This window comes from Microseira wollei NIES-4236 (assembly GCF_020521235.1).
In the GTDB taxonomy this organism is placed as follows: Bacteria; Cyanobacteriota; Cyanobacteriia; order Cyanobacteriales; family Aerosakkonemataceae; genus Microseira; species Microseira wollei.
Genome location: NZ_BLAY01000072.1, coordinates 1 through 47344 on the forward strand (window position 1 = coordinate 1; position 47344 = coordinate 47344).

Sequence of the window (47344 nt, forward strand, 5' to 3'; positions counted from 1 at the left end):
GAGCGTAGGAACGAGAGACGAGAGAGGAACCTGCGTAGGCAGGTTTTGTCTGTGTAGCCCCAGACTTCAGTCTGAGGAGAACTAAGCCTCCACTTTCACGCCTTTCCAAAAGGCGATGTAGCCTTCATGCGTTCCCACGCAGAGCGTAGGAACGAGAGAAAGAAAGCAGAGCGTAGGAACTAGAGAAAAGCGGATAAAATAATCGGAGGCGAGAGCCTCCTGAATGCGTTCCCACGCAGAGCGTAGGAACGAGAGAACGAGAGACGAGCAGAGCGTAGGAACGAGAGACGAGAGAGGAACCTGCGTAGGCAGGTTTTGTCTGTGTAGCCCCAGACTTCAGTCTGAGGAGAACTAAGCCTCCACTTTCACGCCTTTCCAAAAGGCGATGTAGCCTTCAATATTTTTAGCCGCGTCCTTTGTCTGGGGATAGTACCAGGCGGCGTCTTTGTTCGCTTGTCCATCGACTTCGATGGTATAATAGCTCGCTACGCCTTTCCAGGAACAGGTGGTGTGGGTACTGCTGTCTTTGAAGTATTGTTTGTTAATGGCGTCGGGGGGGAAATAGTGGTTTCCTTCGACGACGACGGTGCGATCGCTCTCGGCTAAAGTAGCACCATTCCAAACTGCTTTCGGCATAGGTTTGTTTTGTTTTGTAAAGTCCACTTACTATTATGAGCAGGACTGACGCATCGATCCCCCCAACCCCCCTTCCCAAGGGGGACTTTTGGGTTAGGAGCCAACTCCCCAAGGCCAGGGGGGCTTTTCGGTTAGGAGCCAACTCCCCAAGGCCAGGGGGGCTTTTCGGTTAGGAGCCAACTCCCCAAGGCAAGGGGGGCTTTTCGGTTAAGAGCCGCACAAACTCAAGCTTGCAAGTCTAAAATAATCCCAGCACCCGCAACAGCCGTCTACCATGCAGACTCATACCCTGGAAAAGGCACTCAAACATTATTTTGGCTACGATACATTTCGTCCAGGACAGCGACAGATTATCGAACAAGCGCTGCAAAACCGGGATTTATTGATTGTAATGCCCACAGGCGGCGGCAAATCTCTCTGCTTTCAACTCCCTGCTTTACTTAAACCTGGTTTAACTGTGGTTGTATCGCCGCTGATATCTTTAATGCAAGACCAAGTAGATGCACTGCACGATAATGGCATTGGGGCGACCTTTCTTAATAGTAGTCTGAACTCTTGGCAGGTGCGACACCGGGAAGAAGCGATTCTAAATGGAAAAAGTAAACTACTTTACGTCGCCCCAGAACGTCTCGTCAGCGAAAGATTTCTGCCATTCTTAGATTTAGTCAAGCATCAAATTGGACTGAATAGTTTTGCTATCGATGAAGCGCACTGTGTTTCTGAATGGGGACACGATTTTCGCCCGGAATATCGTCAGTTGCGAATATTGCGTAAGCGATATCCAGATATACCGATTATGGCGCTAACTGCGACAGCCACCGAGCGCGTGCGCCAAGATATTATCGAACAGTTAACGCTGCACGAACCTAATATTCATATTGCTAGTTTTAACCGCAAAAATCTTTATTACGAAGTTCGTCCGAAACAGAGAAACAGCTATACCGAATTATTGCTAGAAATTAAGCAGGCAAAGGGGGCGGGAATTGTCTATTGTCTCAGTCGCAAAGGGGTAGACGAACTGGCGTTTAAATTGCAGAAAGATGGGTTTAAAGCTTTACCTTACCATGCCGGATTAACCGACGAAGAACGCGCCGAAAACCAAACCAGATTTATCCGCGACGACGTGCAGGTAATGGTGGCAACAATTGCGTTTGGTATGGGGATTAATAAACCCGACGTGCGATTTGTTGTTCATTATGACTTGCCGCGCAATTTAGAAAGTTATTATCAAGAATCTGGACGCGCGGGACGAGATGGGGAACCTTCCCGCTGTATTATCTATTTCAGCTTCGGCGATATTAAGAAAATAGAATGGGGAATTGACCAAAAACCCGACGAACAAGAACAAATGATTGCGCGTCAGCAACTGCGACGGGTGATTGATTATGCCGAAGGAACCGAATGTCGCCGCACGATGCAGTTAAGTTATTTTGGCGAATATTTTGCCGGAAATTGCGGCAATTGCGATAACTGCTGTGCGCCTAAACCTGTGGAAGATTGGACAATTGAGGCGATGAAGTTTCTGTCTTGCGTCGCCCGGTGTAAGGAAAAGTTTGGTATGAATCATATTATAGATGTGCTGCGGGGTTCTCGCGGACAAAAGGTTTTACAGAATAAACATGACGAACTTTCTACTTATGGAATTGGCAAAGATAAGACAGCAGAAGAGTGGAAAATGTTGGCGAGATCGCTGCTGAATCAAGGATTATTAGATCAAACCACCGATGGTTACGCCGTCCTCAAGCTCAACGCCCTAAGCTGGGAAGTAATGCGGCGTCAGCGTTCTGTTTCTATCGCCATTCCGAAGAAACCAACGACAACGTTAGCAGAAACCAATCTGAAGAAAGCCGGATTTGAACTATTATTCGACCGACTGCGCCAACTCCGCAAACAAATCGCCGACGAACACTCGGTTCCTCCTTACGTTATCTTCCACGATTCTACTTTAAAATTAATGGCGCAAGTCCAACCCCAAACTTTAGCTGAATTTGGCACGATTTCGGGAGTTGGCGCGCGCAAACTAGAGCAATACGGCGAAAGGTTTTTATCAGAAATCAAAGCTTATCGCCAAGAACAAGGATTAGGGGTAAGTAAGATTGCCCAAAAAGCCGATTCGCCAAACTACACCCAGTTAATTACTTTGGACTTATACGAACAAGGTTTATCCATCGAGTCAATCGCTCAACAACGGAATTTGAGAACTAGCACGATTACCAGTCATTTAGCAGAAATGATCGAAATGGGGAAAGAAATAGATATAGCAGGACTGGTGTTTCCAGAGCGGCAAAAAATTATTATGGCAGCGATAGAAGAGATAGGAGATACTGAGGCGCTCAAACCGATTTATGAATATCTGGGAGAGCAGTTCACCTATGATGAAATTCGCTTGGTGAAAGCGTTTTGGCGAAAAAAGCAAACCGAATAACTGGCTGGTGTCACAGCCAATAAGCTAACTGTCCACCGAGTGCGATCGCGGCGACCAAAAAACTCTATGTTATATCTAGATGGATTCTTACGCAAATCACCTTTGTTTCTCTAGCAAGAAACCCGGTTTCTGGGTTCGGCGTGGATTCTTACTACTTCTATGGCTCCAATTATGAATTTAATCAAACGGTTAAAACAGCAGTGGCGGTCAATTTTAATTGGATATCGTTTCTGGAAAATTGTGCAAGCTCCCTATGGTGACTTCAGAGGGATCGCACAGCTATCCCAGGCTATTACCGATGAAGAAAACGCCAAACAAATGCTTGGGTTTCTCTCCAGCTATCCCCAAGGAAAACAAGCTTTACAGGAACGTCCCCGTTTAGGTAAAATTGACCTGCAACAACTGCATCAATTACCTACCCATACCCTGGGCTATATCTACGCAGATCACATGCTCAAAAATGGGTTTAGTCCTCCTCCCACAAGCGAAGTGCATGATGTAGCTTCCTTTTTAGGCGCGCATATAGCGGAAACCCACGACATCTGGCATGTAGTCACCGGATGCGATGCAGACAAAGCAGGAGAAATTAAACTCCAAGGCTTCTATGCCGCACAGATATATCCATCAAAGTTATGGCTGGCAATGCTTGCCAAAAATTTAATGAAAACCGCTTTGGAAGATATAGAATTGTGTGGCGCTCACTTAGACGCCTTGACCCAGGGTTGGATGTTAGGAAAGCGCGCCAAACCGCTATTTGGCATTCAATGGAATACCCTTTGGGAAACGCCTCTAGAAAAGGTGCGCCAGCAATTGAACATACAAGAGTTACCCATTTCGACAGAGGCAAATGAAGCGGTATTAAGTAGAATAGCAAATCCGGTTTGAGCGCCCCCCTTAGATTTTACAGCCGGCGCAGGCGTAGCTCTGTTTCAAGACTTACGCAGCAACTCCAGATATGCAGGAGATGGTGCCGTACACCGCTCAGGATGCAACCTAGATATAGTCCACTTGAGTGGACTTTCTCTATTAGCCGGGGAGTTGAGTGCAGGGCGGGTTTTATGGGTAGCGACAAGGTTGCCGCAATCCAGTTTGTTTGCTATTCTAGGGAAAACTGGGAACTTTTGTGGTATGATGTTGTGGGACGTAGTCAAGCTGGGATTTTTTTCTGCGGTTCGCTTTTTCTTGCTGCATCAAAAAAATTACTTTAGGTAAGGCGATGCAGAAAGCAGCGTTGAACAGCGTCATCAACAGACAATCGACTAAACTCATAGCTATAACCTCCGAAAATATAGCTTATTTAATTAAGTATCAAGCAAAAATCCTCAAAACAAAAGCGCCCAAAGGTTTGAATTACTTGTAGGTGATATAAGCTTTACTGATGAGACACCCAACAATTCTGTCCACGCAGGGGGTATAATAAAGCGTCGTAGCGGGATAAGGTGGAATCACAGCCAAATCAAGATCAAGTATCCCCTATGTTAAAAGATAGCCCTACGTCTACCCCTGCTTTTAAACTCACCGAACAAGACCGTCTGGCGTTGAAGAGTTTGGTAGATTACTCTGGGGTAGATTCTGTTCCGGAAGTTTGGGCGATTGCGGCGCAAAAGTATGCCAATATCGTCGCTTTGCACGACCCCCATGCCAAACCAGAAATAATTCTCACCTACGCTCAACTGTACCAGCAGATGCGGCAATTCGCGGCTGGATTGCAAGTATTGGGAATCGTACCAGCATACGAACCTCCCAGAGTTGCCTTATTTTCCGATAACTGTCCCCGTTGGTTGATTGCGGATCAAGGGATAATTATGGCAGGGGCAGCAAACGTGGTTCGCAGTTCGGGGGCGGATAAAGACGAACTGCTGTATATTTTGGCAAATAGTGGCAGCAACGCTTTGGTGGTAGAAGACCTGAAGACGTTGAAAAAATTGGGGGATCGCATCTACGATCTTCCCATCCAATTAGTCGTGTTACTCTCGGATGAACAACCCGATGCCAAAGGTATCTTAAACGTTTTCAACTTTGCCCAAGTGATGGCAAAAGGAGAAAATCAACCTTTACAGCCAGCTAACCAAAATCGGGAAACCTTGGCAACCCTACTTTACACCTCCGGGACGACGGGGAAACCCAAAGGCGTGATGCTGTCCCACGGGAATTTATTGCACCAAATCGTAACGATAGGGGTAATTGTACAACCATCGGCGGGCGATCGCGTCCTCAGCATCCTGCCAACGTGGCACGCTTACGAACGCAGTTGCGAATACTTTCTGCTTTCCCAAGGCTGCACCCAAATTTACACCAATCTCCGCCAAGTCAAACAAGATTTAAAGAAATTTCAACCCCAATTTATGGTAGGCGTTCCCCGCTTGTGGGAATCTATCTATGAAGGGGTGCAAAAATCTTTCCGCGAACAACCTCCAAATAAGCAAAAACTGATTAATTTCTTTTTAGGCATCTCTCAGCAATATATCGAGGCGCGGCGAATCGTTCAAGGGTTGCATCTGGAAAAACGCAATCCTTCTAGTTCCCAACGCCTGGTGGCTAAAATTAAGGCAGCTGTCCTGTCGCCACTCCACGCTTTAGGGGAAAAAATCGTTTATCGTAAAGTCCGGGAAGCCACTGGCGGTAAAATTAAACAAGTCATCAGCGGCGGCGGTTCCCTGGCGATGCACTTGGATACCTTTTTTGAAATCATCGGCATTGAAGTGCTAGTCGGTTACGGTCTAACAGAAACTGCGCCCGTTGTCACCGCCCGTCGTCTTGATGATAACTTGCGCGGTTCCGCTGGAAAACCCTTACCCGGTACAGAAATTCGGATTGTAGACCCGGAAACCTGGAAAGATGTTAAACCAGGTTCTCGCGGTTTAGTCTTAATTCGAGGGCCGCAGGTGATGCCAGGATATTATCGCAATCCGGAAGCAACTGCGAAAGCGATTAATTCAGAAGGATGGTTCGATAGCGGTGACTTGGGTTGGGTGACGAATAAAAATGACCTGGTGCTGACAGGAAGGGCAAAAGATACGATTGTTTTAACCAACGGGGAAAACATCGAACCGCAACCAATTGAAGATGCTTGCTTGCGGAGTCCGTACATCGACCAGATTATGCTTGTGGGACAAGATATGCGATCGCTCGGTGCATTAATTGTGCCCAACCTGGATGCCCTCCAGCAATGGGCGGCGTCGCAAAACTCGATCTTGCGCCTACCCAATCAAACCCTTCCCCCCGACGCTAAAGGCAAGCCAGAAATCGATCTAAATAGTAAACCGATTCAGGACTTATTCCGCAAAGAATTAAACCGCGAAGTCCAAAACCGCCCCAGTTACCGTCCCGACGACCGCATCGGCGCGTTTAAATTGATTTTAGAGCCATTTTCCGTCGAAAATGGCATGATGACCCAAACTTTGAAAATCCGCCGCCCCGTCGTAACGGAACGCTATCGCGATATGATTGACGGGATGTTCTAAATGCCGTCAGCATAATGTAGGGGCTTTCTCATTTGTGCCAACAATTTCTGGGATTCAACCCCAGGTTGTCTGGACAAAAGCGAAGTCTCCGTTCGTAGTAGGCGCTTTAGCGCCAGAACCGTTCGTAGTAGGCGCTAAAGTGCCAGAACCGCTCGTAGTAGGCGCTTTAGCGTTCCCGGTGAGGTGGGGGCGGGTTTATATCAACTGTGGTTGGTAAAACCCGCCCCTACACAACTGAGTCTTGACAAAAAGCTGACAACATGCTCCCGCACTGAACTAACAATATAAATATGGAAGTCTCGACCAACAAACTGCTGCTGAAACGACCAGTCAACGTTAAAGCAATTGTCACTCCCCGCTGGAAAGAAGAAGCCCAGCAACAGCTGCAATTGCAACTGAATCAACTCGACCAACAATTGCAACAGCTAGAAATTCAAGGACAGCGGGCGATTAACGAAATTCAAAAACAAAGCATCCAACCCCCTGGGCCGCAAGTAATGCAACAAATTGAGAGCATTCAATCCCAAGTGAATCAAAGGAAAAGCGAACTGCTAGACCAGAAAAATCAGCTGCTGCAACAACTCCAGCAAGTGCAGGTACTCGAACTCAACCAAGAAGTCAATCAAGGTACGATTGAAAGCGTATTCACCATCGAGCCTGGAGAAAACTTAATCCAGAAAATGCAGGTAGAAATTCTGCTGCGCGATGGGATGGTGGAAGAAATTCGCGGCGATATTTAACTCAAGTTGCTAGTTATCTCAAACAAGCGGCTAATGGCTAATGGCTAATGGCTAATGTCAGGAAAAATGCTATAAGAGTAAGCTGGCAATTAGCAAGCTAGAAATTAGCAAAGCCGTTGATAACTAGCAAGTTGCGTTAATTAGAAATAGAGGTAATGGGTAATGGGTAATTTCAGATGGCAAATTAAAGAGGCACGGAGAAATCTGCAATTTGAAATCTAAAATATGAAATAATTACCAATTACCAATTACCAATCAGCAATTAGCAATTAGCAACTAGCAATGATTCACGAAGTTTTTATGCCCGCCCTCAGTTCCACGATGACAGAAGGCAAAATCGTTTCCTGGGTTAAGTCTGTGGGGGACAAAGTAGAAAAAGGCGAAACCGTCGTGGTGGTGGAGTCGGACAAGGCAGATATGGACGTAGAATCCTTCTATGAAGGCTATCTGGCGACCATCGTCGTGCCGGCGGGGGAAGCAGCGCCGGTGGGTGCTGCCATTGCCTTGTTAGCAGAAACAGAAGCAGAAATTGAACTGGCAAAACAGCAAGCAGCAGGCGGAAAAACCCCAGCCGCCGCACCAGCACCAGCAGCACCAGCGGCGACGCCAGAACCAGTTGCCGTTGCAGCAGAAACACCGAATGGCGCTAAGAGAAGCGAACGCATCGTAGCATCCCCCCGCGCCCGCAAGTTGGCAAAAGAACTCAAAGTTGACTTAAACGGCCTCAGCGGTAGCGGCCCCCACGGTCGCATTGTGGCAGAAGATGTAGAAGCAGCGGTAGGAAAAGCACCCGCACCCGTCGCCTCTGTCGCCCCCGTAGCGCCCGTAGCGCCCGTAGCGCCCCCACCCGTCGCACCAGCAGCCAAACCCACCGCCGCACCCGTCAGCGCCCCCGCAGCGGCAATTCCCGGTCAAATTGTACCGTTGACCACGCTGCAAAATGCCGTGGTGCGGAACATGATGGTGAGCTTGGAAGTGCCTACCTTCCACGTCGGCTACACCATAACCACCGATAATCTGGATAAGCTCTACAAGCAAATCAAATCCAAAGGCGTCACCATGACGGCGCTGCTAGCCAAAGCGGTAGCGGTGACGCTGCAAAAACACCCGCTACTGAATGCGAACTACACCCCTCAAGGGATTCAATATCCAGCGGCAATTAATATAGCCGTAGCAGTGGCGATGGATGACGGCGGGTTAATTACCCCCGTATTGCAAAAAGCCGACCAGATGGACATCTACTCGCTTTCGCGCACTTGGAAAGATTTGGTAGACCGCGCCAGAACCAAACAGTTGCAACCCCAAGAGTATAATTCCGGTACGTTTACGGTATCGAATTTAGGCATGTTTGGCGTAGACCGCTTCGATGCCATCTTACCCCCCGGACAAGGGTCAATTTTGGCAATTGGGGCATCTCGCGCCCAAGTCGTAGCAACGGAAGATGGGATGATGGGCGTGCGGCGACAAATGCAAGTTAATATTACCTGCGACCACCGGGTAATCTACGGTTCCCACGCGGCGGCATTCTTGCAAGATTTGGCGAAGTTAATTGAAACCAATGCTCAATCTTTGACGCTGTAGTTCACAAACCTTGCCCCTACCCAATTTTTTGTAGGGGCGAGTTGATTTTGCCATCTAACTCAAGTTGCTAGTTATCTTAAACCTGGAGCTAATGGCTAATGGCTAATTGCTAGTGTTAGGAAAAATGCTGTATTAGCAATTAGCAATTAGCAATTAGCAAGAAACAAAGGTGATGGGTTGGTCGTGCGTAAGTCCTGGTACTTATTCATATTGCAGCGTTATACCGGGCATCAATCTCTGCCAGTTTGCCAAGCTTTTATTTTGCCAAGCAATTTTTTTAGAAGCGCGTACAACTAACTGAATAATCTTCTTATTTCGCACTCCGATTACAAACCGAGATAAGATAGTCATCCCCGAACTATTAAGAAATTCTAGTTCTTGTAGGTTCATGGCAATTACAGGTGGCTTTTGCGCTATTATCGCCTCCAGCAACTCCTCTAGAGGTTTATAGTCAGCGATTTGGCTTTCGCGTATTAACCCCTGGAAGTTCACGGTTGCCGTTTCCGGATCGTACCATACCCTGTAATCATTCGTCTTTACTTCCACTATCCTAACCCTCGACTTCATAGTTATTATTTGAATCTATCTTAATCTGGGGGCTAGTGGATGTTGCTTGAGAATCCGGGTTTCTGTAAGATTTATAGCGGATTGCTTTCCCCATGAGGTACACCGCTTCGTTTGTATAGCGGCACCCTTAAGGGTGCCGCTATACAAACGAAGCCAAAAGGCTTTCCCTGACTCGAAAAGCAATCCGCTGTAGCTATTTCTGCTGCAAAACAACCAAGGTAATATCGTCAAAAACTTTCGGCAAGCCGATGTGCCGCCGCACATCTTCAATCGCAGCTTGCCGAATTTCAATAGCTGCCTTGTGACGATTTTATCTCACTAATTCGCACAGTGCTAATTGCTAATTGCTAATTGCTAATATAGTATTTTTACTGAGTAGGGGCTATCGCATTTGCGCTGTTATCTTGTCCGTAAACCTGCAATATTTCTAGGCAAATGCGATAGCCCTTACACGCCATTAGCTGCTATGGATGAGATAACTAGCAACTTGAGTTAATAGGGAATTTATCAAGCAAAGTGGGGGTACACCTCATCTTCAAACAACTTTTGCATCTCTGGATCGTTTTGATCGACTAGCTCCTGGTAATCTTGTTGCACTGGAATCTTGTAACTAGCTTGGCGGCTGGCAATCTGTGGCAACCATGTTGTGTGCAACGTAAACCCAAACTTGAGGTCGAGATGATGTAATCGACATAGAGGTCCCTTTGCTAGATCGTTAGCATCGAAAATCCAGATTTCATTTTTGTCTTCAAAACAAACGGCACACACGATGTAACCGTTCGTCGAACTGTCACCATTCCCACGGGGTACAAACTGTGGTGAGAGCATCATGTACCCACAAGGAAACTCATAGCGATCGGCGATGACCATTGACTTTGTATGTAGTCGAAACAAGCAAGGTGGTATGCCATTCTTAGCGAGGCTGAGAACTTGTGATTTGGGAATTAGTTGATACTTATAATCCTTGTGTAAATCGAAAATGAATTTTGTCATCAGTTGTGGCCAAAGTCCAAAAGAACTCCAGTAGATGTTTTCCATCTGTCCTGGAGGCAAGCTTGTAGGCAATCGATCAAGATATGAGTAGAGATCTACACCCCAAGTACACCTAAAGTCCCAGATAACTTTTGACTCAATCAGCTTTCCTGTCTCTCCGTTGATTGCATAACGTCCCATACGGCTGATATCCATTTCATCGTGTTCCATACCATGCAGGTAAGATGGTACAGGATGATGGGGTTTGTAGGCAGAAACATCATACTTCCTGAGCCATGCGGAAACTTGCATTGCACAAATATGCGCTACGTGAAGTGTAATCTCTCCTTGGGGATTATCATAATCAACCAGAAAGTGAGCAGCTTGGAGTGGAATCACCACTTGTTGCACAACAACTTCAACTTCTTTCTGACTGGATGCTGGAGTTTGTTTTGCTTTCACGTCGGATCGACGCACAATATAGACCTTAGAATCTGGACAAGCCGGACGTTCGATTAAGTGCCTCAAAAGTGTTTCTAGTTCTTTATTTTCTGTAAAGTAACTATTTGTCACTTGTGACAGTCCAGCTGTAAAAGCCGTATCCATCAAGACTACATAATCTTTAGTTACTCCAATTTGATGAATGGTTTGTTCAATCCTGACTGGTGAACCATCAGGCAGTATCAGCTTCCATCGTTTGAGTTCGCCGACACCATCCCAGCAAATCAGATAAGTGAAATCTTCCATTTCTATTTCAATTATCTTTTCAAGCAAATTCATTCTTTTTAATTTTAAAATATCTATAATTTTGAAATGGTTTTTCTGAAAGACATTTGAGAAGGACTCACCTACAGATTTAAACAAACGAAATATTTCTGTTTTTTCATTAATTTTATTGAGTTTGTTAATCCAAGCCATGTCTTCTATGAAAGTACTTACTGATTTGCCATAATTAACCGTAAACATTTGACTTTCGTAAGCATCAAAGGCAGGATGAGCAGTACTAAGAATACTTTTGAAGGGAAACTTTTTTGCATTAATCGGAAAGTTTACCCAATCAAGTTGTCCGCGCCACTCTTGATTCGAGCCAATTGGTGTTACCACTTCCAGGGTGTCTGTATCAATTTCATAAGGACGACCTGCATCGTAGGTAACTAACAAACGCTCCTGTGAGTCCTGAGCGAATTTCATTTTCAAAAAGTCCGTATTTAGTTGATTGCGGAGGCCAAGCGAGAGAGAAAACCTTAAGATGCCATAATTGCTAAATTGATATTTACCATACTTTGTTCCAGGCTGTGTTGCCTTATCAGCGTAGTAATCTGGTGGTTTGACAAGGCGAGTCTTCACCCTCACTTCACCGGGTTGATTAAAGTCAAATCGGTAAATCATCCCGTCGCCATTTAACAATGAGTCTCCGTCTGGATAGGGAAGACCTCCAGAGTTGACAGAACCGACTGGCGCAACGATAAATACGTGACCTTGGATATCTTCTGGTAAGTTCCCTTCAATCTTCAGTTTGACGTCATCGAGTTCATCTCGACTTGCTCTCATAATCGATTCTGGGACTTTACAGTAGCCTTGAGTTACAGCTTCAGTCAGGTCTTGAGTTGGTTCGCTCATGTGACTCTCCTGGGTTGAGATGTGCCAATATTAACAGTGTAGATTGGGTTCGGCGCGATATGCCAAAGGCACGCGCAAGGGACGCCAGACGCAATTTATACCATTTTATAGGGTGAATGGCAGGGAAAGCTCTCTCTAAAAAATTTTGCTGTTCTCACATCTTGCACCATTCTCAACAAGCCTTGAAACCCTTGTTTCTTTACGAAAAATCTAGGCTTTCAAGTTTAGCTATTTGCCAGAAACTTTGGTGTGAGCCAGGGTGCAAGATCTGAGTGTTGCTACAATCCCACTTTTAAGTAGATTTTGGATCTCCATCAAAGTGCGGATACACTTCATTAACAAACAACTCCTCAACCTCTTTCTTCAACTGTAAAGGGTAAGGAAATTTTTCTAATAAATCTTGGTAATCTTCCCTCACTGAAATGTTGTAGCTAGCTTGGCGAGTGCCAATATTTGGTAACCAAGCTGCGTGCAAAGTATACCCAAAATTAAGTGAGGGTTGTCTCAGCTTACACTTTGGTCCCTGCTTTAAGTTTTTGGCATCAAAAATCCAGAATTCATTGCTATTTTTAAACAAAACCGCACAGACAATGTAACCGTCTATTGAACTATCTTCACCATCTTTACGCGGTACGAACTGGGGGGAATTCACTGTGTAACCACTGGGAAACTCATAGTGGTCGGCGATCTCCATCGACGATGTATGTAGCCGGAACAAGCAAGCTGGTATGCCTTTTTCTGCTAACCTCAAAACCTCTGACAGCGGCACTTGCTGGTACTGATAGTTTTGATATAGGTCGCACATGGACTTTGTCATCAGTTCTTTCCAGAGTCCAGAAGAAATCCAGTAGATATCTTCGAGTTTCCCTGGAGGCATATCTGAATGTATTCTGTCATGGTATGTGTATATCCCTGGCCCCCACGTGCATTGGCGATCCGAGATGATTTTTGACTCAATAGGCTTTTCATAAGACGCACGGGAAGCGGGAAACTCAGTCTCTTTAGAGCTGAGAGGAAAGCGACGCGAGCGATTTTAATCGCAGTCGTATTTCAGAATCAATGATGGTGAGGATCTTCAATATAGCGCTTTACTGCATCGCTGCTAATATTGCCAGCAGTACTAACAAAATAGCTGTTTGTCCAAAGAGACGGCAGCTTTTTTAATTGGGGGAACTCTCTTCGTAGATAGTAACTAGATCTACCCTTAAAAGCCTTGACCACCAAGTGAGGAGTATCAGTAGGCTTGACATTTGTTGCATAACAATTGACATAGGTATCGTAGTCGATTACCATAAGCATGTCAACAAGTTCGCAATTTATGCCAAAAACCAAAGAAAGCATAGGTGTCCAGCAAATATTGCTGCACCCAGACCCAGAAACCAAAGCGATACTAGAATACCTCTGTCAACAATCGGGCAAGCTCTACAACAGTGGAGTTTACATCGCTAGACAAGTTTTTTTCAAAACCAGCAAATTGCTGACCGGAAAGTTTGACCTAATCTACGAACCATCAGTCTCAAAATCGGCAATCGCTCAGTCCCTACCATCCACACCAATGCAGCAGACATTGATGTCAGTTGCAGAAGCATTCAAGTCTTTCAAGGGGTTGAGAGATTTGCATTTTCAGGGTGAATTACACTTTAAGCCACGCCCACCCAACTATCTCAAAGGCTCAAAACTGTTCAAAGTTACCTATCCTAACTCTGGCGGTCAAAAGCCAATTCTTATTGATGGCAACTTGAAGTTTTCTCTGGGATTAACCGTTAGAAGGTGGTTTGGGATATCGGAATTCTTTCTGCCTATGCCATCAAACATCGACTGCTCAAAGGTTAAAGAATTTACCATCTTGCCCAAAAACGGTGCATTTTATTTAGAACTGTCCTATCCAGTTCAAAAAGAAAAGCACGATTTATATATAAATCGTGCTTTGTCAATAGACTTGGGAACCGCCGATAACCTAGCGGCCTGTGTCGATACCTTGGGTAACTCTTTTTTAATTGATGCTCGCGCTATAAAGGCGATGAATCAACTGTGGAACAAAAAGGTAGCGACTCGCAAACAGAGTAGGCCGGAGGAATATTGGGATAAATGGTTAGATAGGATTACTCGCAAGCGCAACCATCAAATGCGCGATGGAATCAACAAGGCAGCTAAAATTATTGTTCGACATTGTTTGAAACACCAGATTGGCACTTTAGTTATTGGCTGGAATGAAGGCTTTAAAGAAAGTGCTAGCCTTGGTCGAGTCGAGAATCAGAAATTTGTCCAGATGCCCTTGGGAAAACTGAAGGAGCGACTGAAGCAACTTTGCAGTTTACATGATATTAGATTTGTAGAAACTGAAGAGGCTTACACTTCTCAGGCTAGCTTTCTTGATGGTGACTCCCTACCCAAATATGGCGAAAAGCCAGATGGGTGGAAAGCGTCAGGTAAGCGCATATATCGCGGGCTGTATCGTTCTGCTAACGGTTCGGTTGTTAATGCCGATCTGAATGCTTCTGCTAATATTTTGCGTAAAGTAGCCAGCAATCTAAGCTTGGACTTAGGCTTACTGGGTAGGCGGTGTTTGACGACCGCAGCGAGGGTTAGGCTTTGGTTAAAGCCTTCTCTGTCCGCAGAATCTCAGCGTCTTCAGACCTGAGAGTGTCAATTGTGCTTTCTACGTCGATAACATAGCGTCCCATGCGACTGATATCCATCGGATTCATTGTTATCCCAGACAAGTAAGAAGGTAAGGAATTATGGGGTGAATAAGCAGACACATCATATTCTCGCAGCCATTCCGATACCTCCCAAGCACAAATATGCGCCATATGAAGTGTGATTTGTCCGCGTGGATTTTCATAGTCCACTAAAAAATCTGCTGCTGGGAGTGGTATCACAACCTTCCACGCTACAACTTCAACTTCTCGCTGATTGCGTGCAGCACTTTGTCCAGATTTTAGGTAATCACGAGGAACAATATATATAGTGGAATCCGGCAAAACTGGACATGTCAGTAAATATCCCAGCTGTCTTTCCAATTCCTTGTTGTCAGGAAAAGGATTATTGAGCAACTGCCCTAACCCAGCTTTGAACGCTGTGTCCATAATTACTACGTAGTCCCTAGTAACTCCAATCTGATGTATGGTTTGCTTAATTTTGATCGGTGAACCATCAGGGAGGATCAGCTTCCATCGTTCCAGGTTCCCTAAACCATCCCAGCGAACCAGATAAACAAAATCTTCTACACCGATTATCTTTTCAATTAAGTTCGTACAAAATTGAAAAAAATTTTCAGAAAATGGAGAAAATATACTAGAGAAATTTTTGAAAATATTTTCGCTCAAAAACTTAGCGCTCTTTTTCAGAAACTCATCAACTTCTTGCGGTAGTTGAGATAGCTTGTGAATCAAAGGTGTGGTTTCAAGAAGACTGCCTAACGACCTGCCATAATTGACCGTAAACATCTCTTTAGTGTGGGCATCAAATACTGGATGGGCGGTGCTAAAAACTGGTTTAAAGGGCAAGGAAAGCGACATTGCTCCCCTCCACTCTTGATTTGCCCCAACTAAAGTCACAATTTCAAGGGTTTCTGTATCAATTTCATAGGGACGACCCGCGTCATAAGTTACTAGCAGACGCTCAGGTTCGTCCTGAGAGAATTTCATGGGCAGAAAACCTGTATTCAACTCGTTACGAGCGCCAAGAAATACGGAAAACCTTAAGATGCCATAATTGCTAAATTGATACTTTTCATACTTTGTTCCAGGTTGGGTTGCCTTGTCAGCGTAGTAACATGGCGGTTTGACGAGGCGCGACTTCAACCTCACTTCACCCTGCCGATCGAAATCAAGTCGATAAATCATGCCGTCGCCATTCAACCATGAGTTTCCATCAGGGTAAGGAAGACCTCCTGATTCGACGCTTCCCACTGGAGCGACAATAAAGACGTGACCTTGCAAGTCCTCTGGTAGTTCCGCTCTGCCAAACCTACTCAAATCTACCTATGAGACTGGTTAAGGCGTGGCTTCCTGCTTCCACCTTGGGAGTCGGCGAAAACAGTCCCCAGGCGTAAATTCGGGAGCAGCTCTCCCTACTCGCTCTAAGTTTAACGCTGCATTTAAGTCTCTATCACATGTCCAACCACATTTTTCACACTGAAAAATCCGCTCTGATAAAGATAAAGACTGTTTCACCTCACCACAACAATGGCAAGTTTTAGAACTCGGAAACCATCGAGAAACGACGAGCAGTGAGCAACCATAAAGTTGACATTTATATTGCAACTGTCGCTTGAATTCGTAAAAACTTCCATCAGCAATAGCTAGGGCTAATTTTCCATTGGCTAACATCCCGCTCACATTTAAGTCTTCAATTACCACCACACCGTGGTTCTTGGCGAGGTAGGTTGTTAACTTGTGTAAGTAGTCACGGCGAATGTTAGCAATTTGGCTATGCAACCGCGCTATTTTTTTGGCTTTTAGCCAATTTTTCTCGCCAAGTTGTTTGTGCCGATGGCTCCATTGCTAGTGAGCCAGCCTTTTGAGCAGACCGCGAGTTTTTTTGGCTCCGACAAAAACTTCCCCAGTTGAAAGTGTGGCTAAATTTAATATTCCTAAGTCTACCCCAACAATATCAATTGCTTTTGGGGTACATGTGGGTTCCACCTCTAGTTTAAACGAAATGAACCATCGATCCGCAAGGCGGCTAATCGTTACTGTATGAGGTGTGATGCCATTAGGCAAACGTTCGTAGGTTTTTAATACTCCGATGACAGGAACTTGTATTTTGAAGGGGCTGATGATTTTGATCGTCCCTTCTAAGGTAAATGAATCGTGCCGTCCTTTTTTCTTGAATTTTGGCGTAGCAGCTTTCTTCTCAAAGCATTTCTTCCAAGCTGCTCTTAAATGCATTAATGCATATTGAGGGGCAGTTTTGGAAACTTCATAGTACCAAGGATATTTGGATTTGACTAATGCTACTAGCCATTTATGTAAATCGATGGCGCTGGGGAATTTGATTTTATCCTCTGGGTGGGTCTGATTGTGGTTTAAGATGGCTTTGGTTAACCCTAATCCCCAGTTCCAAGCATGACGTGCTACTCCTGCATGTTTGGCAAGCAGTTGAGCTTGAGTGTTTTTGAGTTGGATTTGGGTTTTAAATCCGAGTAGCACGAAAGGGTTGGTCTTGACTATCTGCTCTTGAGTGTAATTATGCAATTGGCTTGGTTTGGCCAACTCAAATCTTCGCAAATCTTTACACTCACTGTGGTTTTAGAGAGATTTAAGTAGATTTGGGCAGATTTTTTGTCACTGTTTTTAGCCCCCTCAATTTCCAGTTGGATGTTATCTAGTTCTTCCCGACTTGCCGTCATCATCGACTGGGGAACTGGGGGACAGTCGCTCTTTACTGCTTTGGTGTTGCTCTGAGTTGGTTCGCTCATGTGACTCTCCTGGGTTGAGATGTGCCAATATTAACAGAGCAGATTGGGTTCTGCGCCATATGCCAAAGGCACGCGCAAGGGACGCAAGACAAAATTTATACTACTTTATCTAGTCAACGCTACTTAAAGCTCCGCTCCCATCCTCAGTCTTCCCGCAGGACTGACGCAAACACCAAAGTTTCTATGAAAAATCGTCGCAAGAGAACTAGAGATATGCCTCCCTTCCGCACTCGCGTTCGACGCAGAAACCCGGTTTCTCATCCTCAGTATTCCCGGACAAATGCCTAGAATCACAATATCGTTTCCGGTTAGTCAAGGCGGTTAGAGCAATTACCAACAAAGCTAATCCTGCCGATGCAACCAAATTTGCTCTCACCTATTTTTGTTTTAAAACCACCAACGTAATATCATCAAACACCTTTTGCTTGCCGATGTGCCGCCGCAGGTCTTCTATCACCAATTGCCGAATTTCTTGAGCCGATAGCAGCCGATTTTCTCTCACGACTTCGCACAGTTTTTCTAGGCCGTATTGCTGGCTATTCATATCTTCAGCTTCGGTGATGCCATCGGTGTAAAGCACCACCACATCCCCAGAATTTAACTGTATTTGGATTTGGGAGACAAAATCAGCAATTTCCTCATCCAACCCAATCGGAAATCCCAGATCTATTGTATCAATTCGCTCGATTTCTCCATCAGCACGCACGATAATTGTCTCTTCGTGTTGACCGCTGATGCTAAGTTTCCCTTTGGCATAGTCTAGTACGGCGAGGGTGAGATTTTTATCGGATTTCATCCGAGCGATGTTGTGATAAATCGTGCGGTTGAGGATATCTAAAAATTGTACCGGATCGGTAATCTTAGTTTCTTGTAGCGTTCTGACTGCGGTTTGGGTCATTAACATTAATACGCCGCTTTCTAACCCATGTCCGGTGACATCGCCGATGCTAATTTTCACCTTTCCATTCTCGGGTAGCACGTCGTAGTAATCGCCGCCCACTTGCTCGGCAGGTTCCATAAATCCAGCAATTTCTAAGTCTTCAACTGCCTCTAATTCTGCTTGTTTCGGTAAAATCATTTGTTGCAGTCGCTTGGTGATTTCCAATTCAGCATTGAGGCGAATATTTTCGGCTTTAAGTTGCTCGTTGAGCGCGGTAATTTCTTGATTGGCTTGCGCGAGTTGGGCGGTGCGTTCTTCTACTTTTTGTTCTAGGGTTTGGGCGTATTCTTCTAATTTTCGATAAGAAAGTCTGAGATTCTTCAACAAAACATATCCGATGCTGATTACAGCAGATGTAACAACAGAGAGGAGGGGAGCAAATGCAGGTATCCACCAACCTGATAGAAAGGCTAAATATGAGATAATAACAATACTGCCCCCGGCGATAAAAATGCCAACAACAGCCCATCGCCTGCGGAGGTACATTGAACCTAAAGTCGCACTACACCCAGACCAAAAAATAATCCACAGCCAATTTAAAGGTTGATTCCAAGCACGCAGCAGGGGACGACCTTCTATTGCTGCACTTAAAATTTGGCTGGTTATATTGGCGTGAATTACTACTCCCGGCGTCAGTTGGGAAATACCGAATAATTTGCTTGTATAAGGTGTTTGGAAAAGGTCGTTGAGGCTGGGTGCTGTTGCGCCGATAAAGACGATGCGATCGCGCATCAGCCCCTCTGGTATTCTATTCTCTAACACATCCTGCAGCGATATGTTAGGAAACCGATTCAGTTGCCCGCGATAGTTTAATAAAATCTGGTATCCCCCCATGTCCCCTTTGTGATAAACTCCCTCATTACCCGCCAAGGGAACAAAGACTGCTTTACCCAATCTATATATTTTTTTATTTTGAGCGATAACCTGAAGATTAATCCCTTCTTTTTCCAAATACATTAACGCTGTTTTGGTTCCCAGTCCCTCTCTAAACACACCTTTCTTATTTCCCACTAAAATTAAACTCCGCCGCACCTTCCCATCGGTATCTAATACTAAATCCGCCGCAGCTACTTGCTCTAGTTCTTTCAAAGTTGGGGGTGGTGCAATCGGTTCCCCGCCTACTTTTTCAATTCCAATTAAGTTGGGGTTAGACTTAAATAATTCAACTAATTCTTCATGCCCCGGTTCGACTGGTAAATCTCGATAAATATCGATGCCAATTGCTCTAGGTTCTTGGGCTTTGATGTTGCGAATAAGCCTTGCCATTGCCCGGTCGGACATGGGCCATTTGCGGACATAATTAATATCTGACTCGCCAATCGTTACAATGACAATGCGCTGGTCGATTGGCTCGGCTTTCCGCAACAGCACAAATTGATCGAAGATTGCCCATTCTAGTAACCGGAAAAAACCAGCCTGGGAGCCAACAATAATTAATCCAGCTACGCTGGTAGTAATAATTAATACTCCTCGCCATTGTCCGAGTCGCTGTTTTAGTTTTTTCCACATAGGTTATGGGTAATTGGTAATTGGTAATTGCTAATTTGTCATTATTACCCATTACCGATTACCAATTAGCTCTTCAGATTACAGCTGTTCTGCGATGGGTTGATTGGCAATCGCTTCCAATCCCACTTCTTTTAACAGATCTTTCCACTCGCTAGCCAAGGTGGCATTCCCCGGCTGTGTCAGTTTAGCCGACGCTAAGATTGCCACAGTATCGTACCAAATCCCCTGCTGGGCGTATTCTGTAGCCCGCTCTAGGGGCGTTTTAGTTGCATTTTGAGCCGTTTGGCTCTCGACTCGCCTGATCCACCCTATTGCCCCATTATTATCTGGTTGGAGAATTCCTCCGGGCTGGATGGGTGCAAAGAACCAGACGTAGTTTTTGCCAATCTCTAGTTCGGGGGCATCTTCTGGAAGGGTGAAACTGACAATTCCCCCCTGGCCAGAAATCTTCAGAATGGTTTGATAGTGATGATTTCTGCGTTCGTCTTGCACGCTAAAAAATACTTCTTTGCTAGCAGTCGGCGGTAAGTAAACAAAAAAGGTCGGACGTGCGGCTACTGTGCGTCCGTAGCGCGTTATTGGCAGCAATGCCCTCAAAGCGAGTTGTCCTTCGGTACGAGTGCCTCCCGATGCGGTGTTAGCGGGGGCGCTTTCTCCCGGCGTTTGGAATCTCACATTGCCGCGACTGCCGCCGCCGATGGTGTTCCTGGGTGTAGCCTCTCCTGGGGCGGCGAATCGCACGTTCCCCCGCGTCCCGCCCCCCGTCGTGTTAACGGGTGCAGCATCTTCTGGGGGCGCAAATTTGACGTTCCCGCGCGTCCCGCCGCCGGTAGTGTTATTGGGTGCAACTTCTCCGGGTGCAGCAAATCTGACGTTACCGCGCGTCCCGCCGCCGATGGTGCTTCTCGGTGCGGCTTCTCCTGGGGCTTCAAATCGCAGACTAATCAGAACATCTCTGTCTTGCCCAATCGGTTTTGGAGTTGCTTGTACCGATTGGTAGAAGCTACTGGCAATAACAGCGACACCGCTGAGGGTTGCTGATAACCAGGTGGTAAAAGTGGTGGGTTTGAATTGAGTCATAGTGCGATCTCTGGTGAGCGATTTTATTAAAATTTCCTTAAGAAGATGGCTCCTGTTATTTAATACTAATTTACAACCAATTGCCGACTAAAACAAACGATGCCCAAAAATAGGGATGGTCGAATAGGGGATTTTTTAACAGAGCGAGTTGAGCTTGACGCAGAGCTTCGGCCTTGGTTATAGATGAATTTGACTGCGTGAGTTGGCGATAAAACTCGCTCATCAAATTGGCGGTTGATTCGTCGTTGACCGACCACAGACTTGCCAGGGTACTGCTGGCGCCGGAACGCAGAGCCAATCCGGCTAATCCCAATGCGGCGCGTTTATCTCCCGATGCGGTTTGACAGGCGCTAAGCACTAATAATTCGATTGGTCTAAGTATTCCTACGCGCCTTTTTTGAAAAAATTGATCGAAATCTTGAATGCTAATCCGATCGTCCCAGGTGAGCAAAAATGTTTCTTCTGGGTTAGAACTGAATTGCCCGTGAGTTGCGAGATGAACGATTTCAAAAGATGTGGCGTTCATTTGTTCTTGGAATGTTTGACGGGTAAATTGTTTATCTAACAGCATTTTAGAATTCAGTTCAACAGCTATTTGCTTCAGTTCCACAAGGACGCCGGGGAGGGCGGAGAAACCTTGTCTAGCTTCGGTTAAACCGACGGTTAGGGCGGTAGGTTTTTGCCGTTCCAAACTTTGAGGAAACAGTTGCAAACCCGAACTGAGAGCGATCGCATATTTCTCAACTAAGTATTGTTTACCATCGTACAGCGCCGCCATTGGTAAATTTCTCAAAAAACCATCCGGTACAAACACTAAGGTGGTAATCTTGCTGTTGTTGAGGTCCGCTGCGGCGGGTTTGATCAGCCAGTCGTAGATTTGCTGAGAAAACCGCAATCGTTCTGGGGAGGAATAACCCAAATACAGGGATGAATACATTTTTTGCAAGATACTTTCCACTTGCGTTGCGCCGAGTGGGGTGCTGTAGTGGCGCAGGGGTTGCTTGGGCAATGATAGGATAACTTCTAAGCGATCGCTCAAAATAATCGGATAAAATACCGCTGCTTGGGTATCAATTTCATCAATTTGGGCTGGCTGAATATCCAAGCAAGCATCGCGAAAGAAGTTATCTAATTCTGCCAGTTGCAAAGCTTCGATGACTGTGCGCGCTTGTTTGATATCTTCTTGATTGGCATTTGGTTGCAACAACAAGCTGGCGAATTCCCGATAAACTGGTTCGACATGATCTCTAAAATTAAACTGGGCGTCAGGATTAATTGCCACCAAGTCGCTGCGGAGGGATTGCAGGTTATTATAAGCATTGCGATATGCTGCGATCGCTGCTGTTATATCCCCTTGCCGTTCGAGTATTCGCCCTAACTGCCAAGCAGCACGTGCGGTAATATCGTTTGCATCGATTTCTTGTGCAATTTGCAGTACTTGCTGGGTTAAATTTTTAGCATCTTGCCACTGTTGGTTTTGTTCGTAAAGCTTCCCCAGTTGATTGAGGGAATATGCTTCTGCACGTTTATCGCTAATTTGTTTGGCTTGTTGCACCCCCGTTGCCAAAATTTGAGCAACAGATGTAACAGATTCCCTTTCCCATTTACTCCCAAGCTCACCTGCTCCCAAGCTCACCTGCATCAAACTTTCTGCAAAATTCACCCTAGCGTAGATAGCGGCGCGACTGGGAGATAAATTGGATATTGTTGATTCTATTTCTGGGACTAAAGCGCGTGCTGGTTCCCACTGTTTTGTTTGTACAAACAAACTGAGTAGGTTAAGTTGAGCTTGGACGGATGCGAGCGCATTTTTTGCTTTTTTCTGGGCTGCTTGATAGTATGCCCGCGCTACTTCATATTCCTGTAAATCTCTGGCTATATTGCCAATGCTCAAAAGAGTTTCGCCCGGATTGGCACTAGCTCCCAGGCGCTGGCTAATTGCCCAACTTTGCTCTAACATTTCTTTGGATTGCAATAAGTCGCCGATTGTTTGCAAGGCAATGCCCAAACTCCGCAATCCATCGGCTTTTACTAGAGAATCCGGTTGGTTTTTCAACTCTCCTACCAACTGCTGTAGGAGTATTTTCGAGCGTCGATATTGCCCCAAAGCTTGCAAGGCATTTGCTTGGTTAATGCGGCTTCCCAGCTTTCCAATTTCGTTTTTGGCGCGAGCATAATTTTGTTCGGCTTGCTTCCAAGTTTCTAGGGCAGCTTCTGTTTGTCCTCGCGCCAGTTGGAGACTGCCTTTATTATTCAATGCTTGAGCTAAAATTGCGGTCGCTCTTGAGTCCTTGTTTTTTGGCAGTAAATTTATGCTGGTTTCTATAGCTTTTTCTGCCAGGGACCACTGTCCTAATTCTTGATATGCTGATGCCAGATAGTTGAGAGTTTGTGCTTGGTTTAAAATAGCGCCCTGTTTGGCATATAAATCTGCCGCTTGTTGCCAAAGATTTGCCGCTGCCGAAAACTGTCCCGCTTCGTATAATTGTCTTCCTTGTTGCGAGAGCATTTCTCTGGCGGTGGAGACAATTTGTCCTAACTCAACGATATGGGAATTTGGGGATGTTACCTGTTGCGCGAGCGCTGGAATTCCTGCTGTTACCAACAACAAACTGAGCGCGAACAAACAAGGCATTAGCAATAATGTTCTTTGGCTTCTAGCGCTTTGTGCTATCGCGCCGAGCTGAAAATATTTTTTTTTGTGTTTTTGGGCGATCTTCATCTCTACTAGACTGGTTAATTGCCTTAATTTTATGTAGAATTTTTTTCAAACTCAATTCTGACAATCGCGCCAGCTTCGTGTTTAACATAGTTTTTCGATAAATAGTAGCTAGCGCTCGCCGTCAATTGTAGCTCGCTTCATTAAACTTATTTTTACCTAAGTATTTTTTCTGAGTCAACCCCGAAAAACTTGCTCGGGCTAGATTACCGTAATTTCACGGAGCTTTTCGGAATTGAGTCAGGAAATATACGGAACACGACTGACGCAAAGAAAGCGGGTTTCTATGAATTGATCCCAGGCAGAAACCCGGTTTCTACAACCGCAAAGAAACCGGGTGGCGATGAAAAATTGTCCCAGGGAAACTATTGATCGCAGCCAGAAACAAAGGTGATAGGGATCTGGGTTTCAATTAGGCAAATCTCTACATTGAGGAACTCGGAACGCCGAAGGACTGGGAGTACCTTGGGGCAGATGGGCGACCAATTCGACTTGCCCCGATGCATTAATTATCCAGCCAGTTGCTTCGACAATGCGGTCGGGAGGGGAGATAGAAGAGGACGCTCTGACGCTCTGACGCTCTGACGCGGAGAGTGAGGAGGAGGCGGGGACTGCTGCGCTCGACCTGTTTCCTTGGTTAGACAAATCCCCTTGTGCAAAATCTTGCAGATCTCGCCACACCGTCGGCGCGGACAGCGTCGCCGTTGGGTCTTCCGGTAAGCCGCCGCGTCCGATGACGGTAAAGGAATTGCCTTGTTGTGCAGCACATCCCACCTGTATTTGGTCGCTCTTGTCGGTGACATTTTCGGGTAAATTGACTAACCCAGCACTGGAATTGACTTCGGGATCGGTAATTTGCACTACGCCAGCGACGCCGAGTTGGGAACTAGCGGTGATGCGGCTATTGGGCGCAAGGTAGATGCCTTGAGTATTAATCGCAATGTTGCCGCCTGCACCCTGGAAGGCGTTGGCGTTGATGCGGCTGTTTTCTAGGACGGCTAAAGTATTGGTGTTGAGGTTAATGTTGCCCCCATTGCCGTTTCCGCGTGCTTCGGCGTTGATTTGGCTCCTGTTGCGAAGTTGGAGGGAACCCACGCGCAACGAAAGGTTTCCCCCTTCCCCAGAGGCGGTGGATGCGGTGATACCGCCGCCGCTGTTTAGAAAGATAGAATTGGCTCGAATTTGCAGATTTCCGGCATTGCCCGTACCATCATTTTTGACTGTGACTAGCGCCCCATCGGAAACGCGCAGCACGGGGGTGTTGATGGTGACATTTCCCGGACTGCCAGATGGTATGGGGGCAAGTCCCAAAAGCTGTTGTAAAGCGGGATCGGGGGTGTTAGCGGCTGAACCTACCTGAGAGGGGGTGATTAAGCTGGGACTTCGCACTGTGCCGCTAATCTCTACAGAATCGGAAGCGTTGACGGTTACGTTACCTGCATTGCCACTTGCGATCGTATTCGCATCGACTCTACCGCCATCTCGCAGCACTAATCTGGCTGTATTAACGGTGATGTTGCCTGCATTTCCAGCATTGAAAGTGGTAGCAGACAAATTGCTGCCCGAAAAATCTGGACTGGCTCCAACGATTTCTATAGAATCGGTAGCATTAACCTCCACATCGCCACCGCTGCCAGTTCCCAGAACCAGAGAGGATACGAGCGCTCCATCGAGAATCTGCAACCGCCTTGTAGATAATGTCAGATTTCCGGCTCTTCCGGCTCCAAAAGATGCGGGACTGATCAGACTGACTATGGGAACACCAGATGAATTGAGCTGAGTTCCAGCCACCTGGACAGACTCGGATGCTTTGACACTCCGCCGCTTGAAAGACGGCGGATTCTTGGTTCACAGAGCGATCTTGCCCAGACTTGTTGCCAAATCCGGGTAGAGGATCTTCTCTCCCAAAGCGTTAATTCCCGTGTGCCCCACGGTACTTGTTAACTGATAGCCAGTCTGCTTCAGCGCCTTATCCAAAATATTAATTGCCGCATTATGGTCACGATCTAAAACGCATCCACATTGACAAATATGAGTGCGAACAGACAGCGACTTTTTCACTATTTCACCGCAACTAGAACAATTTTGACTGGTATATTGAGGCGGTACTCCTACCACCACTTTCCCATAAACCCTACCCAAATATTCCAACCATTCGGTGAATTGCGACCATGCAGCATCGCTGATAGACTTGGCTAAATGGCGATTTTTCACCATGTTTCGGACTTGCAGTTTCTCAAACGCCACGAAATCCCTCGATTTCACCACGCACAATACCGTCTTAACGGCAAAGTCTTTACGCTGGCGGGAAACTTTTAGATGCTTGCGCCCCAACTTTTTAATTGCCTTTCGGCGATTGTTGGAGCCTTTCTTTTTCTTGGAAACGCGACGATGCAACCTTTTTAACGCCTTCTCGGATTTACGTAGGTGGCGGGGATTCTCTACCTTGTTCCCTTCGGAATCGGTATAAAAGGCTGCTAATCCAACATCCAATCCGATGGTTTTACCAGTAGGCTTAACATTTATGTTGCGTTCTGCTTGAATGACAAACTGAATGTAATAGCCATCGCTACGCCGTACTATTCTTGCCCGCTTAATCTGTTCTGTTTGGTAATAGTGCAGATCTCGCGTCCCGAGCAGTTTTAACCTACCAATGCCGCATTTATCGGTAAAGTTGATATGTTTGCGGTTGTCTGATAGCTTCCACCCAGTGGTTTTGTATTCCACGGAGCGGTTACGTTTCTGAAATTTGGGATACCCTTTCTTTCCCGGCTTGCCAGACTTGCAGTTATCGTAAAATCGCTGCACCGAAAACGATGCTCGTTCGGTCGCTGCTTGCCTCGCTTGGGAATTAAGTTTATCTGCCAACTCGAATTCTTTGGCTAGGATGGCGCTCTGCTTGCTAAATTCAGACAGTTTAACGCCGCGATTGTCCATCCAAAATCTAATGGTTTTGTTGCGAACGAATTGAAATGTTCGGATCGCTTCGTCGATTGAACGGTACTGTTCAACTTTTCCTTTGATTTTAAATTCGTAGACAATCATGGCGTTGTTTTATCGACCCGTGGTTATTGTACAGCCTGTCTTAGGGAGTTTGTATTCCCTAACCTATTCCGTAACAAAATGTTATGTGTGACCGCAACTAAAGTTGCTCAGCTACGCTGCTCGATCACGCAATAAATTGACGTGGCTAAGAGCTTCCCGATCTTCTTAGGTAACAATAATGTCGCCGCTAGCTCCAGTCGCATAGGTTGGAGTACCCATTTGCGCCCCGCCTTGGAAAACCACCCGCCCAGCTGAAATTGTTATATTTCCTGAATCTCCCGCTTCTACAGTGTCATTAATCAAGCTGGTCGCCAAAATGCTTGGTTTTGTTGTATTGGGAATGCCAAAGGCTTCTAGAGATCCAGAAAGATTTACGACTATATCGCCACCGCGTTGAGGCCCTTGGTTTTGAATATGCACAACTGAACCATCTCGCATCTCTAAGTTGCGCCCGCTTACCCGGATAGAGCCACCAGGAGCGCCGCTGGTATCGACTGCTGACAGGGAGAGTAACCGAATATCCCTGAAGTTTTTTATATTGTCATAACCCAACGTCCAACCCGTGACGGTTGAACTAAGGCTGACCTGTCCGTCAGCAACACCACCTAACTCAATCCTTCCTGACTCTGCCGTAAGTACACCCCCTTCTAAGATGACGTTCCCTCCCACCAGAGCCAGCGTATGTGCGTTCTGTACCTGTAAACCCTTTATCTGACCGATGATAAAAGGTGATATCTGTGGTTGTACGAGGTCGTGTCCCCCGCCTTGCACCCGAATATCCCCTGGATTCGAGCCGTATTGCAAGCCGATAGGAACATTCACTGTTAGCAGCGGTGGAGCATTAGGATTTGTAGCACTGAAAATGCTACCATCACCTAACCGAATGCTGTCGGCAGTACTGCCAATAAATGAACCTCCGATATCAAGTTTGGCGTTAGCGCCAAAGATAATACCGCTGGGATTAATTAAAAATAGACTAGCGTTTCCATTGGCACGAATTAACCCGTCAATGTTAGAAATTTGCCCCCCAGTGACGCGGGTAATAATGTTGTCAATGGTTGCGGCGTTGTTGAAAAATGCTGTATTCCCCGTGGGAACAGAAAATTCCCGGAAGCTGTGGAACAGGTTGCCCCCTGCGGTTGTTCCGCCGTCAATCGTGAAGATATTGCCGTTTGGGGTAACAATCGAATTAGTCGGCAGAGTCGCATCGGGGACAATTTGAGCAGCAACAGGGCTGTTTAATGCCCCACAAATCACCGCTAAGCAGGCGTAAGCAAACTTTAGTTGAAATAAACAACGCATCTGGTTCGAGGGCATTTTGTGCAGGCAGTTACATCCAGCCGCTCTGGATGAGGAAGGTATGCTAGGATCTATCCCTTATATTTTACTAATTTTTTTACATTTTTTTTATCTAGTATATTATTAATTTTTATTAAATCAACTTGTCTTTGAGTTGCCAATAAATTAGTTATGAGAATAATAATTTTTAATTAGAGAGGCTCAGATGGCACAACTGGGTAGACAGGAACTTGCAGATATTCTCAATGGATCTGCTTTTCTAGCCAGCGGTGGCGGTGGTTCGCGGGAGATGGGGGAACAGATCCTCAATTGGATTTTGGAGAAATCAGAGACAGTCGAACTAATAAAAATTGAAGAGGTAGCGGCAGAGCAATGGGGAGTCGTACCTTTTGCTGGGGGCGCACCCAGCAAGGTCCCACCTTCAACAAAGGATACTTTTTTACGTCTGGGATTTTCCTCTAAAATGTTTGCCAGTAAAGGCGAAAATTCCGCCGGTCGTTTCGCGCTCCCAGACTTAGAAAAAGTTGCGAGCGCTCCGTTTGATCTGCTAGAGAGCATCATGCTCCAGCAGAAGGAACTCCCAGAAAATCATTCTTTCGAGAGTTTCTCCTACGTAATGCCCCTAGAGATTGGCACCGGAAACACTTTTTTAGCCATGTTCGTAGCGGTAAGCAAGAGCATAGCTATAGTTGATTGTGACGGTGCTGGGCGATCGATACCCTCACTCAATATGCTGACATATTCTGTCAGCGATATTCCCGTTCATCCTGCCACAATGGCAACTATTACATCAGACCCAGAAAAGAAAACAAAGGTGGCGATCCACGTAGACCAAGTTTCTAAATCGAACGCTCTGATTACAGAAATAATGCAGACAAATGAATTTAACAATGAAGGTGTTATGGCGTCTTACGTGATGGACGGTAACACTTTACAAAATAAGCATCCAGTTATTGCTAACACAATTAGCCTCGCCCAAAATGTGGGGTCAGTTCTGCGTCAAGCAAAAGAGAAAGGAAAAGATCCAGTCGCCGCACTGTTGCAATTTTTTAACGACCCCGGTAGCGCTGATAATCCAAGTGCCTTTCTGCTATTCCAGGGAACTATTGCCAAAATTGATAAGCAAAATATTGGACGATTGGATAAGATTACTGTAGTCCTCAAAAAAGAGGAGGAGGAAGTTTGCGTCCTGGTGCTAAACGAAAATTTAATTGCTTGTCGCGATCGCTACCCATTTGATTCGATCGAACAACCCATCGCCATGGGGCCGGATCTAATTTGTTACTTGACTCCCGACGGGACACCCCTAACCAATGAAGAGATAAAAGAAGGTCAGGAGTTGGCTGTTATTGGCTTGAAAGCACCAGAGCAATCGCGTCAGACAGAGTCTATCATTAATAGCTATTTAGAGGGGCTTAAAATACTGGGATATAACGGCCTTTATGTACCGATTGAGGAATTACAAAATGGCTAGCTCCGGTTAGAGCGAGCTATTTTCCAATCCCTCTAACGAGAGGGATTTTTTATTTTTCCTTATTGGGAACCTAATATTGAGATAAAAACCATGAAAAACATCTTGACTAAAGTTACAACTGCTGAGGCGAGGAGGGTTGGTTTATCGGTTGCGCTCGCATTCAAACGCTTGGTAAACTTGCCATAACAAATCTAACATTTGTTTGCCTGCTTTTTGGGTTTTCCAGCATCCAAAAACCAAAACTAGTAGTAAAATATTTCCATTTTGATATAAGTGTAATCATTTTGTTCTCCTAGCTTTCAAAGTGAGGGTAGACATCCTGCTCAAACAAGGTCTTGATTGCTTGTGACCTAGTTTTATTAACAGCGTCCTGGTAATCTTTCCGCACGCTGTAGTCTTCGCGAATTGGGGGAGTTTCCAACTTGCTCAACCAAGTGGTGTGAATAGTTACCCCTATATTAAGTTGGGGATGGCTGAGCCGATAGCGCGGCCCAGCACTCAGGTTTTTGGCATCAAAAATCCAAAGTTCGTTGTTGTCAGAAAGTAAGTTATCGGAGAACAATACAACGCTGCAATATCCGTCGGTCGGATCTTTGGAGCCAGCACGGGGGACGAACTGGGGTGAATTCCCGAAGTAGCCAGGGGGAAAATTGTAACAATCTTCAAGGGTTAGTTTGGGTCGATCTGTACTTTCAGAGCGATCTATATGCAGCCGTAGCAGGTTAGCTGGTTTGCCATATTTGATGATTTTATTGACTATCTCTGGTACGGATACTATTCGGTTTGGATAGTATTCATACAGATCAAAAGCGGATTGGCTATACAGCTCAGGCCAAGCTCCCCAACAATTCCAATACAGATCCGTAATTTGGAGAGGCTGAAATTCATGTCCAGTATAGAGTGCTAAAGACCAAAGATTCCGACGAGAATCGCATTCAGGAAGAAATGCGGGTGGGGTTGCAGTTTCATTTTCTACGTCAATCACCCAGCACCCTAAGCGACTGGCATCCATCGGACTAACTGTTAAACCAGCCCGTTCTTTTAGGTGATTTTTGACTTGGAAATTGTTAGAGACTGCTCGATCAACGCCGAGGACAAATTCTGCTGGGTCTGAGGCTGCCGTATGACCAACATGAAGCGTTACTTTCCCTTCCTCATCATCATAATCAGCAATAAAATGAGCTGTTTCTGGGTAAATCCTGACTTGCTTCGTAGTTACAATGTCCACATCGCTACGTAATCCAGCGCGTGGGATAAAATAGATATCTGTATAAGGATGTTCAGGCACATTGAGCGGTTTTTTGAAAATAGCTAATATCTGATATATGTATTTGTTAAAATCAGATATTTTACAAGATAGACTAGGAATTAAACCTGTAAAATGAAGTTTAAATGCTGAATCAGACAAGATCGCATAATTCTTCGTCAATGCCATTTGATGTAGGCTTTGCCTAATCTTCATAGGACGACCGTTAGACTGCATAACCTGCCATTGATTGATGCCAGTGCCTACACCTGTCCATCGGTTTATATATACCGCATCTTTTCCCCCAATCTCTAAAGCAGAAATCGCTCCTTCTAACCATTCAATTACTTTATTGAGTTGCTGGATGATACTTGTTGCCAAGGTTTTAACCCCGCCATATTCTAGATAACGCCTTTGAAATCTATGGGCATGAAACTGAAATATGTCTGATAAAGGGAAGAGGCCAGAAAGCGATTTACACCCATTGACTGTAAACATTTCGTTGGTCTGAGAGTCAAATTGCGGATGTGCTGCGCTTAAAGTTGGAGGAAACGGACCTTTAGGTGCAATTTGTGTAATAGAATGCCACTGCCAATGCCACCCGATAGGAGCCATTAGTTCCAGGAAGGGTTAATTTCGTAGGGACGACCCGCATCCCAAGTTACTAACAAACGCTCGCTCCCATTGGCAAATTTCATCCGTAAACATGCCGTATTGAGAAAGTTGCGAACGCCTAGTTTGATAGAAAAACGAGCTAAACCAAATTGTCTGAACTTGAGCCACTTATACTCATGAGGCCATTGTTTTTGATACTTAGGATTGTTGTGTAGTGCTAAATCTGCATAGTAATCCGGAGTTTTAACGATCCGAGTAGCCATCCAAGCTTTTCCTGGTTTTTGTTTAACATTCTTTTGCGTTAGACTTTGAGGCGTTTTATGGAAATCCAAACGATAAATTATACCATCCCCATTATAAAGAGGAGTCCAACCAGATTTATAAGGTTCAACAACACAATCAGAACCTGGAGAGTTGGGAGAATCGATGCTACCTGCCGCGCCGAATACATGACCCTGTAAATCATCTGGTAATTGGCACTCGTTGTCTGTCAATCCTTCTTTTACGATCAATTCCAGGGGTTCATGTTCGGGATCTTGTCCATAAAACTCTTCTCGACTTACGGACAATACAGCTTTAGGCGATCGCGGTGGTTGAGAGCGATCGCTGAGGGTTGTTGGCGTTTCGCTTGGGTTGGAAGTCAATTCGCTCATAGTACTCCTAGTGAAGTTAACAGATTTCTGCCAGCGAACACCAGCCGATTGTCAGTAACAATTCGGCTGTTGATAACACAATTGGTTGGCAATGTAACACAAAAAAAAATTTTAAATTATAAAACAAATATAAATTTTTACATTCAGGTTGTTTCATCACTCTTACGTTCGGCAGCATACTGGTTATTGGATGCCTAATATTGACACTCCCCGGTCGCGCATACGCGGGGATTCTGTAATCAGCGTCGAAACTTGCTCAACCAGGGTTGCCCCAAGAAGAGTAGAGGTTTCAACTCCGGAGCGCGTTACTTCGGAGATGCCCTCCCCTAGCTTGCTCCTGCAAGATTTAAAATGTTTTTTGCCGCGTTAAAGTCTCTATTTAAACGACATCCACATTTACAAACCTGGGTACGAGTTGATAGAGACTTTTTCACTATCGCGCCACACTGACTGCACTTTTGACTCGTATAGTGTGGCGCAAAAGCAATAGCAACTCGACGATATTTGCTTACAAAATAATCAATCCACCGTCTAAACAGCGCCCATCCAGCATCACTGATAGACTTAGCCAGACAATGGTTTTTGACCATATTGCTCACATTTAAGTCTTCATAGGCTACTAGGTCGTTAGACCGGCATACGTTTCTCGCGAGTCTCTTCGCGTGTTCATTCCGCTGCCTACTTACCCTCAAATGTTTCTTAGCAAATCGCCGCCTTGCCTTGCGGCGTCCGTTCTTCCCTTTCTCCTTTTTATAGATTCGCCGTTGAGCGTGTTTAATCAACCTTTCAGCTTTTCTTAAAAAGCGCGGGTTTTCTTCAGTATGACCGTTGGAATCGGTATAGAAAAACTCTAGCCCGACATCCAACCCTATTGAGTTATCAGTTGGCTCAAGATTTTCAAAGCACTCAACATCGATTACAAATTGGCAATAATAACCATCAGCGCGCCTCACCAATCTAACGCGCTTAATTGATTTAACCGGGTAAGTATGAATGTCCCACTTCCCCAGAAGTTTCAGTTCACCAATACCTTTTTTGTCGGTAATGGTAATTCGCCGCTTGGTTTTATGCAAAGACCATCCACTGGTCTTGTATTCAACTCTTGCGTTATCTTTTTGTCAGCGCGGGAATCCTTTCTTACCCGGTTGTTTAGCTTTACAATTTTCGTAAAACCGAGAAATTGCAGCCCATCCTCTTTCGGCAGATGCTTGTACTGCCATTGAGTTTAGGTCTTTAACGAAGGAGAATTCTTCGCGCAGTTTGGTCGAGTACTTGTTCAAAGCAAACCCATTAATCTTTGAATCTCTGGGTGCATCCATCCAATACCGCCAGCATTTATTTCGCACAAATTGTCCGGTGCGAATTGCTTCATCAATCGCTTTGTACTGGTATGGCTTGGCTTTGACCTTGTACTCAATAACTAGCATGAATAACCTGACAGTATTGGTATAAGCTTAGTATATGATATCCTATACATCGACAGACGGGCAAGAAGGGTTTATGAAATTTAACTCAAATGACTATAGACACGAAAGCAACGCAGTATCTCTGTTGAACTACCACCTAGTTTGGATACCCAAGCGAAGAAAGGCTGTCTTGACTGGGGATGTTGCGAGGCGTTTAACCGATATCATCTATGAAGTAGCAAATGAAAACCGCTGGCAAATTATTGCTTTAGAGATTATGCCAGACCACGTACACTTGTTCTTAAATGCTAAACCTTGTGATGCACCAGCAGATATTATGAGAAAAATCAAAGGGCGAGCTTCGCATCATTTGCGGAAGGAGTTCCCCGAACTGCTTAAGCTTCCTACTCTCTGGACTCCTAGCTATTTTGTATCAACCGCTGGAAATATTTGCACTGAAACTGTTAAGCGATATATTGAGCGACAGAAGGGTTAGCGAGACTAAAGTCTCGCGCGGTTACCCCGGTCTTTTGACACGGGGTTAGAGCGAGTTATTCTATAAACAACTAATTCTAGAGGTTCGTGTTCAAAGCATTGTAATCTTTCCCCAAACCCTAATCTTCGCGGGGAGTTATTACGAGAAAGTTAGCATTTCAACTTACAGATAAGACCGCTTTGGGCGATCGCCGTGCTTCTGGACGTTCGTTCTTAAGGTTTGTTGTCATGGTTCTTAGTCGATTGCTAGGGTAGGGTTAAAAGTCAATTTACTTGTAATACTCAGGATCAATTTTTATCGTTTCTATCAATTCTCTTCATGGTATTTCCACTGTTAAACCGACTTGCGATCGCTTTCAAACTCTCTATACACCTGCTCGAACAGATCTCGCATTTGTTTGCCCACTTTTTGGCTGTAGCGCTTTGAGGCTTCCTCGACTAGCCGATGGAAATCTTCACGAACATCATATGCTCGCGTGGGGCTAGGAGCGCGATTTGGCAGCCAAGCAGTGTGTAGGGTGAAACTAAAGTTCAGCTTGGGGTGGCTGAGTCGGCATAGGGGCCCTTGGCTTAAGTTTTTAGCATCGAAAACCCAAAGTTCGCTGTTATCCGACCAACCAGGATTTTCTCCAGACTCATCTCCAAGATATGAAATCAAGTTATCAGAGTTGATCGCACTACAAATAATATATCCGTCTGTTGCTCCTTTTGAATTTTTTCGGGGAACAAACTGTGGAGAATTGGCAAAATAATTGCCTGGAATCCTGTAGGAATCGGCAATACTCAACATTGGTTTTGCACTTTGATCAATATGCAGTCGAGATAAAATTGTCGGAACTCCTTGTTCAATCTGTTCCATTACTTGAGCGAGGGTCATCCTAGAATCTCGATAGGGATATTTTTTATACAAGTCGTAAACTAGCTGAGTTTGGATATTTTTCCAAGCGCCAAATCCCAACCAGTAAATGTCCGTAAACTCTGGCGTGGGCAGATCGTCTCGATACGTACAAAGCCCAAGGGACCAGGTATAAGTTTTGGATTCCTCGAAATCGAGTAACTCTTCTTTTTCTTTGACACCCGTTTTACCATCAATTACATAAATTGCCGGACGATTGACAGCCATCCCGTTGCTAAAAATTCCAGCGAATCCGCTCCGAATGGTATTCGGAAAAGGTGAGCTATCGTCGTCACCATGGATAAATTCAGCCGCATCGGAAGCTTTATTCAGAGCAGCGTAAATGGTGATTTTATCATTCGAGTTTTTGTATTCCACTAGGAAGTGATTGCACTCTCCTTCAATAGTAAACCGTTTAGATTCGACTGAACCACCAGGCTTTACGCGAGCGAGTTCTGTACGAGGTATTATATAGAATGTTGTGTTGGGTAATTGAGGAAACGTCAGATCCTTTCGGTGAAAGCGCATCCAGTCAAAAGTTAAACCGAAAATCTTTTGGAGGGATAACTCTTGATACCAGGATTTAATTGGCTTTTGTGATTTTGTATTCCTAGCAGGAATTAGGCTTCCCACACCCAACTTAAACGCAGTTTCAGCAAAAATTACATACCTTTCAGTAATCCCCATTTGATGAATCGTCGATCTTATTTTTACAGCGCGACCTTTATAGACTATTTTCCATTTATTTAAACGATTATGACCGTCCCAACGAAGCGCGTACAGCGCGTCATTTTGGCCTAAACCAATCATTTTTACAAACTTAAAATTAATAAAAAATCAAAATATGCTAAATAAACTTATTTTATATCCACTGTTAACCCAGTTATTTAAATTAAATTTAATGACGCGGTAAAATTGAAAAAAAGTATCAATAGACTTGACAATATTAACAGTAAACATTTCTCCTTTTAAAGGAGCGAAGCACGGATGGGCAGAAGCCATAATTTGACGAAAGGGAAAAATAGGCAAGTTTTCGATAACTTGTTCCCAGTCATCATTCCTACCGACAGGTGCAATAATAGCCAAAGAATCTGGATCGATTTCCTAGGGAATGCCCGCATCCCAAGTAGCTAGCAGTCGCATATTTTTCTCACCCGGAAATAGCATGGGAAGTAAGGCGGTATTGACTTGGTTCAACACGCCAAGATAAGGAGAAACCCGTGCCAACCCAGCGTTGTAAAAACGAAACTGATAATAGGGATTTTGAGGAGCGGGGTTGGCTGTAATTTTGTCGGCAAAATAGGAAGGAGTTTTGAGAATCCGGCTGGATAAATAGGCTTCACACATTTGAGTTTCTGGGTTTTGGCTAAAGTCAAGGCAGTATACCATCCCATTCCCATTGAGTATGGAAGTCCAGCCATCTTTAGTTGGCTCAACAGTTTTGCCAAAATCGGGTTCTTCAGAAGAAGTAACAGGTGTTGAAGCAATATTTCCAACAGGAGCAATAATAAATACCGAACCGTGCAACTCGTCAGGCAGCTGACCTTTATTTTCGCTCAGTCCTTTCTTTACGGACAGCTGCAATGGCTGTTTGTAAAATTCTTCTCGGCTAACCGATTGGATCGAGCGTGGAAAACGGAGGGGTTGCTGTTGTTGAGAGTCTTTGTGTCTTTGTGTTTTTGCTTGGTTCATGATTATATTCTTGCGATTTGGATGCCCTTAAAAAAATTGTTAATAACTGCACACATCAATCAACGCAGCGCCCTGACTTCAATTCCAGAACCTGACTCGTACAGCCTTCCTAGGTCAACCTTTGCTTTGCCTTTTAAATATAATATATGAAAAAATACCCAATGCACTTGGTAGCAATCAAAACTTCATCAAGGTAAATTAATACAATCAGAGTATAGAGAAAAGGGACGGGCAACCGCTCTGATTCTACAACTGCGCTACCCACTCCAGATTTCCCCTAATTGCTAAGTTTGCTACATTGCGGCTGTGCAAAAGTGGCAGAAACTCCCGTCCGATTCGGGGGGAAAGATGCTATTCTACCTGGCCTTGGGCATTCACAATAAAGCCGGTTGCTTCTACGATTTGGGTAGGCGGATTCGTGGGTTGCGGTGGAGAAAAGGGGAGGGTGGCGGTGCGATCGCTTACGTAATCTTGTAAATCTCGCCACACCGTCTGACCTCGAATCGTCGCGCTAGGGTCTTCTGGTTTGGAATTGTTTCCATACCAATTTTCCATAGCCGATGAATTTCTAGAACGACCCATTGACGTTAACAGAGCCTGTTTCTGCGTAATATATGTAATTGTTTTATCATTGCATCGAATTTAACGTTTGGGATTTAGGATAGTAATTGCTGCTAATAATGGGCATTTGCACAAGTTTGAACCTACTGCTGTACGGTGTTCGTAACGAACATGAATTCTTAAAAAACCCAAGAGCCATAGCCTTTAAACAGAGGACTTACCCACGCTGCCCCAAAAACAAAGGTGATGCGTCAATCTCCCTCGTCGAAACCGACTATTTTTCCTATCACCTTTGTTTTTTTGCCAAAGTAAAAAAATTCACATCTGGCACCAGCCGCCGTCACCCGCCGGTGCGGCTATACAAAAGGCGTCCGCTGGCGCGGAATAACGAAAACAGGACTTACGCACCACGAGCCTAGAAACCCGGTTTCGACCTGCATCTCTCGCCACCAAACCAACGATTTTTCGTAGAAACCGGGAACTTGCGCCTAAGTCCTGGAAAAATAAGGGTTTGTTAGCCTGCCAAAGCAGGCTTTGATTGTGTAGTCCTACCCTTCTAGGGTAAAGATGTGAGAAAAGTAAAAATACGGAAATTTCAAACTAACTTTATCAAATCTTCATGAAAAAATTAATGAAGTTGATTTACTGTGTTTAAGTGTAAGTACTGAAAGGGAGCCTAGTTCTGCATCAGGCATTTATATGATGTCCGGCTTTTCACCCATAATTAAAACTCAGAGCGTCCCCCTTTCCCCGCATCCCCGCGTCAGTCCTAATTAGGGGTAATCAAACGGACATGATATTACGCCTGAAAGCGGTGCGTTACGGCGAAAGCCTAACACACCCTACACCTAAATGGCGCTACCCTTTTGCCCATTTCAATCAACATTGGAGTTAAAACCATGAACAACATGTTGACTAAATTTGCCGCAATCGCAGCGACTTCTGCTACAGTTTCTGTGGCGGTCGCCTTTAGCCCTAACAACCCCGCTCAAGCGATTGCATTCAACTATAGCTTCCAGACCAATACGGGTTATTCGGGTACGGGTAATTTTAGTTACGATGAAACTACTGCTCCAACGATTATTTCAGAAGCAGGGGCAGGCCCGAAGGACTTCTTGCAGTCCCTTTCGCTTTCAGTTTTCGCTCCTAATGGCAACTTGCTAGATAGCGGTAGTACGGTTGTCAATGGTGTCTCGAACAGTCAATTCCTAGAATTCAAGTTTGATACGCTAACTAAAAAACTGTCAGTATTAGATACCAACACCTCTTCATCTGGCAACGATGTTTCTTACTTCATAAGGCATACGGTAAGCGGGAAACTCAGACACTTTAGTGCTGGTCGGTGTGCGACACGAGCGGTTTTAACCGCAGTCCTATTTCAGGATCGACGATCCAAGTTTCAGTACAGCGCTTAACTGTCTTGCTGGCGCATTTCCAGGTTCAAACAAAGTAATAGCCGATCAAGCACTTAATATGGTCGTGAGATTAATGGCTTTTTTATAGCAGCATAACTTGTTATTTTGTGGCTTTTGATTGACATCAGTATCATAGTCGATTACTGTAATTGGGTCAGTCAAAAAAGAGGTTATGTCGAAAGCTAAAACAAAAAACAGCATGGGTGTCCAGCAGGTACTTCTATATCCAGATCCAGAAACAAAAGCGATACTAGAATACCTTTGTCAACAGTCGGGCAAGCTCTACAACAACGGCATTTACTTCGCCAGACAAATCTTCTTCAAAACTGGCAAGTTACTAACCGGAAAATTTGACCTAATCTACGAACCATCGGTTTCAAAATCAACAATCGCTCAATCCCTGCCTTCAACACCAATGCAACAAACATTGATGTCGATAGCGGAGGCTTTTAAATCGTTCAAGGAGTTAAGAGATTCATACTTCAAAGGTAAGTTGCATTTTAGGCCAAGACCGCCAAATTATCTTAAAGGGTCAAAGCTATTTAAAGTGACCTACCCAAATACTGGCGCACAAAAGCCGGTATTGGTTGACGGGAAACTCAGATTCTCTTTGGGATTAACCGTCAGAAGGTGGTTCGGCATATCGGAATTCTTTCTGCCCATACCGTCGAACATCGACTGCTCAAAGGTCAAAGAGTTTAAGCTCCTGCCCAAAAACGGTGCATTCTATTTAGAAGTGTCCTACCCAGTCCAAAAAGAAAAGCACGATCTGAATATCAATCGTGCTTTGTCAGTCGATTTCGGAACCGCCGACAATCTAGCTGCCTGCGTTGATACTAATGGTAATTCTTTCTTAATTGATGCTCGCGCCATGAAAGCGATGAATCAATTGTGGAATAAAAAGGTATCAACCCGCAAAGAAGGCAAGTCGGAGGGATACTGGGATAAATGGTTGGATAGAGTTACCCGCTCTTCGCACCATCAAATGCGGGACGGGATTAACAAGGCAGCTAAGATCGTCATTCGACACTGTTTAAAATACCGAATTGGCACTTTAGTTGTTGGTTGGAATGAAGGTTTTAAGGATAGCGCTAACCTTGGTCGAATTAACAACCAGAAATTCGTTCAAATGCCTTTGGGAAAACTGAAGGATCGCTTGAAACAACTTGGCGATTTACACGGTATCAGATTTGTAGAAACCGAAGAATCTTATACTTCTCAATCCAGCTTTCTTGATGGTGACTCCCTGCCCAAATATGGCGAAAAGCCAGATGGGTGGAAAGCATCTGGCAAGCGCATTTATCGCGGTCTGTATCGTTCTTCTGATGGTTCAATTGTTAATGCCGATCTGAATGCGGCTGCAAATATTCTACGTAAAGTAGCCAGAAATCTAGGCTTGGACTTAGGCTTACTGGGTAGGCGGTGCTTGACGACCGCAGCGAGAGTTAGGCTTTGGCAAAAGCCTCTGCCTTCTCTGTCCGCAGAATCTCATCGGCTTTAGCCATGAGAGTGTCAACACTAATGTTTTCGATCCTAACAATAACCCCCTTAATACCCCCAGTACCACTTTCAACCTCTTTTCGTTTACGGCAAGTACGAACACTACTACATTTCTGGGTACTGCACCTACCATTGAAGTAGCTGCTACCCCTGAACCAGCTTCTGTTTTGGGTTTACTTGCATTCGGCGCATTGGGTGCAACTTTAAAGCGTCACAAAAAGCTAGCCGCCCAGAAAGCAGAAGCTTAAGGGTTAGTAGCTCAGTCGTAAAAATTCAACTTAGCTTTATCTTAGCCCAGACAAACAACGGGGGTACGCCCCAACGCCAACAAGCGCGTGGGGGCTTACTCTTTTAAGGGAACTACTCAAGTTGAGTAGCGTTTGTACTTCCAAGTTCGATTACGTAAAAATGCAAGAGAATCCCACCTCCTACTAGATGCGATTCCAATCAAAATAAAAAATGTAGGTTGGGTTAAGCAACTCAACCCAACCTACACAATTGTAGTTATGTCCTTTTTTCTTGAAATCGGGTAAAAAATATATTAATCGATTCATATCATGTCCAGTAGCAACGGTTGTGTAACTGCTAATAGCTAATCGCTAATGGCTCAATCAGGAAAAATACTATATTAGCAATTAGCAAGCTTGCAATTAGCCATCCATACACTACCGATGCCTAAGGACATGATATCAATTGATTTTGTTAAGGGCAAAAAAAATTTTTCCGACTTTGATCTGGTTTGGAAAACTCATCTAGTAACCCAAGTTGCTAGTTATAAACAAGGGCGTTGCTAATAGCTAATTGCTAATTGCTAATATAGGATTTTTACTGACATTAGCCATTAGCCTCGTTCCCAGGCTCCTGCCTGGGAACGCCATTAGCCGCTCCCAGAGAGATAACTAGCAACTTGAGTTAGTAAGTACGTGGGGGTAGTTATATCAAATCCGGTGGCATCGCCATGACAAAATAGTGTGAGCGTCCCGCGACGCGGAAAGAAAAAACCCGTCGCCGAGAAACCGGGTTTCTTTAAGATCTCCTTAAGCAACGGTTGTGTAACTGCTAATAGCTAATCGCTAATCGCTGCTCTGGAGGCAATTGACTATTAGCAATTAGCAAGCGAGCAATTAACCATCCATACACTACCGATACCTAAGGACATGATATAACACAAGTTTGGTGATGCTTTGAATCATACCTTTGCAATAACAAATGTAGGTTAGGTCGAGGAACTTGACCCAACCTACAGGATTCTAGTTATGTCCCTTTTTTGTTGGAATCGGGTTAAAAATAATAATAATCGAGATAATTTTATTTTTCAATGGACAATCCAATTGTTCCGACTTTTCCGACTTTTCCGACTTTTCCGACTTTTCCGAGTTCGTGTAACTGACGTTCTGCTGGCGCTGGGTGATTCTCCAAAGGTCGGCACGGGAGCAATAGGACTGACGCCACGCTACGCGATATATCTGCGGCACTCCAAAGGTGCGTGAGCATACTGCCCTTGCATTCTCCTCCACCCAGATAATGGTGCTTTATTTAATCCTATCGTATAGATGCCCTGATGATTAAATTGTTTGTATTAAGGACTTTAGTCCTGATTCGGAAATTAGCCCGGTTACTTCTGAGTAAAACGCCAAATCCCATCCCAATTATCGGGGACGCCCTGCTCGAATAATTGCTCAATTCGTTCCAGGTATAGCGCCGCCGTTTTATCTTGATAATTGATTGCCAACACTCGGTCAAAATATTCTTGGGCTTGCTCAAGTTTACCCAAACGATAATACTCTAAACCCCGGTCAAAGTCAAGTTGAGTTTGTAATTTTAATTTCCTCACCTCCTCAACTTCCGCATCCAACACTTCATAAATCTCAATCGGTTCATTTTTGCCTTTAACAATGGCCTGGTCTATAAAGCGAACTTTGTATCGTTCGGGGTGGCTTAATTTCTGCAAAACTTGCCCGGAAATTAACAAAGAAACTCCATAAAACTTGGTCAAGCCTTCCAAACGAGCGGTGAGGTTAATTGTATCGGAAAGCGCATCGCTCTGCATCCGATTGTTGACGCCAATAATTCCCACCATGATGTAACCCAAATGAATCCCGATGCCGATTTGAATTGGTTTATGGCCTTCTGCTTGACGATGTTGATTGTATTCTCCGACTTTGGCGATTTTGGCAATTCCCGCTGCGACTGCATCATCTGCACCATTGGGGAATACAGCCATCATGCCATCTCCTATGTATTTGACAACCAAGCCATGATGCTTTTCAATTTCGGGACTGACTCGCCGCAGATAGGCATTGACAAAGTTGAAGATTTCTTGGGGAGTCATGGTTTCGCTGAGGGTGGTGAAAGAACGAATATCGCTAAACATGATTCCCATTTCTTTGCTGACTTGGTCGCCTAACTTGACATCGATAATGCTCTCTCGGCTGAGAAAATCGAGGTATTCATGGGGAACAAAGCGTCCGTAGGCATTGGTGATTTTCGACAATTTGAGGTGAGTCTTAACTCGCGTCAACAATTCATCTTTAGCAAAGGGTTTGGTGATATAATCATTGGCGCCAAATTGGAAGCCCGTGACTAAATCGGCGACTTGATTTTTGGCAGTCAACATGACGATGGGCAACTGTTGGGCGGGGTATTTTTGCCGCACTTTGGCGCACACTTCATAGCCTGACATATTGGGCATCATCACATCGAGCAACATCAGGTCAACAGGTTGGTCGTCCTCAAGTGCAGCTAAAGCTTCTTCTCCATTTAGTGCTTGGGTAATTTTGTAATTGTTGGCTTTAAGGTAATTTTGCAAAACTTGCAGGTTGATCGGTTCGTCATCCACAACTAAAATGTGGAAATCTCCTTCAGCAGCACTATTATTTGCCGGTGCGGTTTCTGGCAGGTTTGCTGATGAAAGGTTCGCTTCGCTGACGGGACGGCGAAGGGTACTGACGGTGGGAGCGGTGGGAATATCTTCCACAGGTGCGTCGGAAGTAGGGAGGGTAAAGGTGAAACGGGACCCCACACCGACTTCTGATTCGACCCAAATTTTGCCATTGTGCAGTTCGACTAACTGTTTGGTGATGCTCAGTCCCAATCCAGTGCCGCCATACTTGCGAGCGCTAGAACCATCGCCTTGTTCAAAGGATTCAAAGATGCGGTCTTTTTGAGCGGCGGGAATGCCAATTCCGGTATCGGAGATAGCAATCGCAATTTGTTTTGGTAATTGGTTGAATTCTGACCCATTACCCATTACCAATGACCCATTACCCATTACCCATTCTGCTGAAACTTTAACTGTTCCGGACTCGGTAAATTTAATGGCATTGCCAATCAGGTTGAGGAGAATTTGTTGCAGGCGGTCTTCATCCACATAGGCGGGGGGTAATTCGGGAGAAATTGCATTCACAAGTTCTAGGTCTTTGCGTTCGACCAAACCTTGGCTGAGGGTCAAGACGAGTTCAACAATTTTGCGGATATTGACGGGTTTGAGTTGCAATTCTAAGTTTTTGTGCCGCAGTTTGGAGAAGTCGAGGATATCGTTGACCAGGTTAGAAAGTCGATGTCCGCTTTGGGCAACCATCCAAAGGTTGCGTTCCTGAAGTTCTGTGAGCGTTCCCGTAGCTCCTTCCAACATCGATTCGGCAATGCCAATAATGCCGTTGAGGGGGGTTCGCAGTTCGTGGGAGGTGTTGGCTAAAAATTCATCTTTGAGTTTGTCGAGTTGTTGCAGTTCTTGATTTTTGATTTCCAGGGTCTGTGCGTATTCTTCTAGCTGCTGATAGGAGAGTTTGAGGTTGTTCCAAAGCGTGGCACCGATACTGATAACCGCAGAACCCGCTACTGCAACTAGGGGTGTAAAAACAGGGATTAACCAACCGGATAAAAAGGCAATATAGCCGCTGGTGACGATAATCCCTCCCGCCAGGAAAATACCACCGACTGACAAGAATCGCCGCCGCACGTACAGGGAACCAAACGCGGCACTCGTTCCAGACCAAAATAGAATGAGCAGCCAATTCAGAGGCTTAATTGAAGCTTGCAGCATGGGACGACCTTCTAGTGCCGCACTCAAAACCTGGCTGGTGAGGTTGGCATGTATGACGACACCGGGTGTTAATTGCTTAGATGCATTCAGAGTGCTGCTGTAAGGGGTTTGATGGTTGTCGTTGAGACTGGGTGCTTTTGCTCCTAACATGACGATGCGATCGCGCATCATTTCCCTGGGTATGCGGTTCTCTAAAACATCCATCATCGAGATATGGGCAAAGCTATTGAGTCCCCCTCGATAGTTGATTAAAATTTGGTATCCCCCCGTGTCGGATTTCTTGTATTCTCCTTCGTTACCCGTCAAGGGAACAAATGCTGCTTTGCCTAACCCATAGATGTTGTTTTTTTGAGCGATTACTCGCAGTTTTATCCCTTCTTTCTCCAAATACATGCGTGCCAATTTGACACCGAATCCTTCCACCATTGTGTCGTCCGACTTGGCGAGGATAACCAACCCTCGGCGCAGCTTGCCATCAGCATCCAAGACTATATCGTTGGCTCCGACTTGACCCAACTTTGCTAACCCGGGTGGGGGAGCGATCGCAACTTTGCCAACTTTTTCAATTCCGATTAAGTTTGGGGTAGTGTTGAAGACTTCGACTAATTCCTCATGTCCCGGTTCGACTGGCAAATCTCGATAAAGATCGATCCCAATTGCTCTCGGTTGCTGAGCTTTTATATTGCTGATTAACCGAGCCATGACTTGGTCGGACATGGGCCAAGTTTTGACATATTTAATATCTGGCTCGTCAATCGTGACAATGACAATACGGCTCTCAATCGGTTCGTTTGGACGCAGGCGAAAAAATTGATCCCGGAGCGACCATTCGAGTAAGTTGAAGATGCCAGCCATACTGCCAGCAATGACTAAGCCTGCTACTGTAGGAGCAACGATCAACGCTGCTCGCCATTGTTTAATTGTTGTCTGGAGTTTTTGCCGCATTGGATCAAATGGTAATGGGTAATATCCTATTAACCATTACCTCTTATTGATCCCCCAATCAGCAACGCTCGCTTTACAACTGTTCAGCGATCGGCTCTTTGGCGATCGCGTTCAATCCCACTTGCTCTAACAACTCTTGCCACTCCTTGACCAAGTTGGCGTTATTAGGCTGCGATCGCTTAGCGGCTGCTAAAACCCTCAGCGTATCGTACCAAATCCCCGCTTGAGCTAATGCTGTTGCCTGTTCGATCGGGGAGGAAAAAGACTGGTTATTCTCAGTCGCGACTCGCTTCACCCATCCAGTTACGACATAATTATCGGGTCGCAGAATCCCATCTGGTTGAATTGGCGCAAACACCCACATATAGTTTTTCCCCATTTCTAATCCGGGTGCATTTTCTGGCAGGGTGATGCTGACAATTCCCCCATTTCCAGAAATCGATAGTTGCGTTTGGTAGTGGGGGTTTCCTTGTTCGTCTTGCAAGCTGAAAAACGCTGCTCTCGAAAGTGTAGGCGGTAGGTAAACAAAGAATGTCGGACGTGCTGACACCGTGCGTCCAACTTTTGTCGGTGGAATTACGGCAGTCATCTGTAGAGGAGTATCGCTTCGCACCGCGCCAGCCTCGCTGTTACTGGGCGCGCGATCGCCTGGGGTACCAAATTGCACGTCCCCTCTACTCCCACCGCCGACGCTGTTAGAAGGCGCGCGATCGCCTGGGGTACCAAATTGCACGTCGCCTCTACTCCCACCCCCAACGCTGTTAGAAGGTGAGCGATCGCCTGGTGTGGCGAATTGCACGCCTCGCGCACCTCCTCCCACGCTGTTTTTCGGTGCTGAATCTCCTGGCGGCTTAAATTCCAAGGCTGGGGTTGAATTGTCTAGTCCAGTTGTCAATAGTAATCCCGCAGTCAGGGTTGCTGATAATAAGCTGCGGGAAAGGTAGAATGTAGCTTGGCTCATGTTACACCTCTATAATTTAAAAACCTTACTAAAATTAACTTGAAAAATGGCTACAACCAATTCCCAATTAACACAAAGGAAGCCCAAAAATATGGCTGGTTGTGTAAGGGATTTTTCCAAACAGCAAGTTGGGCTTTGCGGAGTGCTTCTGCCTTAGAAATTTTACTGTCTTTCCGGGTTAGCTGGCGATAGAATTCGCTCATCATTTCAGATGTTGATTCATCATTAACCGACCACAAACTTGCTAGAGTACTGCGGGCGCCAGAGCGCAGAGCAAATCCTGCTAATCCTAAAGTCGCACGTCGATCTCCCGCTGCGGTTTGACAGGCGCTCATCACCAGTAATTCAATCGGATTGGCAATACCCAACTTACTTTTTTGGAACAAAACATCTAAATCTTTAATCCCTATTTTGTCCTCCCAAGTTAGTAGAAATGTTTCTTCTGGATTGGAACTAAATTGACCGTGAGTTGCCAAGTGCAGCACGGGAAAAGATTTACCCTCGATTGCTGTTTGAAAGCTGGCGCGGGTAAATTGTTGATTGAGCAAAATCTCTGCTTTAACTTCAGAACTAATTTGTTTAATTTCTTTTTCTACAGCAGGTAAGGCAATAAATCCTTGGCGTGCTTCGGTTAAGGCGGCTGCTAATACGGTAAATTCTTTTGATTCGAGTGGTTCGGGAAATAATTGCAAACCTGGACTTATAGCAACGCTGTATTTTTCTATCAGATACTGTTTCCCATCGTAAAGTGCAGCCATTGGTAAGTTGCGGAACAAACCATCGGGAACAAATACTAAAGTTTTAATATTGTTACTGGCTAAATCTGCTGCACCGGGTTGAATCAACCAGTCATAAACTTGTTTAGATAGTTGCCTTCGCTCGTCGCGGGAATAAGCTGGGAAAAGGGCAGAGTAGAAGTTTTCCAGAGTTTTTTCTACTTCCTGGCGAGGTAGTTGGGTGGCGTAGTGGCGTAGGGGTTGATTGGGAATCGAGAGAATTACTTCTAAGCGATCGCTTAAAATAATCGGATATATCACCGCTGCTTTTGTATCAATTTGATCGATTTCCACCGGCTTACTTTTGATACAAGCATCGCCAAAAAAGTTATCTAATTCTGCCAGTTGTAATGCTTCGAGGACTTGACGAGCTTTGGCTAGGTTAGCTTGTTCGATCCCCCCCTGCCCCCCCTTGCCAAGGGGGGGTGTGCCCTGGTTGTCCTGGTTCTGGTTCCCTGGCTCAGCCTGGGAACGGATTACACCAGGCTCAGCCTGGTAATTCAGGGGGGGTGTGCCCTGGTTCCCTGGCTCAGCCTGGGAACGGATTACACCAGGCTCAGCCTGGTAATTCAGGGGGGGTGTGCCCTGGTTCCCTGGCTCAGCCTGGGAACGGATTACACCAGGCTCAGCCTGGTAATTCAGG

The 47344-nt window shown here is 45.3% G+C and carries 38 protein-coding genes and 2 pseudogenes; 12 read left to right on the plus strand and 28 right to left on the minus strand.

The genetic code is table 11. From position 1 onward, the window contains the following. Window positions 1–351: 351 nt before the first annotated feature. The gene (locus MiSe_RS22835) at window positions 352–636 is read right to left on the minus strand and encodes a DUF427 domain-containing protein (protein WP_226585186.1); all 285 of its coding nucleotides are present in this window, start codon (window positions 634–636) and stop codon (window positions 352–354) included. Between the two features lie 274 nt (window positions 637–910). Here MiSe_RS22835 and recQ point away from each other — a divergent pair, with 274 nt between their 5' ends. Together recQ and MiSe_RS22845 are read left to right on the plus strand one after the other, a co-directional pair. Beyond that, window positions 911–3061 carry a DNA helicase RecQ gene (gene recQ / locus MiSe_RS22840; RefSeq protein WP_226585187.1) on the plus strand — a complete coding sequence of 717 codons (2151 nt, stop codon included), beginning with the start codon at window positions 911–913 and terminating at the stop codon, window positions 3059–3061. Window positions 3062–3220: 159 nt separating this feature from the next. Continuing rightward, complete coding sequence (locus MiSe_RS22845; RefSeq protein ID WP_226585188.1) at window positions 3221–3946, plus strand: Coq4 family protein; 726 nt, start codon at window positions 3221–3223, stop codon at window positions 3944–3946. A 216-nt stretch (window positions 3947–4162) separates the two neighbouring features. On the opposite strand, the gene MiSe_RS22850 is transcribed toward MiSe_RS22845, so the two are convergent. Beyond that, window positions 4163–4330, minus strand: coding sequence for a hypothetical protein (locus MiSe_RS22850; RefSeq protein WP_226585189.1), 168 nt, complete (start codon window positions 4328–4330; stop codon window positions 4163–4165). Between the two features lie 206 nt (window positions 4331–4536). Between MiSe_RS22850 and MiSe_RS22855 the strand changes: the two genes are divergently transcribed. From MiSe_RS22855 to MiSe_RS22870, 4 genes are all read left to right on the plus strand, one after another. Next, entirely contained in the window at window positions 4537–6525 is a 1989-nt protein-coding gene (locus MiSe_RS22855) for an AMP-dependent synthetase/ligase (RefSeq protein ID WP_226585191.1), read from the plus strand. 34 nt (window positions 6526–6559) lie between these two features. Next, a complete protein-coding gene (locus MiSe_RS22860; protein ID WP_226585193.1) occupies window positions 6560–6742 on the plus strand; it encodes a hypothetical protein in 183 nt (60 codons plus the stop codon). A 73-nt stretch (window positions 6743–6815) separates the two neighbouring features. After that, entirely contained in the window at window positions 6816–7265 is a 450-nt protein-coding gene (locus tag MiSe_RS22865) for a YlqD family protein (RefSeq protein ID WP_226585196.1), read from the plus strand. 282 nt (window positions 7266–7547) lie between these two features. After that, a complete protein-coding gene (locus tag MiSe_RS22870; RefSeq protein WP_226585197.1) occupies window positions 7548–8846 on the plus strand; it encodes a dihydrolipoamide acetyltransferase family protein in 1299 nt (432 codons plus the stop codon). A gap of 201 nt (window positions 8847–9047) precedes the next feature. Here MiSe_RS22870 and MiSe_RS22875 read toward each other — a convergent pair whose 3' ends face one another. The 4 genes and pseudogenes from MiSe_RS22875 to tnpA (MiSe_RS22890) form a co-directional block, all read right to left on the minus strand. After that, the gene (locus tag MiSe_RS22875) at window positions 9048–9392 is read right to left on the minus strand and encodes a slr1659 superfamily regulator (protein ID WP_226585199.1); all 345 of its coding nucleotides are present in this window, start codon (window positions 9390–9392) and stop codon (window positions 9048–9050) included. A 528-nt stretch (window positions 9393–9920) separates the two neighbouring features. Then, window positions 9921–12005: a carotenoid oxygenase family protein gene (locus tag MiSe_RS22880; RefSeq protein ID WP_226585201.1), complete on the minus strand. Its 2085-nt coding sequence runs from the start codon at window positions 12003–12005 to the stop codon at window positions 9921–9923. 292 nt (window positions 12006–12297) lie between these two features. Beyond that, window positions 12298–12882 (minus strand): carotenoid oxygenase family protein, encoded by a 585-nt coding sequence (locus MiSe_RS22885; protein ID WP_226585203.1) that lies wholly within the window; start codon window positions 12880–12882, stop codon window positions 12298–12300. Window positions 12883–13061: 179 nt separating this feature from the next. Then, a pseudogene (tnpA, locus tag MiSe_RS22890) lies at window positions 13062–13253 on the minus strand (IS200/IS605 family transposase); the annotation flags it as partial. A 49-nt stretch (window positions 13254–13302) separates the two neighbouring features. On the opposite strand from tnpA (MiSe_RS22890), the gene MiSe_RS22895 reads away from it, so the two are divergent. Further along, complete coding sequence (locus MiSe_RS22895) at window positions 13303–14646, plus strand: RNA-guided endonuclease InsQ/TnpB family protein (protein ID WP_226585206.1); 1344 nt, start codon at window positions 13303–13305, stop codon at window positions 14644–14646. Here the strand turns inward: MiSe_RS22895 and MiSe_RS22900 are convergent. The 9 genes and pseudogenes from MiSe_RS22900 to MiSe_RS22945 form a co-directional block, all read right to left on the minus strand. After that, on the minus strand, window positions 14591–15985 hold the full coding sequence (locus MiSe_RS22900; RefSeq protein WP_226585207.1) for a carotenoid oxygenase family protein: 1395 nt from the start codon (window positions 15983–15985) through the stop codon (window positions 14591–14593). The two genes, MiSe_RS22895 and MiSe_RS22900, sit on opposite strands and share 56 nt — an antisense overlap. Before the next feature lie 18 nt (window positions 15986–16003). After that, window positions 16004–17161: pseudogene (locus MiSe_RS51125) on the minus strand (RNA-guided endonuclease InsQ/TnpB family protein). A gap of 17 nt (window positions 17162–17178) precedes the next feature. After that, on the minus strand, window positions 17179–17430 hold the full coding sequence (locus MiSe_RS22915) for a hypothetical protein (protein ID WP_226585209.1): 252 nt from the start codon (window positions 17428–17430) through the stop codon (window positions 17179–17181). Between the two features lie 376 nt (window positions 17431–17806). Beyond that, window positions 17807–19879, minus strand: coding sequence for a CHASE2 domain-containing protein (locus MiSe_RS22920; RefSeq protein WP_226585210.1), 2073 nt, complete (start codon window positions 19877–19879; stop codon window positions 17807–17809). Between the two features lie 78 nt (window positions 19880–19957). Further along, window positions 19958–20959: a DUF928 domain-containing protein gene (locus MiSe_RS22925; RefSeq protein ID WP_226585211.1), complete on the minus strand. Its 1002-nt coding sequence runs from the start codon at window positions 20957–20959 to the stop codon at window positions 19958–19960. Between the two features lie 70 nt (window positions 20960–21029). Continuing rightward, a complete protein-coding gene (locus tag MiSe_RS22930; RefSeq protein WP_226585212.1) occupies window positions 21030–23594 on the minus strand; it encodes a CHAT domain-containing protein in 2565 nt (854 codons plus the stop codon). Window positions 23595–24086: 492 nt separating this feature from the next. Then, on the minus strand, window positions 24087–25469 hold the full coding sequence (locus tag MiSe_RS22935) for an S-layer family protein (RefSeq protein ID WP_226585213.1): 1383 nt from the start codon (window positions 25467–25469) through the stop codon (window positions 24087–24089). A gap of 57 nt (window positions 25470–25526) precedes the next feature. Continuing rightward, window positions 25527–26723, minus strand: a complete 1197-nt coding sequence (locus tag MiSe_RS22940; RefSeq protein WP_226585214.1) for an RNA-guided endonuclease InsQ/TnpB family protein — start codon at window positions 26721–26723, stop codon at window positions 25527–25529. A 165-nt stretch (window positions 26724–26888) separates the two neighbouring features. Further along, window positions 26889–28025, minus strand: coding sequence for a filamentous hemagglutinin N-terminal domain-containing protein (locus MiSe_RS22945; RefSeq protein ID WP_226585215.1), 1137 nt, complete (start codon window positions 28023–28025; stop codon window positions 26889–26891). 202 nt (window positions 28026–28227) lie between these two features. Here MiSe_RS22945 and MiSe_RS22950 point away from each other — a divergent pair, with 202 nt between their 5' ends. Beyond that, window positions 28228–29496 (plus strand): S-methyl thiohydantoin desulfurase family protein, encoded by a 1269-nt coding sequence (locus tag MiSe_RS22950; protein WP_226585217.1) that lies wholly within the window; start codon window positions 28228–28230, stop codon window positions 29494–29496. Between the two features lie 292 nt (window positions 29497–29788). Here MiSe_RS22950 and MiSe_RS22955 read toward each other — a convergent pair whose 3' ends face one another. From MiSe_RS22955 to MiSe_RS53960, 4 genes are all read right to left on the minus strand, one after another. Further along, on the minus strand, window positions 29789–31357 hold the full coding sequence (locus tag MiSe_RS22955; RefSeq protein ID WP_264196659.1) for a carotenoid oxygenase family protein: 1569 nt from the start codon (window positions 31355–31357) through the stop codon (window positions 29789–29791). After that, the gene (locus tag MiSe_RS51130) at window positions 31357–32010 is read right to left on the minus strand and encodes a carotenoid oxygenase family protein (RefSeq protein WP_264196660.1); all 654 of its coding nucleotides are present in this window, start codon (window positions 32008–32010) and stop codon (window positions 31357–31359) included. Before MiSe_RS51130 ends, MiSe_RS22955 begins: the two co-directional genes overlap by 1 nt. A 326-nt stretch (window positions 32011–32336) precedes the next feature. Continuing rightward, window positions 32337–33083, minus strand: a complete 747-nt coding sequence (locus tag MiSe_RS53955; RefSeq protein ID WP_444980536.1) for an RNA-guided endonuclease InsQ/TnpB family protein — start codon at window positions 33081–33083, stop codon at window positions 32337–32339. Window positions 33084–33128: 45 nt separating this feature from the next. Next, window positions 33129–33437 carry a hypothetical protein gene (locus tag MiSe_RS53960; RefSeq protein WP_444980537.1) on the minus strand — a complete coding sequence of 103 codons (309 nt, stop codon included), beginning with the start codon at window positions 33435–33437 and terminating at the stop codon, window positions 33129–33131. A gap of 73 nt (window positions 33438–33510) precedes the next feature. Between MiSe_RS53960 and tnpA (MiSe_RS22965) the strand changes: the two genes are divergently transcribed. Then, window positions 33511–33912 carry an IS200/IS605 family transposase gene (gene tnpA / locus MiSe_RS22965; protein ID WP_226585219.1) on the plus strand — a complete coding sequence of 134 codons (402 nt, stop codon included), beginning with the start codon at window positions 33511–33513 and terminating at the stop codon, window positions 33910–33912. 333 nt (window positions 33913–34245) lie between these two features. Here the strand turns inward: tnpA (MiSe_RS22965) and MiSe_RS22970 are convergent, their stop codons facing one another. From MiSe_RS22970 to MiSe_RS22985, 4 genes are all read right to left on the minus strand, one after another. Further along, a complete protein-coding gene (locus MiSe_RS22970) occupies window positions 34246–35616 on the minus strand; it encodes a carotenoid oxygenase family protein (protein WP_226585221.1) in 1371 nt (456 codons plus the stop codon). 27 nt (window positions 35617–35643) lie between these two features. Beyond that, entirely contained in the window at window positions 35644–35892 is a 249-nt protein-coding gene (locus MiSe_RS22975; protein ID WP_226585224.1) for a hypothetical protein, read from the minus strand. A gap of 18 nt (window positions 35893–35910) precedes the next feature. Further along, a complete protein-coding gene (locus MiSe_RS22980) occupies window positions 35911–36498 on the minus strand; it encodes a hypothetical protein (protein WP_226585226.1) in 588 nt (195 codons plus the stop codon). Between the two features lie 351 nt (window positions 36499–36849). Continuing rightward, window positions 36850–37080 (minus strand): hypothetical protein, encoded by a 231-nt coding sequence (locus MiSe_RS22985; protein WP_226585228.1) that lies wholly within the window; start codon window positions 37078–37080, stop codon window positions 36850–36852. An 878-nt stretch (window positions 37081–37958) separates the two neighbouring features. On the opposite strand from MiSe_RS22985, the gene MiSe_RS22990 reads away from it, so the two are divergent. From MiSe_RS22990 to MiSe_RS52875, 3 genes are all read left to right on the plus strand, one after another. Further along, window positions 37959–38474, plus strand: coding sequence for a hypothetical protein (locus MiSe_RS22990; protein ID WP_226585230.1), 516 nt, complete (start codon window positions 37959–37961; stop codon window positions 38472–38474). Window positions 38475–38673: 199 nt separating this feature from the next. Then, on the plus strand, window positions 38674–39975 hold the full coding sequence (locus tag MiSe_RS22995) for an RNA-guided endonuclease InsQ/TnpB family protein (RefSeq protein WP_444980538.1): 1302 nt from the start codon (window positions 38674–38676) through the stop codon (window positions 39973–39975). A gap of 130 nt (window positions 39976–40105) precedes the next feature. After that, a complete protein-coding gene (locus MiSe_RS52875) occupies window positions 40106–40222 on the plus strand; it encodes a PEP-CTERM sorting domain-containing protein (RefSeq protein WP_226585243.1) in 117 nt (38 codons plus the stop codon). 629 nt (window positions 40223–40851) lie between these two features. Here MiSe_RS52875 and MiSe_RS23005 read toward each other — a convergent pair. The 5 genes from MiSe_RS23005 to MiSe_RS23025 all read right to left on the minus strand — a co-directional run. Beyond that, window positions 40852–41019 (minus strand): hypothetical protein, encoded by a 168-nt coding sequence (locus MiSe_RS23005; RefSeq protein WP_226585234.1) that lies wholly within the window; start codon window positions 41017–41019, stop codon window positions 40852–40854. 263 nt (window positions 41020–41282) lie between these two features. Continuing rightward, window positions 41283–41468, minus strand: coding sequence for a hypothetical protein (locus tag MiSe_RS23010; protein ID WP_226585236.1), 186 nt, complete (start codon window positions 41466–41468; stop codon window positions 41283–41285). Window positions 41469–41589: 121 nt separating this feature from the next. Next, window positions 41590–44964 (minus strand): CHASE2 domain-containing protein, encoded by a 3375-nt coding sequence (locus MiSe_RS23015; protein WP_226585238.1) that lies wholly within the window; start codon window positions 44962–44964, stop codon window positions 41590–41592. A gap of 73 nt (window positions 44965–45037) precedes the next feature. Then, window positions 45038–45925 carry a DUF928 domain-containing protein gene (locus MiSe_RS23020; RefSeq protein WP_226585239.1) on the minus strand — a complete coding sequence of 296 codons (888 nt, stop codon included), beginning with the start codon at window positions 45923–45925 and terminating at the stop codon, window positions 45038–45040. Window positions 45926–45975: 50 nt separating this feature from the next. Then, a partial coding sequence (locus MiSe_RS23025) for a CHAT domain-containing protein (protein WP_226585241.1) occupies window positions 45976–47344 on the minus strand: 1369 nt, incomplete at its 5' end.

Bases quoted from the DNA above. Each gene is read 5' to 3' on its own strand.
- recQ (WP_226585187.1), top strand. From the start codon at position 911: ATGCAGACTCATACCCTGGAAAAGGCACTCAAACATTATTTTGGCTAC.
- MiSe_RS22950 (WP_226585217.1), top strand. From the start codon at position 28,228: ATGGCACAACTGGGTAGACAGGAACTTGCAGATATTCTCAATGGATCT.
- MiSe_RS22955 (WP_264196659.1), bottom strand. From the start codon at position 31,357: ATGGCTCCTATCGGGTGGCATTGGCAGTGGCATTCTATTACACAAATT.
- MiSe_RS23010 (WP_226585236.1), bottom strand. From the start codon at position 41,468: ATGCTCACGCACCTTTGGAGTGCCGCAGATATATCGCGTAGCGTGGCG.
- MiSe_RS22865 (WP_226585196.1), top strand. From the start codon at position 6,816: ATGGAAGTCTCGACCAACAAACTGCTGCTGAAACGACCAGTCAACGTT.
- MiSe_RS22990 (WP_226585230.1), top strand. From the start codon at position 37,959: ATGAACAACATGTTGACTAAATTTGCCGCAATCGCAGCGACTTCTGCT.
- MiSe_RS22970 (WP_226585221.1), bottom strand. From the start codon at position 35,616: ATGATTGGTTTAGGCCAAAATGACGCGCTGTACGCGCTTCGTTGGGAC.
- MiSe_RS22930 (WP_226585212.1), bottom strand. From the start codon at position 23,594: ATGCCTTGTTTGTTCGCGCTCAGTTTGTTGTTGGTAACAGCAGGAATT.
- tnpA (WP_226585219.1), top strand. From the start codon at position 33,511: ATGAAATTTAACTCAAATGACTATAGACACGAAAGCAACGCAGTATCT.
- MiSe_RS22945 (WP_226585215.1), bottom strand. From the start codon at position 28,025: ATGCGTTGTTTATTTCAACTAAAGTTTGCTTACGCCTGCTTAGCGGTG.
- MiSe_RS22850 (WP_226585189.1), bottom strand. From the start codon at position 4,330: ATGAGTTTAGTCGATTGTCTGTTGATGACGCTGTTCAACGCTGCTTTC.
- MiSe_RS22855 (WP_226585191.1), top strand. From the start codon at position 4,537: ATGTTAAAAGATAGCCCTACGTCTACCCCTGCTTTTAAACTCACCGAA.
- MiSe_RS22895 (WP_226585206.1), top strand. From the start codon at position 13,303: ATGTCAACAAGTTCGCAATTTATGCCAAAAACCAAAGAAAGCATAGGT.
- MiSe_RS22995 (WP_444980538.1), top strand. From the start codon at position 38,674: ATGGGTGTCCAGCAGGTACTTCTATATCCAGATCCAGAAACAAAAGCG.
- MiSe_RS22980 (WP_226585226.1), bottom strand. From the start codon at position 36,498: ATGAACCAAGCAAAAACACAAAGACACAAAGACTCTCAACAACAGCAA.
- MiSe_RS51130 (WP_264196660.1), bottom strand. From the start codon at position 32,010: ATGAGCGAATTGACTTCCAACCCAAGCGAAACGCCAACAACCCTCAGC.
- MiSe_RS22845 (WP_226585188.1), top strand. From the start codon at position 3,221: ATGGCTCCAATTATGAATTTAATCAAACGGTTAAAACAGCAGTGGCGG.
- MiSe_RS23015 (WP_226585238.1), bottom strand. From the start codon at position 44,964: ATGCGGCAAAAACTCCAGACAACAATTAAACAATGGCGAGCAGCGTTG.
- MiSe_RS23020 (WP_226585239.1), bottom strand. From the start codon at position 45,925: ATGAGCCAAGCTACATTCTACCTTTCCCGCAGCTTATTATCAGCAACC.
- MiSe_RS53960 (WP_444980537.1), bottom strand. From the start codon at position 33,437: ATGCTAGTTATTGAGTACAAGGTCAAAGCCAAGCCATACCAGTACAAA.
- MiSe_RS22870 (WP_226585197.1), top strand. From the start codon at position 7,548: ATGATTCACGAAGTTTTTATGCCCGCCCTCAGTTCCACGATGACAGAA.
- MiSe_RS22880 (WP_226585201.1), bottom strand. From the start codon at position 12,005: ATGAGCGAACCAACTCAAGACCTGACTGAAGCTGTAACTCAAGGCTAC.
- MiSe_RS22915 (WP_226585209.1), bottom strand. From the start codon at position 17,430: ATGAGCGAACCAACTCAGAGCAACACCAAAGCAGTAAAGAGCGACTGT.
- MiSe_RS22885 (WP_226585203.1), bottom strand. From the start codon at position 12,882: ATGCCTCCAGGGAAACTCGAAGATATCTACTGGATTTCTTCTGGACTC.
- MiSe_RS22940 (WP_226585214.1), bottom strand. From the start codon at position 26,723: ATGATTGTCTACGAATTTAAAATCAAAGGAAAAGTTGAACAGTACCGT.
- MiSe_RS22925 (WP_226585211.1), bottom strand. From the start codon at position 20,959: ATGACTCAATTCAAACCCACCACTTTTACCACCTGGTTATCAGCAACC.
- MiSe_RS22985 (WP_226585228.1), bottom strand. From the start codon at position 37,080: ATGGGTCGTTCTAGAAATTCATCGGCTATGGAAAATTGGTATGGAAAC.
- MiSe_RS22835 (WP_226585186.1), bottom strand. From the start codon at position 636: ATGCCGAAAGCAGTTTGGAATGGTGCTACTTTAGCCGAGAGCGATCGC.
- MiSe_RS22920 (WP_226585210.1), bottom strand. From the start codon at position 19,879: ATGTGGAAAAAACTAAAACAGCGACTCGGACAATGGCGAGGAGTATTA.